This window comes from Gaetbulibacter sp. PBL-D1 (assembly GCF_050509525.1).
Lineage (GTDB): Bacteria > Bacteroidota > Bacteroidia > Flavobacteriales > Flavobacteriaceae > Gaetbulibacter_B > Gaetbulibacter_B jejuensis.
Genome location: NZ_JBNWKB010000009.1, coordinates 1 through 57671 on the forward strand (window position 1 = coordinate 1; position 57671 = coordinate 57671).

A 57671-nucleotide genomic window follows, 5' to 3' on the forward strand; every position below is an offset into this window, starting at 1 on the left:
GTTACTTGGACTGTAACTGATTTAGCAGGAAATAGTAGTCAATGCACTCAAATTGTAACTGTAAATGATGTAACACCTCCTACGATTACTTGTCCTGGAGATATTACTGTAAATGCTGATACTGGACTTTGTACTGCTAGTGGTGTAAACTTAGGCACTCCAACAGTAGATGATAACTGTGGTGTTGGTTACAGTAATGATGCGCCTGCTATTTTCCCTCTAGGTCAAACGATAGTAACTTGGACAGCTACTGACGGATACAGTAATTCAACAACATGTACTCAAATTGTAACTGTAGTTGACAATGAAGCACCAAATGTAATATGTCAAAGTTTAAGTTTACAGTTAAACCCAACAACAGGTTTAGCAACAATTACTGCTAATGATATAGACAACGGTTCAACAGACAATTGCTCTATTTCAAATATGACATTGTCGCAAACTACTTTTGATTGTAATGACATTGGAACAAACACAGTAACATTAACAGTAACTGATGGTTCAGGAAACTCTGATTCTTGTACTGCAATGGTAACCATAACTGATGCTGCTCAAGGCGCTTCAGTTTCTATAAGTGCAAACAACAACCCTGTTTGTGCTGGTGAAGCAGTGACTTTTACTGCTACACCTGTTAATGGTGGAGCAACTCCATCGTATGAATGGTTTGTTAATGGTGGTTCCGTTGGGAACAATAGTAATACTTTTACTACAAGTACACTTACCAACAATGATCAAGTATCTGTTGAAATGACTTCAAGTGTTTCGGTATGTGCTACAGCAGTGAGTAGTAATACAATTACTATGACTGTTAACCCACTTTTACCTGTAACCTTCAACTTAAACGCATCGGCTAATCCTGCTTGTAATGGAGATAATTTAACCTTTTTTGTTACAGGTTTAACAAATGGAGGCTCTAACCCTTCTTATCAATGGTATGTTAATAGTAACCCTGTTGGAACAAATACCAACTCTTACAGTTCCTCAGCCATTAATAATGGAGATATCATCTCAGTTTCTGTGACATCAAACGCTACTTGCGCTACTCCTATACCTGCTACTGAAAGTTTAACAATGACTGTAACACCTGATGCTACAATTTCATTAACTTCAGCTAATAACAATCAAACAATTTGTAATGGAGATAGTTTAGTAAATATTACATATAATATTGCTAATGCTACTGGAGCAACAATCACAGGAATCCCTACAGGTATCAGTGGATCTTACAATAGTGGTGTTTTTACAATTAGTGGTACTCCCAGTCAAATAGGAACATTTAACTATACTGTAACCCCAATTGGTTGCGGTGGAAATACTGCTACAGGAACAATTACTGTTGGTCCTGATGCTACTATAACTTTATTATCTGGTTCAGAAAATCAAGGTATTTGCAATGACAATAGTGACTCTGTAAATCTTCAATTTCAATTAAATTCTGGAGCTACAGGAGCAACTTTAACAAGTACACCTGCTTTACCTGCTGGAATTACTGGGTCTTATAATGGTGCTACAGGGATATACACAATAAGCGGAACTACTACACAAGCAGGTATTTATAATTACACGGTTTCAACCATTGGTTGTGGAGCTGGAGACTCTACATCAGGAATCATTACTGTATATAATGGTGTTCCTCTAATTCCAAGCAGTATAACAGGTCCTTCGTCATTTATATGCCCAGTAACCGAAGCGATATATTCTGTGCCTCTAGATCCTAATGTTGAAACATACAACTGGACTGTTTCTGGCGGATTTACTATTGAATCAGGACAAGGCACTAATGAAGTTACTCTTTCCGTAAATGGTTTTGCTTTTTTAGAAACCATAACTGTTACTGCTACAAATGCATGTGGCACGTCATCTAGCCTAAGTGAAACTGTACTCTTTAATTTTACTGTAAGTGATATTGATGCAGGTCCAGACATCTATGTGTGTTATGGAACCTCACAAGTAACTATGAATGGTGATGCTGGAGGTTTAGATTATGATGAATGGACTTGGGATGACAATGGTGCAGGCGGAAGCTTTTCCACAGAATATGTCGGACAAGATTGCACACGGTATTTTTATCATCCAAGTTGTGGTTTTTTCTGTACAGTATGTACTGATGTCTATGATTTTTCAGAAACTAGTACCTATACAATTCCTGCTTCAGCTCAACCTGGAGATGTTATTACTATATCCTTGATAGCTGATAATTGGCCTTGGTGTTCACCTCTAGAAAGTACAATGCAAATTCATATAATAGAAAACCCTGATGCTACAATATCTTCTTCAGATGTTACACTTTGTCAAGGAGATTCAACTACTATTACTTTTACAGGTACTCCTAATTCAGAAATTAGATATAATGATGGTTCAGGAAACACATGGCTACCTTTAGGTCCAAGTGGGTCTACAACTATTACTGTTTCACCTACCACTACCACTACATATAGCTTAAATAGAGTACGATACAATCCTGCAACTTATCCTGGAGGTGGAAATAATTGTGCTTTAGCATTAAATGAAACAGTTACTGTAAATATTAATGAACCTGCTACTATTACCGCTCCTAACGACATCACTATTTGTGAAGGAGAAACCGTTAACCTTTCTTCAACCACTTATTCAGGAACAAACGCTGTAGTAACATGGACAACTTCTGGGTCAGGTAACTTCTCTGGTAACACATATACACCAAGTGCTGGTGATATCTTTAATGGTTCGGTAACTCTTACAGCAACAAACACACCTAGTGATGGAATATGTCCTAGCGATAGCGATACTATGGTAGTTACAATAAATCCTTTAGCTACAGTGTATGCTGGTGTTGATCAAACGATATGTGAAGGAGAGTCTGTGACATTATCTTCAGCTTCTTATGGAGGAAGTGCTACTTCTGCTTCATGGAGTACAGCAGGTGATGGTGGCTTTGTTGGTAACATATATACTCCTGGAACTTCTGACATAACAAACGGAAGTGTAGTGCTTACCCATACAACAAATAATCCTAGTGGACCTTGTGGTTCAGCAAGTGACACTGTAACTATAACGATTAATCAAGCGGCTACTGTTAATGCTGGAAACGATGTAACCATTTGTGAAGGAGATGTTGTAAACTTATCTTCTGCTAACTATGGAGGAAGTGCTACTTCAGCTACTTGGAGCACATCAGGAACTGGTAACTTCTCATCTGGAATCTACACTCCAAGTGCTGCTGATATAACTAATGGCTCAGTTACTTTAACTTATACGACAAACAATCCTGCAGGACCATGTGGTGTAGCAGTAGATTCAAAAGTTGTTACTATCAACCCATTACCTGTAGTTGATGCAGGTACTAACCAAGCCATTTGTGAAACAAGTGGTAGCATTAACCTTAACGCAACCTTAGGAGGAAGCACAACTGCCACTTGGTCTTCGTCTGGTGATGGAACTTTCAATAACAACAATCCTAATGCTATTTATACGTTAGGAGCTAATGATATTACTAATGGCAGTGTAACATTGACTTATACAACAAATTCAGCCATGGCTCCTTGTAGTAACACATCTGACTCTGTTACCTATACCATAGTTCCATTTACAACAGCATCAGCATCTATTGCGGTTCCTGCTACTGGATGTACTGCTCAAATTACTTTATCAGGAAACGGTTCTGGTCAATGGTCAGCAACTTCAAGTACTGGACATAGTTTTAGTTTTTCTAACGTAAATGACCCTAATGCTACATTTATAGGTGAAAGTGGTGGCACTTACAGTATTACATGGACTATTACAAATCCTTCTCCTTGTGGTAATTCACAAGCCACTTTGGCTAATATTAGTTTCCCTAACTGTGGTAATAATATTGATTTTGATGGTATTGATGATACAGTTTCATTCAATGATAATTTTGATCTTAACGGTCCTTTCAGTATAGAAATTTGGGTAAAACCAAATGCACTTGGAACCATCAAGACTATTTATTCTAAAAGGAATGCGCTTAACTTAAGTACTGGTTTTGATTTAAGATTAGTAAATAATACACTATCGTTTAGATGGAATGGTGGCGGACAAGTTTCTGCAACTGGATTAACCACTAACAGATGGTATCATACAGCTGTTACATTTGATGGTTCAACATATAGGCTTTATGTAGATGGTGTAGAAATAAACAGTAACACAGGTGGTGCTCCTAATGCAAACAACAGAAGATTTTTATTAGGCGCAATGGACAGAAACACTAACATGCCAACTAACCATTTTAACGGTTGGTTAGATGAATTACGTATTTGGAATACAGCACTTACAGCTACCCAAATTCGTGAAATGATGAATCAAGAAATTGAGCAAAATGGTGCAAATGTTAGAGGTTCTGTTTTAGGTTTAGATATTGCTGGATTAACTTGGGCAAATCTTGATGCTTATTATCAAATGAATCAAGCCTTTGATGTTACTGGAGGGCTATTAAATGCAAACCTTGGCGGAATTAATGGTAATTTATTGAACATAAACTCAACGCAGCAAGAAACTTCTCCTCTTCCTTATGTAAGTAATCAAAACGGAACTTGGAACAATCAAAACACATGGTTAAATGGTACTGTACAACAAGTTCCTAACACCAATGGTATTAATGGAACTTCAGTAAACTGGAATATTGTAAGAACTCAGCATGATGTAACGTCAGGAAATAGAGCAACTACTGTTTTAGGTTTACTTGTTGACGCTAACAGATATAGCATTACCAATGACCAACAGCTAAACGTTAGCAAATATTTAAAAATTGATGGTGTACTGGATTTAGTTGGTGAGTCTCAGTTATTACAACCGAATAATAGTATTGTTGACTATACAGGCATTGGACGATTAGAACGTGATCAAGAAGGAACAAGTAACCTATACAATTATAATTATTGGGGAAGCCCTGTAAGTACATTAGGCGCTAGTAACTCTAGAACGTATGCTATTGGAAGTATTCTTTACGATGGCAACAATCCTGTGAGTTGGACTACAGGCTATGATGCTAATGGAGCAACTAACCCTGTTACATTAAGTAGCAATTGGTTATATAATTTCCTAAATGGTGCTATCAATGATTACAGCTCTTGGATATCTATTAATCCCACATCCAATGTAAATGTAGGACTTGGATTTACCTTAAAAGGTAGTGGAGCTGCAACACCAAATCAAACTTACACCTTTAGAGGACAACCAAACAATGGTACTATTACTCACTCAATAAGTGGATTAAATCTTGCTTTAGTTGGTAACCCTTATCCTTCAGCAATAGATGCAAATACTTTTATTGATGATAATGGACCTCTTGGAAGCAGTACATTATTAGATGGCGCACTTATATTTTGGGAGCAAGCTCCATCTAACAACTCGCATTACTTATCTGAATATGAAGGAGTTTACGCATACTACACTAAATTAGGTGGTGTACCATCTGTAACACCTCCTGAAATTAATGGCTCAGGTAATACAGGAAAAATACCACAAAGATATGTACCAGTTGGTCAAGGTTTCTTTGTACTAGCTGATGCTGATGGTGGTACTATTACTTTTAATAACTCTCAGCGTACTTTTGTTAAAGAAACAAGTGGAGCTTCTGTATTTATGAGGTCAAACGGACTTAATTTAAACTCTGAAAACAGTGAAAGTGAAGCATACAATGATGGTATTAAACGCTTAAGATTAAAAGTAACAACCTCTGAAAATGCTGGTAGACATTTATTGTTAGGTTTTACTCCTAATAATGAAGCTACTGATGGTGTTGACTATGGATATGATGCGCAAAATAGAGATCAACTAACCAATGATGCTTCTTGGAGTATAGAAGATAACAATTATATTATTCAAGGTGTTGGCGAGTTTGATGAACTAAACACATATCCTCTTAATATCCATCTAAGCGATCAAGGAAATGTAAGCATCTCATTAACTGATTTAGAAAATTTTGATGAAGACATTGATGTTTTTGTATATGACAGTACTGAAGATAGTTATACTCAAATCAACTACAGTAACTTTAACATTAACCTTGAAGCAGGTGATTATAATGGTAGGTTTAATATTGTATTTGTCGAAGACAATTCACTATCAGTAATTGATACTCAACTTAAAGATATTACTGTAAATTATTTACATAACTCTAATGAGTTATACATTAAAACACCTTCGTCAATCAATGCTAAGCAAATTTATATGATAAATATTGCTGGACAGGTTGTAAAATCATGGAATATGACTAACCTTCCTCTTTCTGATGAACTAAGAATTCCTGTAAAGAACATTTCTGAAGGAAACTATGTAGTAAAAATTGAAACAAATACTAGTTCATACAGTAAAAAAGTTATTGTTAAGTACTAGTTAAAGCACCAAATTTTTAAGTTATTCAAAAAGAGCAAGATATCTTGCTCTTTTTTTATTTTCATGTATTTCGTCGATTTTTTGTGCGTTTAATAGATAAAACTGATTATTTCTTATATATTAGCCTGCAACTAAACATATTATGTTCATTTAACCCCAAATCAAATGAATAAAACTACCTACTTAACACTGCTTGTGTTATTACTAAGCATTGCTGTATTTGCTAATACCAATAGCCAAAACACTAGCAACCAAGAAACTCAATCTAGCACTATACAACGTGTTAGAGTAGACTTTATCACTCCATTAGGTTATACCAGACACCTTTTATTAGGTTTTACTTCTGATAATTCAGCTACTGATGATGTTGATTACGGTTATGATGCCTTAAACATTGAAAACCTTCCCGATGATTTAAGTTGGAGAATTAATGATCAAAACTATATCATTCAAGGTGTAGGCGAGTTTGATATTTCAAAACAATATCCGCTAGGGATGTTTTTGAGCAACTCAGGCGAAGTCCAAATTGCATTGAATTCTCTAGAGAATTTTGAAACCGAAATAGACGTGTATGTATATGATTCCTATTTAAATACCTTTACCTCAATTAATGATAGCAACTATATAAACTCACTTTACAGTGGAGAATACTTAAACAGGTATCATATAACTTTCACCAACGACCTCTCTTTAATCAACTTTGCCAATAGCTCAGCACAATTATCTATTGATGAGTTTGGGTTAGAATCTGCTAGTATTAGATACATAAAAAACACTTCTCAAATTAATGTTGATACACAAAACTCAACCACAATTAACTCATTAAAAGTTTATAGTATTAATGGTCAACTACTTTTTGAAAAGCAAAACATTTTCTCTTCTAGCTTTAAAACTACAATTAACAATATACAATCTAGTACAGTAATTGTACAGATTGAAAACAACAATAAAGCATCTCTTAGTAAACTATTATTGGTGCATTAAAACGTAATCGAAATACTACGAATTAATTAAAAAATTACACTTTATCGGATTTTTTTGCATTTTATGGATGTTTTTTAAAAATTAATTATATATTAGCGCCCTAATAATTCATTAAACACTTAAAACTGATGAAAAAGACTACCCTTCTACTTGTAACGCTACTTTGTTTAGCATGCATAAATGCCAAAGCGCAAACTAGCTTAGAAAAAGCCGAACAATATTTAGATTCGAAAAAAGAAGTTTATTTTGATTTTAAAATAGAAGATGTTTCTGAACTTCAAGAGTTCACAGATAAATTATCTATACTTAATTATGACCCTTCTACTAAAACAGTTTATGCTTGGGCTAATACACAACAATTCAACTTATTTTTAGAAAGAAACCTTAGTTTCAATGTAAACGCAGTAGACAATGAAGCCTATGGTATAGTTATGAGTAATCAGGTAAATACTGTAAACTCGACTGAAGGTTCATACCCATTAACTTTTCCTTTAACTTATTACCCAACTTACGCAGACTATGAAGCTCAAATGTATGCGTTTGCTACAATGCATCCTGATATTTGTGAATTAGTTGATATTGGCGGAACCACTGAAGGTGTAGGTGGTGGAGACAAGCGCTTACTATTTATTAAACTATCTGACAACATCGCTACTGAAGAAGCTGAGCCAAAATTAATGTACACCTCCTCAATGCATGGTGATGAGATTACTGGTTATCCTTTAATGTTAGATTTAATTGATTATTTTATAACTGCTTATAAAACACCATCACACCCAGATAATGCTAGAATTACAAGTCTTATCAATAACTCTGAAATATGGATAAATCCAATGGCAAATCCAGATGGAACATATTACAATAGTGCTTCTAACACATCAGTTGTAAATTCACGTCGAGCAAACGCTAATAATGTGGACTTAAATAGAAACTATCCAGATAATGTTGCAGGAGCTCATCCTGATGGAGAAGAATATCAAATTGAAACCCAACATTTTTTAGCTTTAGCAGAAGATAATCATTTTGTGCTTTCAGCTAATTTTCATGGTGGAACCGAAGTTGTTAACTATCCTTTTGACAATACGCATACAGATCATGCTGATAGCGATTGGTTTTTCTTAGTAAGTAAAGAGTACGCTGTAAACTGTCAAAACAATAGTCCTTCTGGATATATGGACGCTACATATAGCAACTATCAATGGCCAGGAGTTACAGAAGGTGCTGATTGGTATCAAGTATATGGTGGTCGTCAAGATTACATGAACTTTTACAAACAGTGTAAAGAAGTAACTATTGAGCTTTCAAATACTAAAGTGATACCTGCATCACAATTAGATGATCACTGGGATTATAACCGTGAAGCTTTAATTGAATATTTAATACAAGGAACTTACGGTTTTCAAGGATTTGTAAAAGACGCTGTGTCTAATAACCCAGTAGAAGCAACAGTTACACTAGTTGGTCACGATGCTGTAGGCTCGCACACAATAAGTAGCGCTCCTTTTGGAGATTATTATAGACCTGTTAAATCTGGAACTTACGACATCTTGTTTGAAGCTCCATGTTACCAATCTTTTACACTAACAAATCAAACAATTTCTGATTATCAAACTTTAGTACTGTCTGATATTCTTTTAACTCCGTTAACAGCATCAGCTCCTACTGGTTTAACAACTACAGGAACAGACTCAAGCTCAACTAATGCATCTTGGACAGCTTCAACTGCTGATGATTTTGACATTAGATATAGAGTAGTTGGTGCCTCTTCATGGATTGAAGTTACAAGTGTTACAAACCCATATCAAATAAGTGGTTTAGACCCTGAAACAACTTATGAGTTTCAAGTTCGCTCTTATTGTGGATCTAATAATACAAGTTATTCTACTTCTCAACAATTCTCTACAACAGGTGTTAACTATTGTGATGCAGAAGGTGAAAGTGTTGGAGATGAATACATTAGTAATGTCACCCTAAATAGTAGCAGTAATAACACTCAATCAACCACATCTTCAGGGTATTCAGATTTAACAAGCACAGTTTTTACATTAGATTTAAATTCTTCTGGAAACAATATTAGTGTTACCAAATATTGGACAGGTACTCAATACAGAGAAGCCGTATCAGTATGGATTGACTTTAACCATAATGGCACCTTTGAATCGTCTGAAAAAATAATGGAAAGTTCCTCTTCTTACACTACACCTGTAAGTACAACCTTTTCAGTACCTAATGCACCTGATGCTAAATTAGGTACAACAAGAATGCGTGTTATAATGAAGTTTTATAATAGTACAGGAAATACAGCTGACGACCCATGTGAAACATTTAGCTACGGAGAAGTTGAGGATTATACTATTGATATTATAGATTCAACTTTAAACACAAATACATTTAATGAAAACAATGTGTTGATTTACCCAAACCCATTCAACAGCAATATTTCAATAAAATTGAATAACATAAACACAAATATAAATCTTAATGTTTATGATGTTAGCGGACGCTCAGTATTAGATTTAAGAGACTTAACTCCTACAAATAATGAAATAAATTTAACCAATTTAAATTCATTATCTAGCGGAACGTACTTTTTAAAAATAACTGACAGTGAAACAAATACGTCGTTCGTTAAGCGATTAGTAAAGCAATAATATATTAAAACCCTCAAAAAAAGACTGCAAACAATTATGCTTGCAGTCTTTTTAAAAAACTACATATCAGTAAATTACAATTAACAAATGCACTTTATCGATTTTTTTTGCATTTCATGGAGTGTTTTTATATGTTTGTATTGCTTTTAATTAATTAGTTAGTCCCAAACTAAAATTTAACCGCTTATGAAAAATTATACTTTCACAGTATGTAAGTACCTTATAATATTATGTGTACTTTTAGTTTCGACTATTACTTTTTCTCAAACAACGATATATTCAGAAAATTTTCAATCTGGTTTTGGAGGCTGGAGTCAAAACTCTACTGGATCAGGTACAGGACAATGGCGCCAAGGAACCGATTCACCATCCAATGGAGGTGCTACCGGAAACTATTTATATTCAAGACGCTATTCTTCTTATTACAATAACAATACTTTCATTATCGCCACAAGCCCAACAATCGATCTAAATGGCTATACTAATATTACCTTAAATCTAGATATTTGGTATGAAACAGAAGCCGCATGGGATGGTATGAAAATAGAATACTCCCTTAATAACGGTAGTTCATGGAATGATTTAGGTAGTGTAGCAAATTCCAACTGGTATAATGACACTGATGTGAACGCATTTAACAATAATGAAGATGGTTGGTCTGGAGATAGCAATGGTTGGAGAAACAGAAGCTTAAATCTATCTGCTGAAAACCCAAATTTTGAAACCAGTACTCAAGTACGATTTAGAGTTTTATTTGCATCTGATGGTTATTATACTGACAGAGGAGTTGCTTTTGATGAAATAGTGATTGAAGGAGATTTAGCTACTCCTCAACCAGAAATAAACTTGGTCGGAAATGGGAATACCATCAATAATAATGACACAACTCCTTCAGCTACTGATGACACTGATTTTGGTTCTGAATTTGTATCTGTAGGATCTAATGCAAATACATTTACCATTCAAAACATAGGATCAGCAACTTTAAATTTAACAGACCCTTCTCCTTATATTTCAATTTCCGGATTACATCCTGGAGATTTTGCGCTCACTGCAAATCCTTCAGGTTCAATTTCTGCAGGAGGTAACACAACATTTACAATCACATTTTCTCCTAGTGCTGCAGGCTTAAGAACAGCAATAGTAACTATAGCAAATAACGATAGCGACGAAAACCCATATACTTTTAATATTCAAGGTAATGGGTACACTACTGCTCCAGAAATAAACATACAAGGAAACGGAACAACAATAGTGAGTGGAGACACTACTCCATCTCCTTCTGATAATACTAATTTTGGTAATACTAATGTTACAGGAGGAACTATTATAAAAACATTTACGATACAAAACAATGGAAATTTACTAGACTTAAACCTTACAGGCAGTTCTCCTTACGTATTAATTGGAGGTACCAATGCTAGTGATTTTACAGTAACCTCTATACCTTCTAATACAATAGGTTCTAGTAGCAGTACCACTTTTGATATTACTTTTGACCCAAGTGCAGTAGGTACACGTACAGCTACAGTTACCATAGCTAACAATGATAGTGACGAAAACCCTTACACCTTCAACATTGAAGGATCTGGTTCTACAGCTCCAGGAGGTGTTACTAGCGATTTAGAGTTATGGCTTAAAGGAAATGACGGATTAGGCTATACAGATGGACAAAGTGTTAGTTTATGGATTGACCAAAGTAAAGATAACGATGCTACAGTAAACACGCCAGGTCAAGAACCTACGTATTATGATAACCCTTACAGAAATGTAAATTTCAACCCAGTAGTAGAGTTTGACAATACATTTTCATCTTTTAATTTAGATTCTGACTTTTCATACGACAATACCAACACGCAATTTTTAGAAGGTGATGGTGGTCTATACACCCAAGATATGTTTGTAGTTTTAATTCCTGATGACACACAAATAAATGACTCCTTTGGTTTTATGGACACTTTTTGTGGAGATGCTGATACTGGCACAAATGAAACTGATGCAACTGGTATAGGTATGGGTGATTATACTGGTCGTGTTGATAATGAAAGTATTTGTTTTGCTTTGGGAACCTACTCTACTAGTGAAACTGGGGATGGTTACGCCGTTTACGACCAAAATACTTCATATGATAACGTAGGAATTATTAACGCAAGAAACAATACAGCTGTAACACAACAAGAGCTTTATTACAATGCCAACAACATAGAATATGCACAAAACGATGTTGTTGAGTTTTTAAATGTAAGCGACTCAAAATATTGGATTGGGCGTAGTGAAGGCTGGGAAGCCACATTGAATGCAAGAGTATGTGAAATCATCACTTTCTCATCTAGAAAAGACGATGCAAACTTAACACAAGAACGAAACCGTATTCAATCTTATTTAGCTATTAAATATGGTATCACGCTTGGTGTTAATGGTACATCTCATGATTACGTAGACAGTGACGGAACTGTAATTTGGGATGTCAATACAGGAACACCTAGTGAAGACGTGTTTAATTATGACATAGCAGGAATTGGGCGTGACGATGCTTCAGATTTATTACAAAAACAATCTAGAAGTGTTAACAATGATTTAGATGGAGGAACCAGAGGTCAAGGTGTTGTTACAATGGGTATATCTAGCATATATGACACAAATAACTTAAACCCTGACACTCAATTACAAGACAAACAATTTTTGATTTGGGGAAATGATGGTGCTGATTTAGATGATCCAGCTGTAATTGTTGATGTTAACATGAGCTCTAGCATAACTCCAGGTTTATCAACTTGGGTACAATTTAACGGAATAGCAAGAACTTGGAAAGTTGTAGAAAGAGGTGGAGACATTCCTTCTGTTGAAGTCGCAATACTAAGAAGTGCTGTTAGAACAGCTACTCCTCCAGATGGTCGTTATTTAATGTTTATTTCTGACACACCTAATTTTGACCCAACAGCAGATTATAGAGTAATGACTGAAGACGTTAACGAAATTGGCGAGCCAATTGTAAAAGCTAATTATGATTTTGATGGCACTAAATACATTACTTTTGGTTGGGCTCCTGAAAGAGTTTACACCAGATCAGTTTACTTTAACGGAAGTACAGACTACATAGACATGGAAGACGCTGTAGACCTTAATTCTTCTGAATTTACAATATCTGCATGGATAAACAGAGAATCTGGATCAAACAATACATCAATTCTTTCTAAAAGAAATGAACCATTTACTGAAGGTTATGATTTTAAAATATCAAGTTCAGGAAGGTTAAATGTTATATGGGAAAATGGAGGATCAACACAGCAACTTTCATCCACCCAACCAATTCCAGAAGATGAATGGCATCATGTTGCCATTATTTATGGATCTGGTACTGCAACACTATATATTGATGGAGTAAGGGATTCTTCCTTTAGTAGAACTGCTCCAACACCTACAACACAATCATTCTATATTGGAGCTGCAAACAAAAATACTCCTACAGCTTTCTTTAGAGGTAATATTGATGAAGTTAGAATATGGGATGTAGCACTTACCGAAGACCAGTTACGATTTGTAATGAATCAAGAAATAGAAAACAACTCTAGTTTTGTTGGAGGGTCTTACTTTATTAGTCGAGGAATTACTCCTACCAAAAACGATATTGGTACAGTGCCATGGTCTAGCTTAGCTGCCTACTACCCAATGACTAGATATACGTACACAAATACTAAGGATGAATCTGGTAATGGTAATCAAGGTGCATTAAGACATCTAAGAACTGTAGATAGACAAACAGCTCCACTTCCTTATATATCTAATAACAATGGAAGCTGGGACACTAATAACACATGGTTAAATGGATCATTACAATATGCTCCTGGTTCAGTTTCAGCAATGGATAATACCCAAACTATCGATTGGAATATTGTAGAAACTTCTCACAATATAACTATGGATAACAGCTCTCTTCCTTCAGGAAAAAGCAACAACAGATTATTATTAGGTCTTTTTGTTGATAACAATGAACTGACTGTAACAGGAAACAACGCAACACATACAGGAAATGGTGTAACTGTAACGCATTATTTATCTATAGGAAATGGTCAACCAAATGCTAAAATTGACCTTGAAGGTGAGTCGCAATTAATACAAACTATAGATAGTGACCTTGATGTACAAAGTGAAGGTACTTTAGAACGCGACCAACAGGGAACAGCTGATACCTTTACATACAATTACTGGTCATCTCCTGTTGGAAATGGAAGCTCAGTTACAAACAATAATAGCTATACTGTATCAGATGTTATGTACAACGATAATGGCGCAAACCCAATAGTCTTTACTTCTTCAGGATATGATGGATCTAACACCTCACCTGCAGTAACAATTGCTGATTATTGGATTTGGAAATTTGCTAGTCAAGCTTCAGGAGATTATTCATCGTGGCAGCATATACGTCAATCTGGTAACTTATTAGCTGGCGAAGGATTTACTATGAAAGGACCTGGTTCTGGTTCAATATTAACCGACCAAAACTATACGTTCTTAGGAAAACCTAACAATGGAGATATTGGGTTTAGTGGCACAAACGACCTAGACCTAGCGGTTAACAACGACTACTTAGTTGGTAACCCTTACCCTTCTGCCATTGACGCAGTTCAGTTTATTAACGATAATGGCTCAACAATTACAGGAACATTATACTTCTGGGAACATTGGGGAGGAGGTTCTCACGTACTATCTGAATACCAAGGTGGCTATGCTACTTTAAACCTTTCAGGTGGCTTACCAGCTTCTTCTTACGGAACAAACGATCCTGATGTTGGTACTGGTGGTACTCCTGTAAAACGTCCAGGACGATATATTCCTGTAAGTCAAGGATTCTTCGTATCAGCTGATGCTGGTGGAAAAATCAATTTCAATAACGGTCAACGTATTTACCGAATTGAAGACGGAACTTACGATGGAGAAAGTGGGTCACAATCAGTATTTGTGAGACAATCAAGTCCATCTGATAGCGACTATGATACAACAACTAATTCTGTTGGCGGCTCTGACGACAGATTAAAACTAAGACTTGGGCTTAACTCTGTTAATACCATTAGAAGACAGCTGTTACTTACAATTGATGAAAACGCAACTTTAGATATTGATTGGGGTTACGATGGAAAGATAAATGAAACCCAAATTGATGATATGTTCTGGATGATTGAAGGCGAAAAATATCTTATACAAGGTAGTAATGAAGCTAACGAAGACACAGTATATCCATTAGGTATAAAGGTTGAAACTGATGGTATGAACACCATTACTATTGATGCGTTACAAAACGCTCCAGAAGACTTAACAGTTTACATTCACAACAAGATAACAGACGCTTATCATAACTTAAGCGAAGGCGATTTTAATTTTTATTTAGATGCTGGAGAACATCTAGACACTTATGAAATAACCTTTAGTGCAGAAGACTCTGCATTGGGTGTTGAAGACAATGAATTGAATCTAGTAGATGTTTATTATGATAACACTTCCAAAAACATTGTTTTACTAAACCCTGGATTACTAGAAGTTAAACATATGGAAATGCTAAACATTTTAGGGCAATCTATTACAACAATTGACAATATAACTCAGAGCAACAATTCTGAGTATGAAGTTAAGAACTTAAGTACAGGAACTTATATTATTAAAATTCATACTGTGAGCGGTTCAGTATCAAAGAAAGTTTTAGTTAAATAATTTCTCCCAAATCTTTAAAATCTTAACTAAATAAAAAGCCCTGATTTCTCAGGGCTTTTTTTATTGTAAAGTAGTAATTAAATCTTCAAGCGATAGCTGCTGCTGTTCGCCATTAGTCATATTTTTAAGTGTAAATGTATTGCTACTCATTTCAGACTCACCAACAAGCACAACATAAGGTACTGCTCTTTTGTTGGCATAGTTCATTTGTTTTTTCATTTTAGCAGCATCAGGATACAACTCTGCATTAATACCATGAGCTCTTAATGCTTTTATTGCTTTTAAACAGGTTAACGCTTCAGCTTCTCCAAAATTAATACAAAGCACTTTTATACTTTCTGATATAGTTTCAGGAAATAAATTAAGTTCTTCAAGTACCAGATAAATTCTATCTAAACCAAAACTAATCCCTACTCCACTCACATCTTTAAGTCCAAATATTCCGGTAAGGTCGTCGTATCTTCCTCCTCCACCAATAGAACCCATCTTTACACCTTCTGGAGCTGACACTTCAAAAATAGCTCCTGTGTAATAGTTAAGTCCTCTTGCTAAAGTAACGTCTAATTGCAAGTTGGCAGTTTGTAATTTTAATTCTGAAATTGCTGTATTGATAAACTCCAGTTCTTCAATACCTTTTTTACCTTCTTCAGAAACCGAAAGAATAGCTTTTAGTGCTTCAATTTGTTCTGAGAAATCACCTTGTAATTCAAAAAGCGGTTGTAGTTTTTCAATACCTTCTTTAGAAATGCCTTTACTAAGCATTTCCTCTTTTACCTTCTCCTCTCCTATTTTATCAAGTTTATCTAAAGCTACCGTAAAGTCAATGAGTTTATCTTGCGCACCAATAACCTCTGCAATACCTGAAAGTATTTTACGGTTATTGATTTTTATAGTCACTCCTTCTAGCTTTAAAGCCGAAAATACTGCATCGTACAATTGTACAAACTCCACTTCTTGCCAAAGAGACTGCGATCCAACAACATCAGCATCGCATTGGTAAAACTCTCTAAAACGTCCTTTTTGCGGTCTATCTGCTCTCCAAACTGGTTGCATTTGGTAACGCTTAAACGGAAAGTCAATTTCGTTTTGGTGTTGCACTACATAACGTGCAAATGGCACTGTAAGGTCATAACGAAGGGCTTTTTCCGTTATATAATTACCTACATATTTATTTCCTAATTGAAAATAAAAGTCTGCAAAAATGATATTTGTTAATTCGGGGAACTTTAAATTCTCATCATAATACAATTTTTCTCGCAACACATTAGACTTAAGCACTATATTATATATTCTAAATACTATATCTTCTGAAAGTGTATTTAGATTAATAAGCCTTTCGTCAAACTTAATATTCGTAATTGATCTAAGAGCAATTGGAAACTCTTTTAAAAAATTCGACCTGAAACCATCAAAATCAAATTCATCATTATCAACTTCATCTATTGACTTTCTTAAATTAACTAGAGCTGTTTGAATTGATTTAATTAAGTTTTCATTAAAATCTCTTAAAAAATCCCCTGAATTCAAAATCTTAAAAATCAATCGGTCTCCTTCATCTCCATATTTACCCATTAAGGTCTCAGAGTTTTCAAAACTTGGTGTTTCAATAGGTTGAAACCCGAAGTGCTGAAACTGTGCTTTTATAGTGTCAAAAATATAATTGCGTTTTGCTACCTCTATTGGGTTAAAATCTCTTGTGCCTTTTGGTATACTAGGTTTTTGTGCCATGTTAACTTTCTGCGAAAGCAGAAATCTTTTTTAGTGAAACTTATTTAAAGTGCTCTTAGGTCTAAACGTAAGCCAGATAATTAGGTAATATCGCTTACGTTCAACATTAAAACTGACTCGCTTTAAGTCATAATTCAGCACAAAAATATTATATTTTTATAGGCAATGCCAAGTTATTTCAAATTTATAGTAACTTTATTGTGCTTTTGTAGTCTTATACTATAACATAACCCTTTACATGATATCTTAATTTATGTTTTCACTCGCTAAAGAGAATATAAAAATTGCTTTTGACTCTATAAGAACCCAGTTACTACGTACTATTTTAACTATACTTATTATTGGTATTGGTATTATGGCTTTGGTAGGTATTTTAAGTAGTGTATCGGCTTTAGAGAATACTATTTCTAGTGATTTTTCTTCAATGGGAGCCAACACATTTAACTTGCAGCGTTATGAGTTTAACGCGCAACGACAAAGTGGTGGCGAACGTCAAAAAATAAACCCTATTATTAGTTATAGAGATGTAAAAGCGTTTGAAGACGCTTATGACTTTCCTTACACCAGAACATCTATTTCATTTTTTGGCACTTCAACTGCAGAAGCAAAACACGAAAACTTAAAAACCGATCCTGAAGTCGCAGTTTTAGGTGTTAATGAGCATTACATCCAAAATTCGGGTCTTGAAATAGAAAAAGGAAGAGCTTTAAATTATTTTGATGTACACAACAATAACAACGTATGTGTTATAGGTAGCGATTTAGAAAAAGCTCTACTAAGCGATGTTAACCCTATTAATAAAACCATAAGCGTTAGAGGTGCAAAATTTAAGGTGATAGGGGTACTAAAATCTAAAGGGTCTACATTTGGAAACAACCAAGACTTACGAATGCTCATACCATTACAAAAAGCAAGAAGTATATTTACTAGCCCTAATATTAATTACGGTTTAAGCGTTAAAGTTGACAAAAAAGATTTCTTACAAGGTGCACAAGACGAAGCCATCTTATTGTTTAGAAACATTAGAGGTCTTAATCCTATTGAAGAGAATAACTTTGGAATAGAACGTAGCGATGACCTTATTAATCGTATTGGTGAAATGACCAAATACCTTTACTTGGCTGCTTGGATAATAAGTATTGTTACCATTTTTGGGTCATCAATAGCACTAATGAATATTTTATTTGTTTCGGTTTCTGAGCGTACTCGTGAAATTGGAGTTAGAAAAGCTTTAGGTGCTAAACGAAAAACAATAGCGTTTCAATTTTTTATGGAAGCTATTATCATTGGACAACTAGGTGGTATTTTAGGTATTATTCTAGGAACAGGAATTGGGTTGATAGTAGCAACAGTAGCTAAATTTCAATTTGCTATACCTTGGTTAGCGATGTTTAGTGCATTCACCATTGCATTTGTTGTAGCTATAGTTTCAGGATTACTACCAGCTGTTAAAGCAGCAAAACTAGATCCTGTAGAGTCGTTAAGGTATGAATAATTTAGCTGTTAGCTGAAAAATAAAGAAATCTATTTCTTTATTAGGTTTTCGAAATATCTATATAAGTCGCCTTTAGTAATTACGCCTCCTTGTTGTATTAATTTAAATTTATCTAAGGCTTTGTCTTCAGTATAAGTCTTTTTTGCTGTGAGTAACTCAACATCATCAGACAGGAGGTTGTTTCTAAACCAGTCAAAACCTTCGCTCGTTGTTAAGTCAGTAGTCTCATTTTTAATTTTAATAGCAATTAGTTCCATTTCATTCTCTTTAAGATGAAACAAATGCATTTGTTGAGGCGATATATGTTCTAGATAATTAACTTTAGTCAACACACCTTCCCAAACCAAATCACTAAACACATCTAACTCTTGTTCGGCAACTTCAGGTTTATTAACCTTTATGTCTGCCCATTCATCTGCAGTGATAGATTGGGTTGCTAAAAAGTTTATAAACTCTTTATGGAGTTCTTCAAATTGTTCTTTAGTAAGTCTAGCGTATTTCATTGCTAATGTTTTTTGTAATTAAAAAGCCCCAACATAGTTGAGGCTTTTAAAGATATTATTTTTGAATATTAAGCTTCTGCTACAACTTCAAACGGTAAATCTACAGTTACGTCTCTGTGAAGTCTGATTACAGCTTCGTATTGACCTAAACGCTTGATGTTACCACCATTGATAGAAATGTATTTCTTTTCAATAGCATGTCCTTGGTTATTTAAAGCATTAGCAAGGTCTATATTAGTAATAGAACCAAATAATTTATCACCAGCAGTTGCACCAGCACCAGCTTTAGCAGCGATTTTAATTTCTAATCCTTTAAGTAACTCTGCAGTTTTGTTAGCTTCTTCAATAATTGACTTTTCTTTGAAAGCTCTTTGCTTTAAAGTTTCAGCTAATACTTTTTTAGCTGAAGCTGTTGCCATAACAGCATGTCCTTGAGGAATCAAAAAGTTTCTACCATAACCGTTCTTAACTGTTACAATATCGTCTTTAAATCCTAAATTTTCAACGTCTTGTTTTAATATAAGTTCCATAGTTATGTTATTTTATTTTAATAAATCTGCTACATAAGGCATCAACGCAAGGTGACGCGCTCTTTTTACTGCTACAGATACTTTTCTTTGGTATTTTAAAGAAGTTCCTGTTAAACGTCTTGGTAATAATTTACCTTGCTCGTTTACAAAACTTAATAAGAAATCTGGATCTTTATAATCGATGTATTTAATTCCAGACTTTTTAAAACGACAATATTTTTTCGTTTTAGAGGTATCTATATTTAATGGAGTTAAATATCTAATTTCTCCATCTTTTTTTCCTTTTGCTTGTTGTTCAATTGAAGACATAATTTACGCTTTTTGTTTGTTTCTAGTTCTTCTCTTTTCAGCCCAAGCAATAGCATGCTTGTCTAATTTCACTGTTAAATAACGCATAAAACGCTCATCACGTCTAAATTCTAATTCTAACGGAGAAATTACTTCGCCATCTACAGTGTACTCAAATAAGTGGTAAAATCCACTTTTTTTGTTTTGAATTGGGTAAGCTAATTTTTTTAAGCCCCAATCTTCTTTGGCTATCATCTTCGCTCCTTTAGAAACAAGAAAATCTTCGTATTTCTGTACTGTTTCCTTTATCTGAGTCTCAGATAAAACGGGATTTAAGATGAAAACAGTTTCATAATGGTTCATATAAATATAATTTTATAATTAAAAATGGGTGCAAAAATAACTATTATTTCTAATTCTGGCAACATTTTTGAAAGGAAAAATGAAGTTATCGTAATAGTGTTAAAATTTTGTTAAAAGAAACACTTTACCGATGTTTTTTGGTTTTTATCCGAATTTTTCGTACTATTGTCGATATCTTAACCTAAAATATAATAATGTTATGACTTTAAATTGTGTAGTAGTTGATGATTCTGCAATCCAACGATTATCTATTGTAAAGTTAATTGAGAACCACTCCTCACTTAACCTTATTGCAGAATATAGTAGTGCTTTAGAAACAAAAAACGGATTAAATACTCATAAGGTAGACCTTATCTTTTTAGATATTGAAATGCCTGTTTTAAATGGTTTTGAACTTTTAGACGTACTTAACAACAAACCCCAAATTATTTTCGTTACAGGAAAAACAGAATACGCATTTAAGGCTTTCAATTATGATGCTACCGATTATCTGCAAAAACCAATCACTAGAGAACGTTTTAACACTTCTGTTGAAAAAGCATTAGAACAGCATAAATTAAAGCTAGATTTTAATGAAACTGATGGCGAGCACATCTTTGTTAAAAGTAACCTTAAAAAACGTAAGGTATACATTAAAGATATAAAATGGATTGAAGCTCTTGGTGACTATGTAAAATTAGTAACCGAAGAAAATAGCTTAGTAGTATTATCTACAATGAAAGCTTTTGAAAAAGAACTACCTGAAGGTAAGTTTTTAAGAATTCATAAATCGTATATCGTAAATCTTGACAAAGTAGACCGATTTAACAGTAAGAATGTTGAAGTTGGAGCTTATGAAATTCCTTTAAGTAGAAATAAAAAGACACAACTTGTTGATGCGTTAAACAACATTTAAACTTTAATAATTATCGACATTTAAAACTACTCTTACAGGTCTAAAATCTTTAACACTTTGGAAGCTATTATTAATTTTAATAATAGCTTCTTTAGTTTTTGATAGTGACTGTTTTGGTGGTATTTTCACCAAAATATTTTTATGATATAAATTTCTAATCCTAGACACAGGAGGAAACTCAGGTCCTAACACATTATCTCTAAAAACTTGTCGTAATGATTTTGTATACCAATCTGCCGCAAAATTGACTTTATTAAAATCTCTATGCTTCAGTGTAATTTTAATAAGCCTATACAATGGTGGATATTTATAATTATGTCTATCATTCATTTGCTCATTAAACATCTCCACGTAATTGTTAGTTGAGACTTGCTGTAAAATACGATGATAAGGGTTATAGGTTTGAATGAGTACTTTTCCTCGCTTATCGGTTCTTCCTGCTCTACCTGCAACTTGTAACATTAATTGAAAACTACGCTCATGCGCTCTAAAATCAGGAAAATTAAGCATATTATCAGCATTCATGATTCCTACAAGCTTTACATTTCTAAAATCCAATCCTTTGGTAAGCATTTGTGTTCCTACCAAAATATCTATTTCCTGTTGCTCTAAAGCTGTAATTATTTTTTCATAACCATATTTTCCTCTGGTTGTATCCAAATCCATACGAGCTACTTTATGGTTAGGAAACAACGCTTTCACCTCCTCCTCTACTTGCTCAGTGCCAAATCCTTTACTATCAATTTCTACACTTCCACAAGCTTGACATTGCTGCTGCATTGCCATGTGATAGCCACAGTAATGACAACGTAATTCATTTTTATATTGGTGAAAGGTTAAACTCACATCACAATTAGGACATTGTGGTGAATGCCCACAGGTATTACACTCAACAATTGGAGAAAACCCTCTTCGGTTTTGAAACAATATAATTTGATGACCTTCTTCAAGCGTTTCGGTCATTTCTTCAATCATTCTATCACTAAAATGACCATTCATACGCTTTCTTTTGTGCTTATCTTTAATATCGACTAGCTCAACATCTGGCATCATCACATTATTGTAACGCTGATTCAACTCTACAAAACCATACTTATTTTGCATTGCATTGTAATAGCTCTCCAGACTTGGTGTTGCTGAACCTAGAAGTGTTTTTGCTTTAAACATGTTTGCCAAAACAATAGCTGCATCTCGTGCATGATACCTTGGCGCAGGATCAAATTGTTTATAGGATTGCTCGTGTTCTTCATCTACGATAATTAATCCTAGATTATGAAACGGTAGCAATACCGAAGACCGAGCTCCTAAAATTACTTGTGCTTTTGGTGAATTGTCTAACATATTATTCCACACCTCAACACGCTCGTTAACCGAATACTTGGAGTGAAATACCGATACTTGTTCGCCAAAATAGTTTTGCAGCCTATCAACCAACTGAGTTGTTAAAGCAATTTCTGGCAACAAATACAATACTTGTTTGTTTTGTTTTAAAACCTCTTCAATGAGCTTGACATAAATTTCGGTTTTACCTGAAGATGTCACACCATGCAACAGTGTTATATTTTGGCTTTGAAAAGACTGTTCTATTTGTTCTAACGCTTTTTTCTGATGCTCGTTTAATTGTTTTGAACTTTCATTTTCTTCACCTTCATATTGTACTCTATCGGTTTGAATAAAATACTCTTCGAGAATACCTTTATCTATTAAAGCTTTTATAATAGTTGAAGACGCGCCACTTTGATTGGTTAAATCTGAAACTTTAACTGGCTTTTTGGTTTGTGCAGAAATTGAAAACAAGGCTAACACAACTTCTTTTTGTTTGTGCGCTCTTCCTAATTCTTCTAACAAATTTTGAAGTGCTTTTTCAGAAGAAAAACTAGAATGTAATTTTACATAACGAACTAGTTTAGGCTTGTACTTTTCATAAATTTCTTCTTCAACAGTAATTGCATTTTTTTCGAGTAAACGCTTTATAACAGGAAGTACATTTTTTTTATCTAAAATAGACATCAAATCCTGAATCTTTAATGATGACTGATGGTGTAACGCCTCATAAACCAAAAACTCATCGTCTTTTAAGTCTTCATCATTAACAATCCTATCTTTATTTTTTGTGATTATAGTTTCACTTTCCAACAAAAATGCACTTGGTAATGCTGCACGCATAACTTCACCTACCGAACACATATAATATCTAGAAATCCAATGCCAATGTTGTAATTGAGTTTGCGTTACCACAGGTGTTTCATCGAGTATTTGATGAATGTCCTTCGCCTCATAAACCACTGGAGCAGTATTGTGAACACTATACACAATAGCTGTGTAAATTTTAGATTTACCAAAAGGCACAGACACACGCATACCAGATTTTAAAAAATTGGCTTCGGCTTCAGTAATACTATATGTAAATAGTTTTTCTAAAGGAATTGGAAGTATGACGTCTATAAAATTTGGCATAAGCCAAAGGTAAACTGTTTACACAAAAAAACCATCTCAAATTGAAATGGTTTTTTTACTCTACTAAAGTATTGACATTTACTTACTAGTCCCTTAACTAATTTCACACACAAACTTTATTATCTTATTTTAAAAAAAAAAGCGACTTAATTCCCCTTCTTATTATCGATTTTAAATAACTTTTTTAGCGAAGAGGTGTCTTTCTTTTTCTCTATTACTTGATCTGAAGTTACTTTGGTTTTTACAGTTCTTGTTGCACTTCTTCTTCCTCTTGCAGAATTTTTATTATCATTAGTACTCTCATTAGTTTTTATAACATTAGGAACACTAGCCGAAGTGCCTCCAGACTTTTTATGTGCCAAGGCTCTTAAAACTGCAATTTTAGTATCAAAATCTCCTGAATATAATTGATCATAAATAGCAATTGCATCTGTAAATTTGTTTTGTTCTTCATATATCCAAGCCAATAGCAGCAACTCATTTCTTGTAGATTTTACATTCGCTTTATATGGATTCACATCTAAACTTCTATTAATATCTGCTGCGGCTTCTTGTAAATTACCTAATTTAAATTGTAATTGCGCACGCATGAAATAAGATATAGAGTTTGGAGTTAAAGCAACTTGTTGATTGTAGGCTTCTAAATCAGTTTCTTTAGCATGTTCTCTAGCGATCAACATTTTACTAACACGCAAGCTTTCTAAAAACTCAAAATAAGTATTGCAACTATAAATTAATTCGTACTCTAAAGCTAAAACTAATTCCTTTCTTGCTAACTGACCTTTGTAAAATTTCTGATTAGGGTCTTCTTCAACTATTTGTGCATCAATTTGAGCTGCATACTTAGTTAATGTTTCTCTAAAACATGTTTTATATGTATTTTCGGTAAGTCTTCGTTTTAAATTTTCTTGCTCAATGCAATGACACATATCGTCTTTAAAAGCTGCTTTGTAAGATTGTGCATAAATACCATTAACGCTTAATAAGAAAAAGCATACCATCAAACTAAATTGTTGAATTGTAAAGTATAATCTACTCCTTTTCATCTTCCTCTTCTTTTGTGCCAACAAAGTAAGTCTTGATGGTAATTCCACAATACTTCAATGCTTTTTTTGCCTTGTTTAAATTAAGTGTCGCTTTGGCTTGTCGCATAAATGGTGCATCACTGATATCATCTATTAAATCAGGTACAATTTGTAAAAGGCTATCCACATCTTGTTCTGCGTGTTCAACAAGTTCATCTTCAATCTCAGCAGGAATTTCAACTCCTGCATTAACCAAACTATCATAAACAAAAACTTTATGATACAGCTCAAATGTATTGTTTACAAACGCATCAACACTCTCTACCTTAGAAGCTCTTTTTGGTGGCTTGATTCGTTTTTGAGACCAACTAAGCATTGGCAATAAAAAAACAAACACAAGGCATAGGGCTATTCTATTTTTAAAACTTACTTTTTTCATAAGAAACTGTTTTTACTGTTTTATAATGCGTTTGGTGTAAACTCCTGATTGGTTTGATAGCTTTAAAATGTAGATACCAGAATTTAAACTTGATACGTCTAGATTATTCCTGTAGTTTAATAATTGCTCAGCTTTGATAAGCTTTCCATTAATATCAAATAATTGTAATGCAAAGTCTTGTTGAGTTGTATTTTCAATCGTTAATTCATCTGTAGCAGGAATTGGATATATATTTATTTCTTCAAAAGCCACTTCTTCATCACTCAACGTAAGACAATCTGGATACGTTCTTCTATCTCTTGTTGAATTCACCCAAGACCCAAACAAGAGGGATTGAGTTATCATTTCTATTGGGTTTCCTTCTTCATCATTTGTTATTAACTCTCTACTGTTCGTTTCATAACTAGATGAAGCGGTATTCCAGTCTGATTTTAGAGTTTCTATCAAAAAGTGATTAGCGTCATAAGTAAATACTTCTAAAACATCATTTACCCATTGTTCGCCTTCCCAATCTTCAAGTGTAGATTGAGTTGCTAATTGATTTGTGTCATAAACATAAGTTTGTCGGCTTCGATGTACCCAATCGTCTCCAACAATATCCCAATCGTAATATAGAATGTTATCAATCCGCTCAAAATTATTATACTGAATAACATTTCTACCTGTATTAACATAAGTATCTGTTGCACTCACATAATCTTGATAAATTACTTCGTAAGTCATCGCTTGGGTATCATATTCTTCAATAATTACCTCCACTAAAACCCATGCTTCATTTTGCCATTCGTAGTTATGTGTTGTGGTTAAATTTTCAGAATTATATATATATGTAGTACGCAATTGATTTTCCCACGAATTGCTTTCAACATTCCAAAGCTCATTTATATTTTCTAATGGTTCATTGTTTCCATTATAGGTTATTGTTAATCTTGAACTATCAACAAACAAACCTGAACCAAAATCTAGAACCTGAGACTCTACTAATGTTGGCATACAATTTTCGTTAAAAGTGTACTCTATATTTGAAAAATGCAACCAACTACCTCCATTCCAAATATCAATATCCCAAGTTTCTGGAATATTGAAAATTTGCTCTTGCGCATTAGAATAGATACTTAAAAAAAGTAGCGTAAAAAATAACTTTAACTTCATGAAATTGCCTTTAAAAATAAATTAACACCTAAAGCAAATACTTATTTCGGCAAAAACCCATAACCAACTTATTATCGTTAGCTTTGAGTATATTAACGTAAAAACAGTCGGTTTTTCTGACAATAAATTGCTACTTTTAACCAGCTATTAGTTAACTATTAAAATGAAAAATAGTTTATTCTTATTCTTTTTAATGCTTTCATCATTTTGTGTTTCTCAAAACAAAATGCTTGATTCGTTAGAAACTGTTATCAACAACTACAAACAAGAAGATACTACTTACGTAAATTTAAGATTGAAATTTGCCGCAAGAAAAATGTATTTAACACCATCAGACACTAGTTGGTTAGGGTACAATTTAAAGACTTTAAAAATCTCAAAACAAAACAACTATACAAAAGGAATAGCTGTATCTTACAACAACATAGGTATTATTCAGCATTATTTTTTATCAAATCCAGTAAACGCTTTAAACTACTATCAAAATGCTTACGCATTAATTGAAAACAACCCTAAACTTGAAAAATATGCCGTAGGAGTACTAACTAATATTGGCCTCATTAATTACGAACAACAAGAATACGACAAGGCATTGAAGAGTTTTAAAACGCTACTCCATTTTCCTGAAAACAAAGCCAATACATTTTTTAACATTGGCAATATTTATGGTCAAACAAAAGAGCTCGATTCGTCCATTTACAATTATAAAAAAGCTATCATAGAAGCCGAAAAAAGCAACTCTAGCAGCCTATTGATAGCTAACACCAAAAGCAATTTAGGTTTAGTACAAACTAATGCTGGATACTTAGAAGAAGGCTTAAAAAACACTATAGAAAGTTTAAACATAATTGAGCAACATAATCTAGAGATTTTAAAAGTAGCTGCTTATACTAATGCTGCAGAAGTATACCTTAAAAACAATGCTATAGAAAAAGCCGAACATTATGCCACAAACAGCTTAAAGCTAAATGAAGCCTTAAATAGCTTAGCTACAAAAAATAGTGCTTTAGGCACTCTTGCAAATGTTTATGAAATAAAAGGCGATTACAAAAACGCACTAACAACATACAAACAACATATTATTTTAAGAGACAGTCTTATTAATGCCGATAGAAAACTTGAAATTTCACGAAAGGAAATTCAATTTGAAGCTGACAAAGACCGAGCAATTGCGCAAGTTGAAATTGAACGTCAAAAGTCAATAAAAAATGCATCAATAATTGGTGGTAGTGCTTTTATAGCAATTTCCCTTATCGGTTTTATGCTTTATAAACGTAAGCAAGAAGCAGTTTCAAAATCTAAAGAAGCTGAGTTTAATGCTAAGGTTTCTGACACTGAATTGAAGGCGTTACGCTCGCAGATGAATCCGCATTTTATTTTCAATTCCCTAAACTCTATTGGAGATTATATTTTAAAAAACGACACGCAGTCTGCTAGTGATTACCTGAGTAAATTTGCTAAACTAATGCGTTTGACCTTAGAAAACTCAGAAAAAAAAGAGATTTTATTAAGTGAAGATATTTCTCTTTTAAAAACTTATATGGATATTGAGCGTAAGCGGTTTCAAAATAAATTTAATTACACAATACAAGTTGACGAAACCATAGAAACTGACGAAATTTTGGTTCCTCCCATGATTCTTCAGCCATTTATTGAAAACAGTATTATACACGGTTTATCGCAAATTGAAGAACCTGGAAATATAACCATCAGCTTTAAAAAAGAAAACAATATGCTTATTTGCAGTGTTGATGACAATGGTGTTGGTAGACAAACTATTGAACGTAATATGCCAACTAAAAAATCGTTAGGAATGACTATTACCAAAAGTAGAATTGAAATCATCAATAAACTAAAGAACACCAATGGAGATGTAAAAATTATAGACAAAGAAAAAGGCACGAGAATAGAAGTATCTCTACCAATACATCTTGCCTACTAAAACATGATAAAAACAATAATAATAGACGACGAAGCACATTGCGTTGAAAGGGTTTTGAGCCTTATTAATAGACACCCAAATACTTTTAATGTACTTACAACATGCAATACTGTTGAAGAAGCATTAGAAGTTGTTACTAAAATGGAACCAGACTTGGTGTTTTTAGACATTAAAATTCATGATAAAACAGGCTTTGATTTTCTTAGAGGTATGAGTAAGATTAATTTCAAGGTGATTTTTACAACTGCTTTTGACAATTATGCTATTAAAGCATTTAAGTTCAGTGCATTTGATTATTTATTAAAACCTATAGATGCTGACGATTTTAACGATGCTGTGAATAGACTAAAAACTAGTTTACATGAAAGTAATATTGAACATCAAATTCAAAATTTATTTAAAAACCTAAAACAAGATCAAAAAAAAGTTATAACAATTCCAACGCTATCAGGCTTTGAAACTCTAAAAGTAGAAGATATTATACATCTAGAAGCAGACACGAGCTACACACATATTTTTACCAACGAAGGCAAAACTATGGTTTCTAAACCAATTAAGTTTTACGAAGATTTACTGGAAGACAATTCATTTTTCAAAACCCATAAATCTCACTTAATTAACCTAGAACATGTAAAAAAATACTACAAAGGCAAACAAAGTTATGTTGTAATGTCTAACAATTCAAAAGTGCCCATTTCTGTAAGACGAAAAGAAGAATTTTTAAAACACTTTAGTTAATCATTTTTAATGTTGTACTTTCTCAATACATGTAGAGAAGCATTAAGTTCATAACCTAATAATAAAATATTGGAGTTTAACCATAAGTACAATAACAGTATTAACAAAGCTCCAATAGAACCATAGAGTTCATTGTATTGCGAAAAGTTATTTATGTAAATACCAAAAAGGTAAGACGTTGATATTATTAATAAAGTGGTTAATAATGCGCCTATGGAGAAGAAACGAGATTTTCTACCTTCTTTAGTTCCAAAATAGTACAAAGTAGCTGTTGCTAAATACACCATTAAAACAAAAAACATGTATTTTGCAAATACAATCCATCCCAAACCTGAGTCACTCTCTAAGACATCTTTTCCTGTAATGCCTTGGTATATGGGTTGTATCACATAAATTTGAAAGTATCCAAACACTGCAACAGTTAGCAATACTAAAAATGCTAAGATTAAAGCAATCCCTAGTGCGTAGAGGTATTGCTGAAACACATTTCTTGTGAGTTGTTCATGATAAGAATTTTCAAAACCAGAAAACACTGCATTTACGCCATTTGCCATTAGTAACATAGACAATAAAAAAACCGATGATAATAAACCAGCTCCTCCACTTCCGCTAATGTTTTCAAAAATATTTGAGAAGAAAAAATCTGATGTTTGAGGAGGTAAAAACGAATTTAGAAACTGCTCAAACTTAATTTGAAAATCGTCAATAGGAATGTATGGAATTACAATAATGACAAACAGTAAAAACGGGAAAATAGCAGTAAAAAAACTAAAAGCAATTGCACTTGCTCTTGTTGTTAGAGCACCTTTTACAATTCCCATAAAGTAAAGCTCCATTAAATCATAAACAGATAAGCCTTCAAGACCTGGCAATTTTATCTGTTTTAAAAACCTAACAAGCAGGTTGATTACTGGTAACTTTTCAAGTTTATCTTCAATGGGTTTGGTCATTGATTAGAAGCTTTTTTTAATTCTTCATTAATTTTAAATTTCCAAGCTATTAACTCAGCCTCATTATTTCCAAAAGCAGTTTGGGTGTAAAGATTATACACTTCTGTTTCATAAGCTTTATTTATTTCCTTGTACGCATCGCTAGCATACTTAACCCAATTATTATAGTCATCAACTTGTTTTTCTTTAAACGACTCTCTTAGTTTAATTGAATAAATTTCTGTTAAGTCAAAATGAATATTAACCAAATCTAATCCTTTGTTGGTTCTATAATCTGGTTGAACCCAAGAACACTCAGTATTAAATTCAGTTTCAACTACAAACCTCCCTTTATTGGATAAAAACTTAGTAAAATCAAAGTAAGCGTCAATATACAAACACGTATAAAACGGATAACTAAGCTTTGGAGCATCTTTAAAATCATCCCAATTTAAAGTACGGTTATCACTCCATAATATTTCTTTTTCAAACGGAGTAACATCATCAATCTTATAAACTTCAAAATCTATTTGATGACACGTGCTAAAACCTGGAAGCTTATGGTTAGTAATTTTAACCACATTTCCTCCAACTGACCTAGACTTATCTTTTGCTATATTAATAACAGTTTCATAGCCACAGTCTACTGACATGCCTCCATCTCTTATCTTAAAGTCTCCAATTTTTACTCGCTTAATACTATCAGGAATATTCACTCCTTCTTTAAAAACCACAACACTTGCGTTAGACTCTAATGCAGTTGTAGTTACATACAAATTGTTTTCCTTAACGCTCATTGCAGATTTACAACCTAAAAACAGAATGCTCAAAAAAACAACAGAAAAAAAATTCCTCATTAGTCTACAGCCTTTAAACTTAAATCCATGTTATAAACTGAGTGCGTCAATGCACCTGATGAAATATAATTAACACCACAAAGTGCATATTGCCTAACAGTTTTTTCGTTGATACCACCAGAAGATTCTGTTAAACATTTATCTCCTATTAGCTTTACAGCTTTTTTAGTGTCTTCAAAATTAAAGTTGTCAATCAAAATTCGGTAAACACCATCACTTTGCAAGATTTCTTTAATTTCATCAAGATTTCTAGCTTCAACAATTATTTTTAAATCTCTTCCTGTGTCTTGTAAATATTGCTTGGTTTTTTCTATAGCTTTAGTAATTCCTCCTGCAAAATCAATATGGTTATCCTTAAGCATAATCATGTCATAAAGAGCAAACCTATGGTTTTCGCCTCCACCAATTTTTACAGCCCATTTTTCAAGAGCTCTAATTCCTGGTGTTGTTTTTCGAGTATCTAAAATTTTGGTTCCTGTACCTTCGAGTAAGTCTACAAACTGTTTTGTTTTGGTTGCAATAGCACTCATACGTTGCATAGAGTTAAGCACAAGTCGTTCTGCCTTTAAAATAGATTGCGAAGACCCTTCAACATAAAACACAATGTCTCCCTTTTTTACATTACGACCATCGTTGATAAACGTTTGCACTTTTAAGTTTTTATCTACATGCTTAAATATAAGTTTCGCAAACTCTACACCAGCTATTATCCCATTATCTTTCACCAATAGTTTAGCTTTTCCTTTAGCTGTAAGTGGAATACATGCTAGTGAGCTATGGTCACCATCACCAACATCTTCTCTTATGGCATTTGCAATTATTAAATCTATTTCGTTATTGAATTGTGCTTCGGAAATCATGATTTTAGTATTTAATGTAAAAATAGCAATAGATTTTCGAATTACGAATTATGATTGCTTATTTAAAGCATCAAAAATTGTAAATTTGGCATATGACCATAAAACTCTTAGCCATAGGCAAAACAGATAGCAAAGCGCTTCAATCATTAATTGACGAGTACACAAAGCGTCTTGGGTTCTATATTAAGTTTGAGCTTGAAATTATACCAGATATCAAAAACTCAAAAAACCTAAGCGAAACACAGCAAAAGCAAAAAGAAGGCGAACTTATTTTAAACAAACTTAACCCAACAGATGTATTAATTTTACTTGACGAAAAAGGAAAACAACTAGATTCTGTTGCTTTTGCCAATTACTTACAAAAACACATGAACTCAGGCATTAAGCAGCTTGTATTTGTAATTGGTGGACCTTATGGGTTTTCAGAAGAAGTTTACAGCAAAGCAGCAGGCAAACTATCTTTATCTAAAATGACTTTTTCGCATCAAATGGTACGATTATTTATGGTTGAACAACTCTACAGAGGCTTTACTATTTTAAGAAACGAACCTTACCATCATAGATAAAAAAAGATGCCAAATGGCATCTTTTTTTTATCTGTTATTGCTTTATTTACAAGTTGTTTTTCTTTTATGCTTAGTTAATAATAGAGAGTTTACGATCGTAAAACCCGATATAAGGAACAAAAACATATATTTCCAATTATCATGATCTTTAAACAAAAATGAATTAACAAGTATTAAAGCTGCCCAAACAATTGCGTTTATAAGTATTATTTTTCTCATACTTATAGGACGTCAAAAACAACAAAATGTTACAAAGACTACTCTAAGCCCAAGCTTTTAATGTATGCTTTATTGTTTGATGGTCGACCTAAAAACTCTTCTACAACCTCATCAACAGGTCTTTGACTTCCGTTGCTAAGTATTAATTTTCTGTATTTAACTCCTGTTTCTTGATCTCTCAATCCGTTTTCCTCAAAAACTGTAAACATATCTTGCGCATACACTTCAGACCACAAGTAACCATAATAATAAGTTGGGTGTGTATTAATATGAATCCAGCTTGCTTGAGGGTGTGTTCCTTCAACATACCAATCCATTACATTCATTTCATTATCAATATGTTTCCATAACTGGTCTGTATCTAATGGTTGATTTGGATCATATTTATCGTATAAATTCATATCATAAATACAACGTCTTAGTGATCCTTGTGCTGAAAGACCTGAAGATACATTTTTTGCGTTTACCATATTATCAAACAACTCTTTAGGAAAAACCTCTCCTGTTTTATAATGTTTTGCAAACGAACTTAAGATGTCGTAATCCCAAGTCCAGTTTTCAAAAATTTGAGACATAGCTTCAACAAAATCAGATTTTGTACCTTCTTGTAAGCTGTATTCCCCTTCGTAAGACATAGAATCCATTATATGTCCAAACTCGTGAAACAAAGTATTTAATTCATTATGACTTAATAATGAAGGCATTGTTTCGGTTGGTTTTGTAAAGTTTCCTAATAACATTGCTACAGGAACTTCATAACCTTCAGCTGTTTGTTTTCCAGATGAAAGAGGCACACAGTAAAACCAGGACTCTTTATTTGGTCTTGGATATAAATCTAAATAAAAACGTCCTTTCAATTTATCGCCTTCATACACTTTATAAGCTTCAACGTCTTCATGCCATACTGTAGCAGTTTCATCTTTTTTAAACTCAAGACCTAATAGCTCTTGATAAATATCAAACAATCCACCTAAACACGCATCCATTGGTAAATATTCGCGTATTTTTTCGTTGTCTACTTTATAGTTGTTTTTTAATATTTCGTTTTTATAAAAACTTAAATCCCAAGAATTAATAGGCAAGCTCTCATCAATCCCAAAGGCTTTAGCTCGTTGTGCTTTTAAAACCTCTATATCGTTAATTGCTTTCTCTTTAGATTCCGCTACTAAACCGTTTACAAATTCCCAAACATTTTCAGGGTTTTTAGCCATTTTATTCACTAAGTTATATTCGGCAAATGAGTTATAACCCATAAGCTGTCCTAATTCATAACGCTTTTTAACCAACTGCTCTAACACATCAAGGTTTTTATCTGCTCCTCTATTTGCATAAAGTTTATCAAACTCTTTTCTAGTAGATTCTTCAACTGCATTATCCATAACAGGACCTCTAGTTGAAGACATTACTGGAATTTCGTAACCTGCTTCGGTTTTATACGTTGCTTTAAAACTTTCAGGTAAACCTTTAGCTCCTTTTTCATCTAGCTTTAATACCAAATCTGCAGTATTCATGTTTGTAGAATACTGAGATGTCAAATCAGTAATTTCAGATCGTAAAGCTTTATATCTTTCAAGTTTTGCTTCGTCAAGATTAACACCAGATTGCTCAAAATTTTCAATCACACCATCAACAAATCGCTTTTTACGATTTTCTAATTGAGTGTAGGCATCAGAATCCTTAAACTTCTTTAACTGTGCAAATAACGCTTTATCTGCTCCTAACACTGTCATTAATGAGTCTATCTTTTGTGAAGACGCTAAACCTTTTGCTCTTGTTATTGAATCGGTTGAAGTCCAGTACATCAAAAACGCATTACTATACGCTTTAGACAATTCATTACTAACACCATCATAAGCTTCAAATGTATTAGCTAATGTAGGAGTGCTTCCTTTTTTAATCTCTTCAATGACTTGTACAGAGTTGTCAATAGTAACATCTACATACTCTTCAATAGCAGCTCCTGTTACATTTGCAAAATCAAACGGTTGGTTTAATTCTACATTAAATGGATTATCGGCTGATAGTTCTTTTTGTGGTTTTTCTTCTTTATCGGAACAACTCATAAGTAATATTAGTGAAAGTGAAAATGAGTAAACTAGTTTTTTCATAAAAAATGTGTTATTGTTTCAACAAAGATAACATTCAAAAACTATTATTTACTGTTAAAAATTCATACAGGTATTCTGTTTTTGTTTCAACGTATATAATTGTACTTTTGGTTGAAATTAAACACTAAGAAATGCAACTTGTATTTGCCACCAACAACCTTAATAAACTCAACGAAGTACAAAAGCTTATTCCTGACACCATACAATTATTAAGTTTAAAAGATATAGGTTGTTTTGAAGACATTCCTGAAACTCAAGACACCATTGAAGGCAATGCGATACAAAAAGCCGAATACGTTAAGCAACATTATGGCTACGATTGTTTTGCTGACGATACTGGTTTAGAAGTTGAAGCTCTACAAGGTGCTCCTGGAGTATTTTCGGCTCGTTATGCAGGACCACAACGTGATGCAAACGACAACATGGATAAGTTACTACTGAACTTAAAAGACAAGCCTAACAGAAATGCTCATTTTAAAACCGTTATTGCTTTAGTATTAAATGGAACTCTAAACACCTTTACTGGCATTTGTGAAGGTTGCATTACCGAAACCAAATATGGTGATTCTGGTTTTGGTTACGACCCAATTTTTAAAGCTAGCGGTTATGACAAAACCTTTGCTGAAATAACTCTGGAAGAAAAAAACAGTATTGGACATAGAGGAAAAGCTGTTTCCCAATTGATTTCTTTTTTAAACAATCATTAAAACGCCATCTATTGCTAGCTTTAAAAAAATCATAATAATTTAGACTTCTTTAGAAAAGAATAGAAAAAATGCGTATACTAGTCCAAGCCAAAAAATAAGATTATGAACTATTTTAAAATTATCGCTTCAATATTATGTATCTCAATGATTACTTTGAGTTCTTGCAAAGACAAAGCTAAACCTACCACTTCTCAAGACACTGAAGCAACCACAAAAACATCTGAAGCACCTGAAAAAAAGAAAATTACTGCTGCTAATTTTTTCCACTACATCTGTAGTAGTGGTTGTATTAATGGAGCTGCTGTTGCTGGAAATTGCAGTAACTGCGGAAGCGTGTTAGAGCACAATCAAGCTTATCACAATAACACGAATAATTCAACAACACATAATACACCTAACACCAATACTCCTGCTACAACTTTACCTATAACCACACCTACAACAACACAAAAAACTGAACCAAGCCAAAACGCAAATGGTGTATGGCATTACACTTGTAATAATGGTTGTGCTGGAGGTGCTGGTGCTGCTGGAAGCTGTAGTAACTGTGGTAATGCTTTAGCTCACAACAGTGCTTATCACCAATAAAACACAACCGTTTTAAACGTCTATATACTAAAAAATCCAGCGTTGGCTGGATTTTTTTATACTTATAATTTCGGTTTGATTATTTAATTACTGAGTTTTTTGCTTTCTCTATAGCTTCAGCATATTTTGCATCTGCAGTTTTATCAACCATTCCAATAAACATCAAAGAAGTTTCATCATCAATTCCTATACAGTACATTTCAACATTAAGATCAGATCCTTCTGCTTCAGTAGTTCCTTTCATGTATAAAACCTTTACACCATTAATTTCAGTTTCACCTTTATCTTTAACGTCCATTTTGTCACCTACATCATTTTTCATTTTTTCTTTTGAAGTCTCATAACCTTCAGGAGTTAACATAGCCATGATAACAGCTTTTGGGTCTTCAGAGACATAGGCGTTTGTGCTTACCTTACTAAATAATTCGGTGTTCACATCCATTTCAATAGTTTGGCTCATTAACTCCATCATTCGAGTCATCTTCTCTTGGTCTGCATCAGACATCGTTGTTTCTTGAGCTTGAACATTAAATGCCATAAATAACATGGCAAAAACAATACATAATTTCTTCATAGTTATAGTTTAAAGAACCGAATATAACAAAACCAATAGTCATAAAAGACGTTAATGATTTATTTTTTAAACTTAATGTTCAACTACACATTAACTTAGGTTATATTGTTTATTGGAATATTAGTGTATCTTTGCCGCTTGAAACGCAAAAAGATGCGTTGTAAATTCCTCAAGGTGAGGATGTGTTACCAAGAAGTTTCAGGTTAAGTATGTCGATTCGCTTCTGTTGTAACACTACATAACATAATCGAATACTTACAAAAAACGAATGAGCACATTCCAAGATTTAGGTCTTAATGACGACCTATTACAAGCTATTATTGATATGGGTTTTAAAAACCCTAGTGATGTACAAGAACAAGCAATCCCTATTTTATTACAAGAAGAACGTGATTTAGTAGCACTAGCGCAAACAGGAACAGGTAAAACCGCAGCATTTGGTTTTCCTATGTTACAAAAAATTGATATTGAAAGCAGAACCACTCAAGGGTTAATACTTTCTCCTACTCGCGAACTTTGTTTACAAATTGCAAACGAATTAAACCTATATGGTAAATACTGTAAAGGATTAAATGTTGTTGCCATTTATGGTGGAGCAAGCATTACTGACCAAGCTAAATCGGTAAAAAAAGGAGCACAAATTATTGTAGCAACTCCTGGTCGTATGAAAGACATGATTAGCCGAAATATGGTTGATATTTCTAAAATTGAATATTCAGTTTTAGATGAAGCTGATGAGATGTTAAATATGGGATTCTATGAAGATATCACTGACATTTTATCACACACACCAAAAGATAAAAGCACTTGGTTGTTTTCGGCTACAATGCCAAAAGAAGTAGCCACTATTGCTAAAAAGTTTATGCATAGTCCTATAGAAATTACCGTAGGAAGCAAAAACGTTGGTAGTGACCAAGTATCTCACGAATACTATTTGGTGAATTCAAGAGATAGATATGCTGCCTTAAAAAGACTAGCTGATGCTAATCCTGACATTTTCTCGGTAGTATTTTGTAGAACAAAGCGCGACACTCAAAAAGTTGCTGAGAAACTTATTGAAGATGGTTATAATGCTGGAGCACTTCATGGTGATTTAAGCCAAAACCAACGTGATTTGGTTATGAAATCGTTTAGAAACAACCAAATACAAATGCTTGTTGCTACTGATGTAGCTGCTCGTGGTATTGACGTTGACGACATTACACACGTTATCAACTACCAGTTACCTGACGAAATTGAAACCTACACGCACAGAAGTGGTCGTACAGGTCGTGCAGGAAAAACTGGAGTATCAATGGTAATTGTTTCTAAAAGTGAATTAAGAAAAATAAAAAGTATTGAACGCATCATTAAAAAGAACTTTGAGCAAAAAGAAATTCCTAGCGGAATGGAAATTTGCGAAGTACAATTAATGTCGCTAGCCAATAAAGTTCACAATACTGAAATCAACCATGAAATTGATGAATACCTTGAAAACATCAATCAATTGTTTGAAGATACTACCAAAGACGAACTAATCAAAAAATTCTTTTCAGTAGAGTTTACACGTTTCTTTAATTACTACCAAAAAGCCAGCGACCTTAATGTTTCTGCACAACATAGTAGCGAACGCGATAGCAGTAACGATGGCAACTCCACTCGCTACTTTATAAACGTAGGAAAAAAGGATGGCTATGACTGGATGAGTTTAAAAGATTTCTTAAAAGAAGTTTTAGAACTTGGTAGAGACGATGTCTTTAAAGTAGATGTAAAAGACAGTTTTTCATTTTTTAATACTGAAAAAGCATTACAAGAGAAAGTATTATCGTTTTTTACCGACTTTAAATACAACGGACGTTTTGTAAACGTTGAAGTATCTGAAGACAAAGGACGAGGCACTAGCAGACGCAAAAGACGACGTGATGGTGGTGGAAAAAACAGACGTAGCGACAAACCAAGATCAGAAAGACGCTCAGGTTTTAATAACGATTCTGGGAACAGAAGTAGCAGAAGAAAATCTGAAGGAAAATCAAGACGTTCAGAGAGTTCAGGAAGCGGCAAAATGTCATCACGTCCAAGACGATCAAGACGTTAATGATTTTAAACCTTCTTGTTAATTTTTAGTCAAAATTTTTAAGTATAATCTTATAAATGTTTTTTGTTTAGTACTTTTATATCATAAATGATTGCTATGAGGTATTATTATATCACTATTTTACTCTTTTTATTTACAACTCTAGGATTTTCGCAAGACCCTACTACAGTTAAAGGAACTGTTGTAAGTTCTAGTACTGGTGGTATTTTAGAAAGTGTAAATATTGTTAACCTCAACCAAGTTGTGGGTACCTCAACCGATGACAAAGGTCGTTTTGAAATTAAAGCCGAAGCCAATGACACACTACACTTGTCATACTTAGGTTACAAGTCCATTAAAGTACGTGTTACTAACGACTGGATAAAATTTGGAGACACTCAAATTGAGTTAACCGAATTGGCATTAGCGCTTGAAGAGGTTGTAGTTAATCAATTACAACTTACTGGCTATCTAGAAGTTGACATAAAACAAATGCCTATAAAAACCAATTATAGATATAGCATTTCAGGTTTACCAAATAAAGGTTATGAAGCAGGAAATAATTCACCTAACGCTGTAAACAAGGTGTTAGGTGCTATTTTTAATCCTGCTGATTTCTTATATAATATCTTCGGAAAAAAGCCTAAAGAACTTAGAAAGTTAAGGCAAATGAAAGAAGATGACGAAATTAGAAATAACTTAGCTAGTCGTTTTGATAGAGAAATGCTAACCGTATTGCTACAGGTTGACAAACACGATCTTGACGAAATTGTCAGCCATTGTAATTATTCCAAAGATTTTATTGAAACAGCAAACGACCTTCAAATCTTGGATGCTATTAGCGAATGCTATGAAGAATACAAGGTCTTAAACAGAAACAGACCTAGTAGGTTTTAATTCCACTTTTTATTTTCTTGAATGTAGCGCAACCCTATTGCCTTCAGTATCTATAAACGCTGCCATAAAACCATGTTCAGGAGAAATTTGGGTTTTTGGTTGATATAGTTTTCCGCCAGCAGCTTCAATTCTGTCAAGTTCATTTTGTACATCCTCACAAATAAAATAAACCAACGTTCCCTCTTGACTTGGAATGTATGTTTTCTGTTTTATTAAAGTACCTTCTGCTCCTTCTTTTCCTTCTTCATAAAGAAACCAACACATCAACATGCCTCCAAAATCAACAATTTGAATATCAACCTTGAAAACAGCTTCATAAAACGCTTTGGCTCTATCCATATCATTTACTGGAATTTCGAACCAACCTATCATATTATGTTTCATACCAAAACTATTTACTTTCTAATATGTGTTTGAGACTTGTTAAGCATTCATCAAAATCCTTTCCCACTGCCTTTTCAAAATTGAAAAACAGCATAAACAGATTAAACGGAATTGGGTTTTTCCCTTGAAATCCTCAAACTACTTTAGTTTCATAATGCTTCGGTTAACATCATAAGTTTTTGGTGCAATTTAATTATCAAGGCGATTATACCTAGAATAACGTAAAGTGCTATTATCATCTTTTTAGTTTAGTTAACCCTTTGTACATTTTGGTTTTAATTAATTCCAAAAATGTCTGTTCGAGTGATTTTTTGAAAAAAATTGTATCGAGAACTATTTTCAATGTCTAAAATTCCTATTCTCGATACAAATTTTACTTATTTCAATCGTAAAATTTACTCGAATTGACAGAATTTCATCTAAATTTTAGTTAGTTCTTTTAAAAGTTACAAAAATTATTGCTTTGAGTAATACCTTTCCACAATCTTATCGTAGCTTTTTATGGTTTTCTTAATCCAGTCCAAACGTTTTTCGAGCCTTTCAGTTTCTGTTAATTGCCAATTAATTTCTGTCTGTTTTAACTTTGTAGTAACATGCTGAAGGATAATTGCTGCTGACACTGAAATGTTTAAACTTTCAGTAAAACCACTCATTGGAATTTTTAAGTAGCAGTCTGCATTGTCTATTACTTCTTGCGATAACCCTTCGGTTTCCCTTCCGAAGAAAAAGCATGATTTTTTAGTAACATCAAACTCTTGCAGTAGGCAATCGTTAGTATGTGGTGTGGTCGCCACAATTTGATAGTCTTTGGATTTCAAATCTTTAATACAATCTTTCACTGTATGGAATCGGTTTAAATCTACCCATTTTTGGGCTCCCATAGCAATTTCTCTATCTATTCGTTTAGAGTTAATTTCCTCAACAATGTTTACTTCTTGTATCCCAAACACATCGCAACTTCGTATTACTGCACTTGTGTTGTGAAGTTGATACACATCTTCAGTTGCAACCGTAAAATGTTTTGTTCGTTGGGACAGTACTTTATTAAAACGTGTTCTTCGGTTTTCGGTTAAGTAGGACTCTAAATAGTCTAAAAGTTTAATATCAATCATAAGTTCAAATATAATTTTAAAATAGTAATTTGCAGCTATGAAGCATATAGTTGTACTTACAGGAGCAGGAATGAGTGCCGAAAGTGGCATTAAAACCTTTAGAGATGCCGACGGTTTATGGGAAGGACACGATGTAATGGAAGTTGCGTCACCACAAGGCTTTGAGGCAAATCCGGAACTGGTTTTAGAGTTCTACAACCAAAGACGCAGACAGCTGTTTGAAGTAAAACCCAATGCTGCTCATAATGCTTTGGCAAATTTAGAATCTGAATACAAAGTGACTATTATAACACAAAATGTGGACGATTTACATGAACGTGCAGGCAGTTCAACCGTAGTTCATTTACATGGTGAATTATTAAAAGCGCGTAGCACTTTTGATGAAAATGATGTTGTTGAGTGGAAAACAGACCTTGTTCTTGGAGATTTGTGCAACAAAGGACACCAAATGCGACCTCACATTGTATGGTTTGGTGAAGCTGTTCCTATGATTGAAAAAGCAATTGCTATTTGTGAAACTGCTGATATTTTATTAATTATTGGCACTTCAATGCAAGTATATCCTGCAGCAAGTTTAATGCATTACGTAACACCTAATACACCTACATACTATATTGATCCAAAACCAAATTTAGATTCATCAAAACACGTTACTGTCATTGCAGAACCAGCTACAACAGGTATTAAAAAATGGATTGAATTACTATCGAAGTAAGCTAAAATGTCCCTTCAAGGTTCTAACCTCACCATTAAGTTTTATCATTTCTGCGATAAACCAATAATCGGTTTTTGGTAATTGTTTACCTTTAAAAGTTCCGTCCCAACCTATTCCATTAGGTTTTATGCTTGTAATATGTTTTCCGTAACGGTCAAAAATATGTACTAAAGAACGTGAGCTGTAACTTTCACTAAACCCTTTTATATTCCAGGTTTGGTTATATAAATCGTCGTTAGGACTAAAAAACTTAGGAAACCCTAAAACATAAATTTCTAAAGCGACTACTCCACAGCCATTTTTATCTCTAACAAATAAAATATGTTCTCCTGGAGCAACTTGGTCGAAATAAGGTTCATCTTGATAATATACACTAGTGTTTAACCCATATTCATAATCTCCAACACCTAATCCTGAAGGATCGATAGTAATTGTATTGTTACTTGTAAAATCAGTAATTGTAATATCATCCATATCTAAATCAGCCACTGAAGATTCTAAAACCGAAAATGTAACAGGAGATGAACTACAGTTAAATCCTGAACTAGCTGTTGCTGAATACACTCCTCCTGAAGTTACCTCAACAGAGGTTAAGTTGCTTATTACTGTTCCGCTTTGGTCAGTCCATTCATATTGATAATTCCCATTTGGATTCACAATTTCTAATACTACTGGATCTCCATTAGAACAATACACTGTTTCTCCTTCAATTTCAAACTCTGGAATAGGATGAACAATCAATCTTAAATGCGGTCCAATACCAAAACAATCTCCATTATCATCACTTTCAACCCTAACGTAAATAGTTTCTAAAAATGCTGTTTGATTTGTATAATTAGTTTGCGGAAGAATTTCATTTTGCTCTAGTTGAGCGTCGTTTAAACTACTGTAATAATGTACACTTAAATTTTGTCCTGAAGGAAATTGATCTAGAAAAACTTGAGACGCTTCAGATAAATTAAATGAAATAAACCCATCTGCTACATCATCATCACATCGCTCAATTGTATGCAAAAACCCATCTTGAAAAGATGTTGTAGATACTTCTAAATTGGCAATTGCAACTTCATAACAACCATTTCCTCCTTCAATACGAACGTAGACTGTTGCAGATTGTGCATTATTAAACGGAAAAGCAGCTTGTTGATTGATGTTAAACTCAGCATCGTTTTGCGACAAGTGATACGTAATATCAAATCCTGAACTATTATTGTTGGTCACTAAGTCATCAAGTTCGTTTAAGTTAAAATCTGTAAACCCATCAGCAACACCATCTTCATCACAATTTTTTAATGTTACTGGACTTTGTACAGTAGGCAAACTATAAATAGTTGCTACAACAGGTACTTTATTCCCTTCTAAACATCCATCTACAGAAGCCATTGCTAAATAAGTTGTTGTTTCATTTAAAACTGGAGTCACAAAAGTATCTCCAACTGATAACTGAGCTCCTGTATCAGCATCAAACCAAATTACTGTCCCTGATGATGCTGTAGCTTCTAACGTAACTGTTCCTGAACCACAATTAGAATTATCAGTAGTGCTTACAATTTCTGGAATAGTAATCATTGTACTTGCTGAAATATCAAGTATTGGATCTCCAGGCATTCCGCCATACTCTACAATGTAACCTTTAGGTTCATAATCTCCATCACTTCCTCCATTTGGCAAATCATTCCAGGAACCAGTAATACCAACATTAGGTGCTGTAACATGTGCATAATCTTCATCTCCTTGATTATTTGGTTCACTAGTATTCCAGAAAGCAAAATTTGGTGTTGTTCCATTTATTCCTCCATTCCAAAATACAGTTCCTGCCTCAGGTCCTGTTGCCCATTTCCAAACACCTTCAGTTTCAGAATCCGTTCCTCCTATCCATCCTGCTCCAGCAGCCTGTTCACCAGTTAATTGAGCTTCTTCTGTAGATGTGATTGTAGCCAAATACCCTTGCAAACCAAAATAGGTGCTATTTTCAGCAGCTTGTCTTGCATCAGTCCAAGTAATTCCTAAATCGGCTACATATTGATAATAGTGACCTGTAGAGGGTAAATAATTGGCATCACCAATGGTGAACGAAAAGTACTTTTCACCTGACACAGTATCAGATACACTTTCATAAACCACATCTAATACAGCCGCAATAAGATCAGTATAACTTACATTTACTCCTCCTACTCCACTTAATGTCAATTTACCTTGATTAGCATCCCAATTGGTTACAATGTTTGGATGTGTTCCTGTTAAAGATAATAGGTCATTACCTACATCATAACCTGTAGATATTTGTATGTAAACAGCTTCAATTTCTGTATCATCAGGATCGATAATATCAAAATTTGTAACCACATTTATTTGGCTCAACGGACAATACATTTGGTTGCCATCAGCTACAATTGTAGGAGGAACATTAGCAAAAACGTTGGTCAAAATAGCTTGAACACAAAAAATGATTAGAACTGAAATTTTTTTAGACATTAGTTAGCAATGGAAAGTTTGTGATTTGTAAATGTAGGAAAACATATACTTTTAGAGATAATTTTTAATAAAATATTACGAAAACACTAATAGACCCAATTGGTTTTAACTTTTCTTATTCTTTTCTTCAATCCATTTACTCATATATTTTGTGCTTTGTAAAGTATGGTGCATGAGCATTTGACCAGTGAAATTATTTTGACGACACTCTTTTAAATGTTCAACTACATACTGAAGCTTTTGCTTAAACGTTTCTATATGATAGCTTTTACTAAAACGCTTTTCTAGTAAATTAAAACCTAAATTTTGCTGCTCTTGCCAAAGTGTTTTATCACTATACATCCTAATTGCATACTCTACTATAGCATCTACATCTTCTGAATTAAGGGTATTCATATAACTAGATTCTAAAATACCTTCAATTCCTATTGATGTGGTTACAAAAGGTGTTCCGTTACGCATAGCATCAAAAAACTTACCTTTCAATCCTGCTCCAAACCGTAAAGGAGACAAACACACTTTTGCGTGTTGCATAACAATATCTACATCTTCAGCAAAGCCTTTAATTATAAATCCGTTATCATTGGTTTTAAACTGTTGCGCTTTGTTATTTTGATAGGCTCCATAAATGTGCATTTCAGCTTTTGGAAGTTTAGTTCTAATTTTCGACCAAATAGATTGGTATAAAAACTTTACCGAATCTAAATTTGGTGGATGTAAAAAATTACCAATAGTTATAAAGTGATTTCGGTCTTCAAACACTGGTAATTTTCGTTTGCCTTCCTCAGCAATAGGTTCTATCAAAAAAGGCATGTAATGTAACAACTCAGTAGGAACACCAAACTCTTGGGTTAAGAGTTCCATTTCAGCTTCAGAAATTATCAAACTTACATCACAACGATAAATACTAGCTATTTCACGTTTTGAGGTATCGTTATGTAAATATTCAACATTAAATGGTGTATTGTCTTTTAAAGCTAATTCACGTCCTTTACGCAAACCGTGTACATCTTCGGTATCTAAAATTCGTATTGCCTTTGGGCATTGTTGTGCAACTCGCCAACCAAACTGCTCTTCGGTTAAAAACCTATCAAACAACACTATATCAGGCTGTAACTGAGAAATAAAATCATCAAACGTAGAGCTATTCAATTCAATAGTGTGCTCGTCTATTCCTAAGCTTTTTAAATTAATTGCGTTTTCAGTTTTTGATGTGGATGTCGCAAAAGTGACTGTATAATTTTCAACTAAAAAAATTTGAATAAGTTGCATCATTCTGCTTCCAGCTGCAGAACTTTTGGGTTCAGGCCATACAAACCCAATTATTAATACTTTCATACTATCTCAAATCATTTTTAATGAGATTCAACGGCATAACTTTGTCTTACTTGTTTAGCCCAATCTATTAAGTCTTTAATTTGCGTGTCGGTTAATTTAGCTTCAGGATGTCCCCAAGTATAAGATTCTAAAGGCATTTCTTTGTCCTCAACCATTTCAATAAGCTCTTCAAATTTATGGTCTTTTCGTTTAACGGAAAGGGTATCCCAATTTGAAACATTAAAGTGTCTTTTACCATTGTTAACATGCTCTGCCATCCAATAATTAACAGGTGTAATTTTACTATACCAAGGATAACGAGTTACATTACTGTGGCAATCCAAACACGCTTCTTTTAATATCAACTTCACATTATCAGAAGGGTTAGTTTCTTCATAAAAAGCATTTAAGGATACTAAATCACCTTCATTTTTTTCTGGACCAAAAAATTGTGCTACAACAAAAATCAGCAATAAAACTAACAGAAGTTTTTTAAGTATTTTCATTTTTAGTTTAATTTAGAAACTTAAAAATAACAAAAACTTGACTACAGAACATCTATACAACGAATTAAATTATGTTAATCACTCACGCGAAAAGCGTTTGAAGTATGCTAATTTGGTGATTGACAACCCTAATTTGATTCCTAAGTTGTTAGATATTTTATTTATGGTAGACGATAAGGTTTCCTGTCGTGCAGCTTGGGTTTTAGAATTTATGTGTGGCGAGCAACTAGAAGCCATAATACCTCATCTTGATGCGTTTACCAAAAATATGCACAAAGTACATCTTGACCCAGCAGTAAGACCTGTAGCTAAAATTTGTGAATACTTAACTAAAGCTTACTATTCTAAACATGAAACTAAAATTAAAGCAGTTTTAACTCCCGAATATAAAGAACGAATTATTGAAGTGTGTTTTGATTATATGATAAATGACGAAAAAATTGCACCAAAAGCCTATGCTATGAATACCTTATTTTTATTAGGAACTGATTATGATTGGATACATCCTGAGTTGGCGCTTATTTTAGAACGTGATTTTCAAATGCAGAGTTCTGGTTTTAAAGCAAGAGCTAGACATATTTTAAAAAAGATAAAAAACTAGGTAGAAAAACTAAAGCTTCAAGCTTCGGTCTTCCAACGAAAAAAAGTATCTTTGCAACTTCAAAAAACAACACACTCATGCAGTTATCATCATTAAATGCCATCTCTCCAATTGATGGTCGTTACAGAAGTAAAGTTGAAGCCTTATCAAACTATTTTTCAGAAGAAGCTTTAATAAAGTATCGCGTACTAGTTGAGATTGAATATTTTATCGCTTTATGCGAAATTCCTTTACCTCAATTAGAACAATTTGATGCTAATTTATTTGATGATTTAAGAGCTATATACAAAAACTTTACTGCTGATGATGCTCTTAAAATAAAAACTATTGAAAGTGTTACAAACCATGATGTAAAAGCGGTTGAATATTTCATTAAAGAACAATTTGATGCTTTAAATATTTCGGAATACAAAGAGTTTATCCACTTTGGATTAACCTCTCAAGACATAAACAACACTGCAATTCCGTTGAGTATTAAAGAAGCGATGAATGATGTTTATGTGCCTGAATACTTTAAAGTACTTAATGAATTAAAATCACTTTCTAATGAGTGGAAAGCGGTATCAATGCTAGCAAGAACTCATGGTCAACCTGCTTCACCTACGCGTTTAGGTAAAGAAATTGAAGTGTTTGTTGTAAGATTAGAAGAGCAATTTAATTTATTGAACGATATACCAAGTGCTGCAAAGTTTGGTGGAGCAACAGGAAATTTCAACGCTCATAAAGTTGCTTATCCAGCTATTGACTGGAAAGCTTTTGGAAGTAAGTTTGTGCAAGAAAAGTTAGGGTTACAACACTCTTTCCCTACTACTCAAATTGAACATTATGACCACATGGCTGCTTTGTTTGATTGTTTAAAGCGTATAAACACGATTATCATTGATTTAGACAGAGATATTTGGACCTACGTTTCGATGGACTATTTTAAACAAAAAATCAAAAAGGGTGAAGTTGGTAGTAGTGCAATGCCTCATAAGGTGAACCCAATAGATTTTGAAAACAGTGAAGGTAACCTTGGTATTGCTAATGCAGTTTTTGAGCATTTAGCTGCAAAACTGCCTTTATCTAGGCTACAAAGAGATTTAACTGATAGTACTGTTTTACGTAATGTTGGTGTTCCTTTTTCGCATACAATAATTGGTCTTAAAAGTACGTTGAAAGGGTTAAACAAATTGTTATTGAATGAAGCCAAATTTGCTGAAGACCTAGAAAACAATTGGGCTGTTGTAGCTGAGGCTATTCAAACTATTTTAAGAAGAGAAGCTTACCCTAATCCTTATGAAGCATTAAAAGGATTGACAAGAACCAACGAAAAAATAACCCAAGATTCTATTTCAAATTTTATTGATACCTTAGATGTTCCTAATTCTATAAAAGAAGAACTAAAACAAATTACACCAAGTAACTATACTGGAATTTAATTTAGCAAGTAAGTTACTGAACTTATCGTATGAGTAAAGATACACTAGCTTTAATATATGCCTCAGTATTAACTTTATGTTTTTTTGTGGCTGGCATTTTTAATGTACTAGATAATTTTATGATTAAAACCTTATTATTTGTAGGGTTTGCGCTTTTTGCAGTGTATTTGGTGATTCACTTTTTAAAAGATATAGAAAACAAAAATCACCCTGAATAATACAAGGTGATTTTCTATTAACATTTTAAATAACTATCAGTTTATTTAAAAAAGTTTTTAAAACTTTCTAATTGGTCATTGTCTAAATCTGCTTGTTCCAAAACACCAGATAGTTTCATTAGTTTACCAGCATTCATATCATCACCTAAAACTCTGGCAACAACAAATCCTTTATCTTTAGCATCACCAAATAAAATAAGCTCATCAATACTTGTTTCAGATTCACCAATAAATTTTATTACAAACTTTCCGTCTGAAGTATTTCCGCCTCTCATCAATTCTTCATACTTATCATTTTTAAGAATCTCTTTTACTTTTTTAAGCTCCACCTCATAATCCTCTTTATTAGTCTCATTAATTTGATATGCTAAAATATTAAGCTTATCAATAGACTCATAAGCTTCTTTTTGATCGTCAGTAAGATTCTCAATTTCTTCAATATTAATAATACTTGCAGGCACATCTCCAGAGATAAATCCTGGACTTAACTCATTGTCTACAAAATAGGTTTGTAATGTTGGACCTTGGTTACAACTTACTAAAGTTGTAACCAAAGCCATCAGCATAATTGATTTTTTGATTGATGTTATCATTGGTTGATTAGTTTTTGTTAGCTTTCTTTAAGTGCTCTCCACCAGGTACATTCATATTGCTTGTTAACTTAGATATTTGACGTAAATCTATATCTCCTGTTAACGATAATAAAACAGTTTCAATTTCTCTTTTCTTTCCGTTTATTTCAATGTCAGCACCTTTAGTTACTTCTTTTAACCCATTAATGAACATTAATAGCTCCTTAACATGGTTTTCATCTTTACCTTCTTTTACATAGAATTTTACTGTTTGGTCTCCATCTTTTATTCTCATTAATTCTTGTAAGCTAGAACCTTTTAGGTAAGATGTTACTGTTGCATTCATATCTTTTGAAACGGCTTCATCTCCTGTAGTAAATACTTTTAATCCTGTTATCTTTTTAGCCATTTCTAAAAATTGTTGTGCTTCTGGGTCATCTAAATCTATGTTAATACCAGCAAGCATGCTAAACATTTTTTGGTTTACTATAACCGAAGTGACTCCTTCTTGATCTTCGTATTTATCAAAAATGCTTTGTCCGAAAGATACTATTGGCATCAAAGCCAAAACTGCAATTACAACTAATTTTTTCATTTTTTTCTGTTTTTCTAGTTTGTTTTAAAAATTTTGTTTGTCGATGTGTTGAACTCATTAATTAAGCTCATGTGGTCTACGCCTTTTTCTAAATTTTGAGACGCAAGTGTTAAAGCATTTAAGCTACTTGCTCCATCATTAAACTTAGATGATAAAAGACTTAGCGCTTCTTTGGTTTGATTGTAAGCCAACAATTGTTCTTCATTAAGGCTTCCCAATCCTTCCTCTTTATTGGTGAAGGTAAAAACCGACACCATAAGAACTGCTACTGCTGCGACAGAAATCCATTTATACAAATTTTTGTTTCTAGATTTTAATGGAACGTCTTTGGTAAACTGCTCTTGTTTTGTTACCTGAAAGTAGTTAAACATGGCTTTGTAAGACTCTAAATGTGGAGCGACTTCCTCTTGTGTAAAATAGTGTTTTAAGTGCTGCTCTTCTTTTAAAGTAGTTTCACCGTTTTCGTACTTTTCAAGTAATTTTTCTATGCTATTTAATACCATAACTATGTGTATTAGTTAATTTTTCTCTTATTGTTTTTCTTGCTCTTGAGAGTGCTACTCGTATGGCTGTTTCATTCATGTCCAAAACTTTTGCTATTTCTTCAAACTCATACTCTTCTATATCTCTCAGTTGCAAAATTATTTTTTGTTGTTCTGGTAGTTCTTCCATTATTTTAGACACCCAGTCTACACTATCATTAAGCTCTACCTGTTTTTGCAACGACACATTATTATCTTGATAGTTACTGTGTACTATCTTTAAATTTTGTGCCTGTTTGGATTTTAATCGATCAAGGCAAAAGTTCTTTGTCATGGTCATGGAAAAAGCTTCTACATTTTTATACTCAGAAATTTTTACTTTGTTTTTCCATAACTTCAGTAAGATCTCTTGAGTAGCGTCTTCGGCTTCCTCACTAGATACCAACAAGCGTTTTGCTAGCCTGTAAACCTTATCCTTAAAAGGCATTACTAATTTTATAAAATCAGTTTGTGTCATTTTGTTTGGTTAGTTAGACGGTTTTTATCCCGTTCTATCATTACGACGATACACTTTCAATTTTGTTACAATTAATTTTTAATTTACAATATTGTAAGTAAATTTAGAGTTTAATAGACATATATAGTATGTATGTTTTGAAAAAAGAATTATTATGAAAATTATGAGAACCCTACTAATTGCCATCATCTTTGGTAGTCTAACCACAAGTTGCTTTGAAGATAGAGATGACAATGTTATTTTATCAAGCAGTATACATGATTTTGTATGGAAAGGTATGAATGCTGTATATTTATACAAAGCTGAAATACCCGATTTGGCAAATGACAGATTTACAAGTAATGAAGAATATGGCAATTACCTAAACAGCTTTTCTTCACCCGAAGAACTCTTTGAAAGTTTAATTTATCAAAGACAAACAGTTGACAGGTTTAGTATCATAGTTGATGATTATATTGCTTTACAACAAGCGCTAAGTGGTGTGAGTAAAAGCAACGGACTTGAGTTCAATTTTTATTATGAACCAGGAAGTACTACTGATGTATTTGGAATTATAAGGTTAGTACTTAACAATAGTGAAGCTTCGAATCTTGGGTTACAACGTGGACAAATTATACATGCCGTTGATGGTGTTGAACTTACTGAAAGTAATTTAAGCTCACTTTTTGGTCAAGACACTTACACACTTCATTTTGCTGATTATAATGACAATGGAACTACTGAGACTGATGACGACTCCATTGTTTCCAATGGTTCTACAAGTAGTTTAACTAAAGTTGAATATACCGAAAACCCTGTTCATACTACTGAAATTATTAATGTTGGAGGTGAAAATGTTGGGTATTTATTATACAATGGTTTTACTGCCGATTTTAATAACCAATTAAATAATGCCTTTGCAGATTTTCAAGCTAACAACGTACAACATTTAGTTTTAGACTTAAGATATAATGGAGGAGGATCTGTAGACACTGCAAGGTTATTAGGAAGTATGATCACTGGTCAATTTAACGGTTCTGTGTTTTCAAAATTGAATTATAACGATGATTTACAAGAACTAAATTCAACTTTTAATTTTACTAATAGCTTTAATGGCAATTCCATTAATAGTTTAAATCTTGATAAAGTTTATGTTCTTACTACCAATAGATCTGCTTCTGCCAGCGAAATGATTATAAACAGTTTAGGCGAGTATATTGATGTTGTTCATATTGGAGACAACACAACAGGAAAATCACAAGCTTCGGTAACTATTTACGATTCTCCTGACCTAGGACCTAATGATGTTAACCCAAACCACACTTATGCTATGCAACCTTTGGTAGCTATTTCAGTAAATGCTAATGATGGTGTGGTCCCTTCTAGTGGTTTAGTTCCTGATGTTGGTTTTGAAATCAACGAAAGCGTATTAAATTTCGGAATTTTAGGTGATGAAAACGAGCCTTTACTTGCTGCTGCTTTAGCTGATATTGAAAGTAGCTTAGGAAGATATAGCATTGACCAAAGTATAAGAAATACACCTCAATTAACTCCTGTAAAAAAAGATATAAATCTAAAACCTTTTGAAGATGAAATGTATATAGATAATGAGTTTATATCCATCATTAAAAAAGAATTTAATCAATAAAAAAATCCGCTCGAAATGAGCGGATTTTTTTGTTTTATAGACTTAGGTTAAAACCTATATTAACATTTCTTCCTCGTGTTGAATACCCAAATAATTCTTGGTAATCTTCATTAAAGATATTGTTTACGTTAGCAAACAACTTCAGCTTGCTCTCCAAAATAGTATGGCTTACGTAAAAATCTAATAAGCTATAACTTTTTAAAGTAACGTCTTCTGTTGCAAAAGTAGTATTGTTAAAATAGGCATCATTTCTATCATCATTATATTGGTACGCTAAACTTAAAAATGTAGCATCAGATAGTTTATAATCCAATCGTGCATTTCCTTTCAATTCAGGAATTCTTAAATTCAAATCATCTTCTACCTTTGTATAGGTAACATTAGCGTTTAATTTTAGCGCGTTTGTAATACTATAATTAGCTGTAAATTCTAAACCGCTTGCTGTAAAATCCTTATCTACATTATCGTATTGGTACACAAAATTACCCATGTCCACAAAATCGATAAAATTAATTTCGTTTCTAGTAAAATACACTAAACTGAACGTAGCTTTGTCTTCAATTCCTGCTTCAATACCAACTTCTATAGTTTCATTTTCTTCAGGTTTTAAATCGGCATTTCCGTAAGCAGGTTCAAATAATTGATACAATGAAGGTGTAATATATGCTGTACTGTAACTAGCCATTCCTTTTAAATATCCAAAATTGAAATTTTTTCTATAGGATGGATTTAAACTATAAACCAAATGACTTCCATATTCGCTATGATTGTTTAAACGTGCTCCAGCATTTACATTTAAACCAAAATCAGAAACATACACCACATTAGCATAAGGATCAACAATGTTGAAAGTTGCTGTTTCTGGATCAATGCTTTGCTCTAAATTGGTTGATCCAAATGGAATTGCAAAACTTTCCATATCATTCTCCTGAAAATTCACACCTAAAATAGTATAGAATTTATCATTAAAATTATACCTATTAAAAAGGTCTGCCACCAAACTTGTAGCATAGTATTCAGCAGGATAACTTGACTCTACAATACGCTCAACATCATTATATGCAGCGTTTAAAGTAATGCTTCCTTTCTTATAGCTAAACTCTGGCGCAATCCCAACACGATACTGCTTACTAGTAGAATGGTTGTTTGCATCTGAAAATGTTGAAGCGTCATCAAAATCAGCTTTAAACTTATCAAAACTTGCATAAGCATTCAATTTAAATTGCTTGGAAAATGTGTATCCTAATTTCAAATTACCATTTATAGCATTGTAAGCATCAGATTCGGTTCCAGCCTCCATTGCAGATAAACCATCAGTAAACTGATTACCAAAACTGGCTAAGTAATTAAACTCACCAATGGTTCCATTTACTGACACGCTATTTCTAAAATCTTTGATAGCATAATTACTATCATCATGTGATTGGTTAGTACCAAAAACACTTCTAAAGTTAGCTGAAACAGCATCTTTTGAAGCTTTTTTAAGTTTAATATTGATTACTGCGGTTGCAGCTCCAGTACCATATAATGTACTAGACGCACCTTTTAAAATCTCAATACTCTCTACTTGATCTGGATTTAACAAACGTAAATCGTAATCGTTAGCTATTTGCGAAGGATCGGTTAATGCAATACCATCTATCAATACCAAAACCTGACGGTTTCTACCACCTCGAACGTAATATGCTAAATTTTGTCCAGCGTTACTTTTTGTTCCGTTAATTTCAATTCCTGCTGTAGCATTGATAATTTCAGCTATGGTTTTTCCTTGTAAATGCTGAAGTTCTTCTTGGGTGATTTTGGTAATTACTTTACCAGAATTTTCACGCTTTAAGTTGAATTTTGAGTCGGTAATCACGACTTCATCTAGTTGTTCTACTTGAGTAGAATCAGTTTGTTGTTGTGCAAATCCAAAAATTGAAGTAGCACAAAACACACCAAAAAACAATGTTTTTTTGTTCATTTTAAAATTAATTGTTCGAGAAAGTATGGTAATGCATACTCAAACCTTTATCCCGAAAGTTCGACTTATTATTTTTTTTGAAATTGGCAGGTCTCCTGACTTACATTTTGTTGTGTTACCTTCCCAGTTTTCACCAGTGGTTTATTGAAGTGCACAACAACTCTTCGTTAAAGAGATGCCCAATTAAGTTGAGCAATATGCTTACAGTTGCGGGAACAGTTCTGGACTTGAAAAAAATACTCTCACCAGATTCCCTTTTAATCGAGATTAAAACAACAATCTCGAACCAAAATTCGCCGCAAAACTAAACATTATTGTTTAATGTTTTATCAATAAGATTAAATAATATTACTTTTGAATGAAAATTTAACCACCGTGAGAAAACTACTTACATTTGCTTTACTTATAAGTTTTATAGCTTGTAAAAACGAAAAAAAACTACCTACTGAAGTTAAACAAGACGTTGTAAAATCAGAATTTAGTTATGCCAATGGTTTTTCTATAACACATAACGAAAATTTTAAAATTTTAACCATAAACAATCCTTGGCCGAAAGCTGAAAAATCGTTTAAATATGCTTTAATCCCAAGAGAAAATCTTGCAACAATTACTTTAAATAGTGATGAATACGATGGCATTATTGCAACACCTATTGAAAAAATAGTCGTGACATCTACAACGCATATTCCTGCATTGGAATTGTTGGGTGTTGAAGAAACCTTGGTTGGTTTTCCTGGAACCGATTATATTTCATCTGAAAAAACCAGAGCTTTAATAAACGCTGAAAGCATTAGAGAATTAGGAAAAAATGAAGGTATCAATACCGAAGTTTTGCTAGAATTACAACCTGAAGTTGTTGTAGGTTTTGGTATTGATGGTAATAATAAAACTTTTGAAACCATTAAAAAGTCTGGTATTCCAGTCATGTACAATGGTGATTGGGTAGAAAAATCACCACTTGCAAAAGCCGAATGGATTAAATTTTTTGGAGCTCTTTACAACAAAACTGCTGAAGCTGATTCTATTTTCAACAGTATTGAAAAAGAGTACAACGATTCAAAACTACTAGCTTCAAAAGTTAGAAAAACACCAACTATTTTAAGTGGTGCGCTTCATAAAGATGTTTGGTATTTACCAAGTGGCACAAGCCCTGAAGCACAACTTTTAAAAGACGCCAACGTAAATTACCTTTGGCAAGATGTGGCTGGTGAAGGCAGTTTAGCATTAAGTTTTGAAGCTGTTTTTACCAAAGGAAAATCGGCTGATATTTGGTTAAGTCCGTCGTATTATAATTCATTAGAAGCTTTAAAAAACGCTAACGAACACTACACCGAATTTGATGCTTTTAAAAACAAAACAGTATATTCATTTGTAAACGTTACAGGAGCAACTGGTGGTGTTACCTACTATGAAGAAGGCACTGCAAGACCTGATTTAGTTTTAAAAGACATTATAAAAGTGTGTCACCCTGAATTATTACCAGAATACGAAACTCATTTTTTTAAACCGTTAGAATAGTTGACTAATCAAACTACATACAAAGTGCCGTTTACAATTCTAATTGTAACGTTATTGGTATGCTTTTTAGGCAACATTAGTTTAGGGTCAGTATCTATTCCTGTAACATCAGTATTTAAAAGTTTATTTACAACCATTGACAACGATTCTTGGCATTACATTATTCACAACTACAGATTACCAAAAGCATTTACTGCGGTTTTAGTAGGTTCTGGATTGGGCATTTCCGGATTATTAATGCAAACCTTGTTTAGAAATCCATTGGCTGGTCCGTTTGTGTTAGGTATTAGCTCTGGAGCTAGTTTAGGAGTCGCTATTATAATTCTTGGTGCAGGAATTTTTGGTGGCAGTCTTGCTACACTTTTACTTTCAAAATGGAGTGTGGTTATTGCGGCTAGTTTAGGTAGTTTTTTAGTGTTATTATCTGTTTTAGCTGTGTCTTTAAAAGTGAGAGATACCATGGCTATTTTAATCATTGGGTTAATGTTTGGTAGTATTACTTCTGCGGTTGTCAGTGTACTCTCCTACTTTAGTTCTGCCGAACAACTACAGCAATACATTTTTTGGGGATTTGGTAGTTTAGGAAACCTATCTTGGAACGAGTTGTTTATTTTCTTCTGCATTTATCTCCTAGGATTATTTATGAGTATCATCTCAATCAAAGCCTTGAATACACTTTTACTGGGCGAAAATTACGCTAAAAGTCTTGGGTTGAACATTAATCAAAGTCGGTTTATCATTATAATTGCAACAAGTTTATTAGCAGGAACTATTACGGCTTTTGCTGGACCAATTGCTTTTATAGGATTAGCAATTCCGCATATGGTTCGTCAAGTTTTTACAACAGCCAACCACAAAGTGTTATTACCTGCTGTGTTTTTGTTTGGTGCCATAGTCATGCTTATTTGTGATAGTATTGCGCAATTGCCTACAAGCGATTACACTTTACCTATTAATGCCATAACTTCATTAATTGGTGCACCTGTTGTGATTTGGTTATTGGTACGTAAACGTAAAATGTTGTTTTAAATGAGAAGTAAGAATCAAGATAAAAGAACCAAGACTGTCATTACACACTTGATGCGGAATCCAAAAAAAATAGATTCTGCGTCGTAACGCAGAATGACAAAACAAAATATTTGTGACAAAAACACAACCACATACTATACTAAAAACAGAAAGTCTAACCATAGGTTACAAGCAGAAAAAACATCAAACCGTTGTTGCTGATGATGTAAACATTGAGCTACAACAAGGTGAATTGGTTGGTTTGGTTGGTGCTAATGGTATTGGAAAATCCACCTTGTTACGAACACTTACTAAAGTACAACCACCAATTGAAGGCTCTGTTTTCATTAATGATAAATTACTTGAAAATTCCTCATATTTAGAGCTTTCCAAGAGCTTGAGCGTAGTACTTACCGAACAACCTGCTTCAAAAAATTTAACCGTTTTTGAACTCGTTGCTTTAGGCAGGCAACCTTACACCAATTGGGTTGGTAATCTTTCAGAAAACGATATGTCTATTATTGAAAACGCGTTATTACAAATCAATATTCAACAATTAAAAGACAAAAAGTGCTTTGAGTTAAGCGATGGCCAATTACAAAAAGTAATGATTGCGCGAGCGTTGGCTCAAGACACGCATTTAATTATTCTAGATGAACCTACAACCCATCTAGACATGTATCACAAAGCCTATATTTTAAAGCTTTTAAAAACCTTAGCAAAAGACACCAACAAAACCATTTTGTTTTCTTCTCACGAAATTGATTTAGCCATTCAACTGTGTGATAAAATGATTGTGATGACGCATTCACAAGTAATTTCAGACACGCCTTGTAATTTAATTTCAAAAGGTGTTTTTAATGACTTGTTTCCAGAAGACATGATTGCTTTTGATGAGAAAACTGGAAGTTTTAGAGTGAAAAAGTAATACTTTGAAGATAAACAAATTTAAAACCTCGATTTCGGTTTCTGTTTCAAATTCGATTTCAATTTCAGACTAAATCATTTATCTTTGATAAAATTCTTTTCACTGTATGACCGAAACACTCA

46 protein-coding genes and 1 riboswitch (1 of these 47 running past the window's edge) are annotated in these 57671 nt (G+C 33.4%); of the genes, 22 read left to right on the forward strand and 24 right to left on the reverse strand.

Features of this window, described 5'->3' with window-relative positions:
• From ACQ0RB_RS09010 to ACQ0RB_RS09025, 4 genes are all read left to right on the forward strand, one after another.
• Positions 1–6336: LamG-like jellyroll fold domain-containing protein (locus ACQ0RB_RS09010; RefSeq protein WP_430497967.1), on the forward strand; the 6336-nt coding region annotated here is incomplete at its 5' end.
• Positions 6337–6501: 165 nt separating this feature from the next.
• A complete protein-coding gene (locus ACQ0RB_RS09015) occupies positions 6502–7320 on the forward strand; it encodes a hypothetical protein (protein WP_430497969.1) in 819 nt (272 codons plus the stop codon).
• Between the two features lie 128 nt (positions 7321–7448).
• Positions 7449–9971 carry a M14 family zinc carboxypeptidase gene (locus ACQ0RB_RS09020; RefSeq protein WP_430497970.1) on the forward strand — a complete coding sequence of 841 codons (2523 nt, stop codon included), beginning with the start codon at positions 7449–7451 and terminating at the stop codon, positions 9969–9971.
• A gap of 186 nt (positions 9972–10157) precedes the next feature.
• Positions 10158–15677 carry a choice-of-anchor D domain-containing protein gene (locus tag ACQ0RB_RS09025; protein WP_430497971.1) on the forward strand — a complete coding sequence of 1840 codons (5520 nt, stop codon included), beginning with the start codon at positions 10158–10160 and terminating at the stop codon, positions 15675–15677.
• A 60-nt stretch (positions 15678–15737) separates the two neighbouring features.
• Here the strand turns inward: ACQ0RB_RS09025 and hisS are convergent, their stop codons facing one another.
• Entirely contained in the window at positions 15738–17405 is a 1668-nt protein-coding gene (gene hisS, locus ACQ0RB_RS09030) for a histidine--tRNA ligase (protein WP_430497973.1), read from the reverse strand.
• A gap of 253 nt (positions 17406–17658) precedes the next feature.
• On the opposite strand from hisS, the gene ACQ0RB_RS09035 reads away from it, so the two are divergent.
• On the forward strand, positions 17659–18900 hold the full coding sequence (locus tag ACQ0RB_RS09035) for an ABC transporter permease (protein ID WP_430497975.1): 1242 nt from the start codon (positions 17659–17661) through the stop codon (positions 18898–18900).
• A 29-nt stretch (positions 18901–18929) separates the two neighbouring features.
• Here the strand turns inward: ACQ0RB_RS09035 and ACQ0RB_RS09040 are convergent, their stop codons facing one another.
• From ACQ0RB_RS09040 to rpsF, 4 genes are all read right to left on the reverse strand, one after another.
• Complete coding sequence (locus ACQ0RB_RS09040; RefSeq protein WP_131508509.1) at positions 18930–19403, reverse strand: DUF6495 family protein; 474 nt, start codon at positions 19401–19403, stop codon at positions 18930–18932.
• Between the two features lie 68 nt (positions 19404–19471).
• Entirely contained in the window at positions 19472–19933 is a 462-nt protein-coding gene (gene rplI / locus ACQ0RB_RS09045; protein ID WP_129761356.1) for a 50S ribosomal protein L9, read from the reverse strand.
• Between the two features lie 12 nt (positions 19934–19945).
• Positions 19946–20245 carry a 30S ribosomal protein S18 gene (gene rpsR, locus ACQ0RB_RS09050; RefSeq protein WP_187347862.1) on the reverse strand — a complete coding sequence of 100 codons (300 nt, stop codon included), beginning with the start codon at positions 20243–20245 and terminating at the stop codon, positions 19946–19948.
• Complete coding sequence (gene rpsF, locus ACQ0RB_RS09055; protein WP_129761354.1) at positions 20246–20584, reverse strand: 30S ribosomal protein S6; 339 nt, start codon at positions 20582–20584, stop codon at positions 20246–20248.
• Positions 20585–20783: 199 nt separating this feature from the next.
• On the opposite strand from rpsF, the gene ACQ0RB_RS09060 reads away from it, so the two are divergent.
• On the forward strand, positions 20784–21479 hold the full coding sequence (locus ACQ0RB_RS09060) for a LytR/AlgR family response regulator transcription factor (RefSeq protein ID WP_129761353.1): 696 nt from the start codon (positions 20784–20786) through the stop codon (positions 21477–21479).
• 3 nt (positions 21480–21482) lie between these two features.
• On the opposite strand, the gene priA is transcribed toward ACQ0RB_RS09060, so the two are convergent.
• The 4 genes from priA to ACQ0RB_RS09080 form a co-directional block, all read right to left on the reverse strand.
• Positions 21483–23936 (reverse strand): replication restart helicase PriA, encoded by a 2454-nt coding sequence (priA, locus tag ACQ0RB_RS09065; RefSeq protein WP_430497978.1) that lies wholly within the window; start codon positions 23934–23936, stop codon positions 21483–21485.
• Between the two features lie 146 nt (positions 23937–24082).
• Entirely contained in the window at positions 24083–24982 is a 900-nt protein-coding gene (locus tag ACQ0RB_RS09070; RefSeq protein WP_430497980.1) for a tetratricopeptide repeat protein, read from the reverse strand.
• Positions 24969–25400, reverse strand: a complete 432-nt coding sequence (locus ACQ0RB_RS09075; protein ID WP_131508503.1) for a hypothetical protein — start codon at positions 25398–25400, stop codon at positions 24969–24971. The genes ACQ0RB_RS09070 and ACQ0RB_RS09075 overlap by 14 nt, the downstream gene beginning before the upstream one ends.
• A 12-nt stretch (positions 25401–25412) precedes the next feature.
• Complete coding sequence (locus tag ACQ0RB_RS09080) at positions 25413–26552, reverse strand: T9SS type A sorting domain-containing protein (protein ID WP_430497983.1); 1140 nt, start codon at positions 26550–26552, stop codon at positions 25413–25415.
• Positions 26553–26715: 163 nt separating this feature from the next.
• Here ACQ0RB_RS09080 and ACQ0RB_RS09085 point away from each other — a divergent pair, with 163 nt between their 5' ends.
• Positions 26716–28494 carry a tetratricopeptide repeat-containing sensor histidine kinase gene (locus ACQ0RB_RS09085; RefSeq protein WP_430497984.1) on the forward strand — a complete coding sequence of 593 codons (1779 nt, stop codon included), beginning with the start codon at positions 26716–26718 and terminating at the stop codon, positions 28492–28494.
• 3 nt (positions 28495–28497) lie between these two features.
• Positions 28498–29232: a LytR/AlgR family response regulator transcription factor gene (locus tag ACQ0RB_RS09090; protein ID WP_430497986.1), complete on the forward strand. Its 735-nt coding sequence runs from the start codon at positions 28498–28500 to the stop codon at positions 29230–29232.
• Here ACQ0RB_RS09090 and ACQ0RB_RS09095 read toward each other — a convergent pair.
• From ACQ0RB_RS09095 to nadC, 3 genes are read right to left on the reverse strand one after another with little or no spacing between them, the layout of a single operon-like run.
• Positions 29229–30182 (reverse strand): YihY/virulence factor BrkB family protein, encoded by a 954-nt coding sequence (locus ACQ0RB_RS09095; RefSeq protein WP_129761346.1) that lies wholly within the window; start codon positions 30180–30182, stop codon positions 29229–29231. The genes ACQ0RB_RS09090 and ACQ0RB_RS09095 overlap by 4 nt on opposite strands.
• The gene (locus ACQ0RB_RS09100) at positions 30179–31018 is read right to left on the reverse strand and encodes a hypothetical protein (RefSeq protein ID WP_430497989.1); all 840 of its coding nucleotides are present in this window, start codon (positions 31016–31018) and stop codon (positions 30179–30181) included. Before ACQ0RB_RS09100 ends, ACQ0RB_RS09095 begins: the two co-directional genes overlap by 4 nt.
• Positions 31018–31878 (reverse strand): carboxylating nicotinate-nucleotide diphosphorylase, encoded by an 861-nt coding sequence (gene nadC, locus ACQ0RB_RS09105; protein ID WP_430497991.1) that lies wholly within the window; start codon positions 31876–31878, stop codon positions 31018–31020. Before nadC ends, ACQ0RB_RS09100 begins: the two co-directional genes overlap by 1 nt.
• A gap of 92 nt (positions 31879–31970) precedes the next feature.
• On the opposite strand from nadC, the gene rlmH reads away from it, so the two are divergent.
• Positions 31971–32444 carry a 23S rRNA (pseudouridine(1915)-N(3))-methyltransferase RlmH gene (rlmH, locus tag ACQ0RB_RS09110; protein WP_131508491.1) on the forward strand — a complete coding sequence of 158 codons (474 nt, stop codon included), beginning with the start codon at positions 31971–31973 and terminating at the stop codon, positions 32442–32444.
• A 257-nt stretch (positions 32445–32701) separates the two neighbouring features.
• On the opposite strand, the gene ACQ0RB_RS09115 is transcribed toward rlmH, so the two are convergent.
• Entirely contained in the window at positions 32702–34771 is a 2070-nt protein-coding gene (locus tag ACQ0RB_RS09115; protein WP_430497995.1) for a M3 family metallopeptidase, read from the reverse strand.
• 131 nt (positions 34772–34902) lie between these two features.
• On the opposite strand from ACQ0RB_RS09115, the gene ACQ0RB_RS09120 reads away from it, so the two are divergent.
• Both ACQ0RB_RS09120 and ACQ0RB_RS09125 read left to right on the forward strand, forming a co-directional pair.
• Complete coding sequence (locus ACQ0RB_RS09120) at positions 34903–35478, forward strand: non-canonical purine NTP diphosphatase (RefSeq protein ID WP_430497997.1); 576 nt, start codon at positions 34903–34905, stop codon at positions 35476–35478.
• 102 nt (positions 35479–35580) lie between these two features.
• On the forward strand, positions 35581–36066 hold the full coding sequence (locus tag ACQ0RB_RS09125; RefSeq protein ID WP_343799113.1) for a hypothetical protein: 486 nt from the start codon (positions 35581–35583) through the stop codon (positions 36064–36066).
• A 79-nt stretch (positions 36067–36145) separates the two neighbouring features.
• Here the strand turns inward: ACQ0RB_RS09125 and ACQ0RB_RS09130 are convergent, their stop codons facing one another.
• Positions 36146–36640 carry a hypothetical protein gene (locus tag ACQ0RB_RS09130; protein ID WP_430497999.1) on the reverse strand — a complete coding sequence of 165 codons (495 nt, stop codon included), beginning with the start codon at positions 36638–36640 and terminating at the stop codon, positions 36146–36148.
• A 268-nt stretch (positions 36641–36908) separates the two neighbouring features.
• Between ACQ0RB_RS09130 and ACQ0RB_RS09135 the strand changes: the two genes are divergently transcribed.
• On the forward strand, positions 36909–38714 hold the full coding sequence (locus ACQ0RB_RS09135) for a DEAD/DEAH box helicase (protein WP_430498000.1): 1806 nt from the start codon (positions 36909–36911) through the stop codon (positions 38712–38714).
• A gap of 96 nt (positions 38715–38810) precedes the next feature.
• Positions 38811–39590 carry a carboxypeptidase-like regulatory domain-containing protein gene (locus tag ACQ0RB_RS09140; RefSeq protein WP_129761335.1) on the forward strand — a complete coding sequence of 260 codons (780 nt, stop codon included), beginning with the start codon at positions 38811–38813 and terminating at the stop codon, positions 39588–39590.
• Between the two features lie 9 nt (positions 39591–39599).
• Here the strand turns inward: ACQ0RB_RS09140 and ACQ0RB_RS09145 are convergent, their stop codons facing one another.
• Together ACQ0RB_RS09145 and ACQ0RB_RS09150 are read right to left on the reverse strand one after the other, a co-directional pair.
• Positions 39600–39974: a VOC family protein gene (locus ACQ0RB_RS09145; protein WP_430498002.1), complete on the reverse strand. Its 375-nt coding sequence runs from the start codon at positions 39972–39974 to the stop codon at positions 39600–39602.
• A gap of 455 nt (positions 39975–40429) precedes the next feature.
• Positions 40430–41086: a TrmH family RNA methyltransferase gene (locus ACQ0RB_RS09150; protein WP_430498004.1), complete on the reverse strand. Its 657-nt coding sequence runs from the start codon at positions 41084–41086 to the stop codon at positions 40430–40432.
• A 37-nt stretch (positions 41087–41123) separates the two neighbouring features.
• Between ACQ0RB_RS09150 and ACQ0RB_RS09155 the strand changes: the two genes are divergently transcribed.
• On the forward strand, positions 41124–41801 hold the full coding sequence (locus tag ACQ0RB_RS09155; RefSeq protein WP_430498006.1) for an SIR2 family NAD-dependent protein deacylase: 678 nt from the start codon (positions 41124–41126) through the stop codon (positions 41799–41801).
• Here ACQ0RB_RS09155 and ACQ0RB_RS09160 read toward each other — a convergent pair.
• The 3 genes from ACQ0RB_RS09160 to ACQ0RB_RS09170 form a co-directional block, all read right to left on the reverse strand.
• Positions 41790–44276 (reverse strand): T9SS type B sorting domain-containing protein, encoded by a 2487-nt coding sequence (locus ACQ0RB_RS09160; RefSeq protein ID WP_430498008.1) that lies wholly within the window; start codon positions 44274–44276, stop codon positions 41790–41792. The two genes, ACQ0RB_RS09155 and ACQ0RB_RS09160, sit on opposite strands and share 12 nt — an antisense overlap.
• Before the next feature lie 105 nt (positions 44277–44381).
• Positions 44382–45614 carry a glycosyltransferase family 4 protein gene (locus ACQ0RB_RS09165; RefSeq protein ID WP_430498010.1) on the reverse strand — a complete coding sequence of 411 codons (1233 nt, stop codon included), beginning with the start codon at positions 45612–45614 and terminating at the stop codon, positions 44382–44384.
• 17 nt (positions 45615–45631) lie between these two features.
• Positions 45632–46099: a heme-binding domain-containing protein gene (locus tag ACQ0RB_RS09170; protein ID WP_134199822.1), complete on the reverse strand. Its 468-nt coding sequence runs from the start codon at positions 46097–46099 to the stop codon at positions 45632–45634.
• A 37-nt stretch (positions 46100–46136) separates the two neighbouring features.
• On the opposite strand from ACQ0RB_RS09170, the gene ACQ0RB_RS09175 reads away from it, so the two are divergent.
• The 3 genes from ACQ0RB_RS09175 (at position 46137) to ACQ0RB_RS09185 (ending at position 48339) form a co-directional block, all read left to right on the forward strand.
• Entirely contained in the window at positions 46137–46700 is a 564-nt protein-coding gene (locus ACQ0RB_RS09175; protein WP_430498012.1) for an adenylosuccinate lyase, read from the forward strand.
• 77 nt (positions 46701–46777) lie between these two features.
• Positions 46778–48121 carry an adenylosuccinate lyase gene (purB, locus tag ACQ0RB_RS09180; protein WP_430498014.1) on the forward strand — a complete coding sequence of 448 codons (1344 nt, stop codon included), beginning with the start codon at positions 46778–46780 and terminating at the stop codon, positions 48119–48121.
• 29 nt (positions 48122–48150) lie between these two features.
• Positions 48151–48339 (forward strand): hypothetical protein, encoded by a 189-nt coding sequence (locus ACQ0RB_RS09185; RefSeq protein ID WP_129761325.1) that lies wholly within the window; start codon positions 48151–48153, stop codon positions 48337–48339.
• A 41-nt stretch (positions 48340–48380) separates the two neighbouring features.
• Here ACQ0RB_RS09185 and ACQ0RB_RS09190 read toward each other — a convergent pair whose 3' ends face one another.
• From ACQ0RB_RS09190 to ACQ0RB_RS09205, 4 genes are read right to left on the reverse strand one after another with little or no spacing between them, the layout of a single operon-like run.
• Complete coding sequence (locus tag ACQ0RB_RS09190; RefSeq protein ID WP_430498016.1) at positions 48381–48932, reverse strand: DUF4252 domain-containing protein; 552 nt, start codon at positions 48930–48932, stop codon at positions 48381–48383.
• 7 nt (positions 48933–48939) lie between these two features.
• Entirely contained in the window at positions 48940–49506 is a 567-nt protein-coding gene (locus tag ACQ0RB_RS09195) for a DUF4252 domain-containing protein (RefSeq protein ID WP_129761323.1), read from the reverse strand.
• A 14-nt stretch (positions 49507–49520) separates the two neighbouring features.
• Entirely contained in the window at positions 49521–50009 is a 489-nt protein-coding gene (locus tag ACQ0RB_RS09200; RefSeq protein ID WP_430498018.1) for a hypothetical protein, read from the reverse strand.
• Positions 49996–50505: an RNA polymerase sigma factor gene (locus tag ACQ0RB_RS09205; RefSeq protein WP_129761321.1), complete on the reverse strand. Its 510-nt coding sequence runs from the start codon at positions 50503–50505 to the stop codon at positions 49996–49998. The genes ACQ0RB_RS09200 and ACQ0RB_RS09205 overlap by 14 nt, the downstream gene beginning before the upstream one ends.
• 163 nt (positions 50506–50668) lie before the next feature.
• Here ACQ0RB_RS09205 and ACQ0RB_RS09210 point away from each other — a divergent pair, with 163 nt between their 5' ends.
• Positions 50669–52132 (forward strand): S41 family peptidase, encoded by a 1464-nt coding sequence (locus tag ACQ0RB_RS09210; RefSeq protein WP_262733030.1) that lies wholly within the window; start codon positions 50669–50671, stop codon positions 52130–52132.
• 34 nt (positions 52133–52166) lie between these two features.
• Here the strand turns inward: ACQ0RB_RS09210 and ACQ0RB_RS09215 are convergent, their stop codons facing one another.
• Positions 52167–54095, reverse strand: coding sequence for a TonB-dependent receptor plug domain-containing protein (locus ACQ0RB_RS09215; protein WP_430498021.1), 1929 nt, complete (start codon positions 54093–54095; stop codon positions 52167–52169).
• Between the two features lie 68 nt (positions 54096–54163).
• Positions 54164–54401: riboswitch (cobalamin riboswitch) on the reverse strand.
• Between the two features lie 69 nt (positions 54402–54470).
• Between ACQ0RB_RS09215 and ACQ0RB_RS09220 the strand changes: the two genes are divergently transcribed.
• The 4 genes from ACQ0RB_RS09220 to rmuC form a co-directional block, all read left to right on the forward strand.
• Positions 54471–55613, forward strand: coding sequence for an ABC transporter substrate-binding protein (locus ACQ0RB_RS09220; protein ID WP_430498023.1), 1143 nt, complete (start codon positions 54471–54473; stop codon positions 55611–55613).
• On the forward strand, positions 55614–56642 hold the full coding sequence (locus ACQ0RB_RS09225) for a FecCD family ABC transporter permease (RefSeq protein ID WP_262733033.1): 1029 nt from the start codon (positions 55614–55616) through the stop codon (positions 56640–56642).
• 112 nt (positions 56643–56754) lie between these two features.
• Positions 56755–57549, forward strand: coding sequence for an ABC transporter ATP-binding protein (locus tag ACQ0RB_RS09230; protein ID WP_430498025.1), 795 nt, complete (start codon positions 56755–56757; stop codon positions 57547–57549).
• Positions 57550–57655: 106 nt separating this feature from the next.
• Positions 57656–57671: the 5' portion of a DNA recombination protein RmuC gene (gene rmuC, locus ACQ0RB_RS09235; RefSeq protein ID WP_430498027.1), read on the forward strand. It continues 1376 nt past the right edge of the window; only the first 16 of its 1392 coding nucleotides appear in the window; the start codon lies at positions 57656–57658; its stop codon lies beyond the right edge, outside the window.

Bases quoted from the DNA above. Each gene is read 5' to 3' on its own strand.
- ACQ0RB_RS09015 (WP_430497969.1), top strand. From the start codon at position 6,502: ATGAATAAAACTACCTACTTAACACTGCTTGTGTTATTACTAAGCATT.
- ACQ0RB_RS09020 (WP_430497970.1), top strand. From the start codon at position 7,449: ATGAAAAAGACTACCCTTCTACTTGTAACGCTACTTTGTTTAGCATGC.
- ACQ0RB_RS09025 (WP_430497971.1), top strand. From the start codon at position 10,158: ATGAAAAATTATACTTTCACAGTATGTAAGTACCTTATAATATTATGT.
- hisS (WP_430497973.1), bottom strand. From the start codon at position 17,405: ATGGCACAAAAACCTAGTATACCAAAAGGCACAAGAGATTTTAACCCA.
- ACQ0RB_RS09035 (WP_430497975.1), top strand. From the start codon at position 17,659: ATGTTTTCACTCGCTAAAGAGAATATAAAAATTGCTTTTGACTCTATA.
- ACQ0RB_RS09040 (WP_131508509.1), bottom strand. From the start codon at position 19,403: ATGAAATACGCTAGACTTACTAAAGAACAATTTGAAGAACTCCATAAA.
- rplI (WP_129761356.1), bottom strand. From the start codon at position 19,933: ATGGAACTTATATTAAAACAAGACGTTGAAAATTTAGGATTTAAAGAC.
- rpsF (WP_129761354.1), bottom strand. From the start codon at position 20,584: ATGAACCATTATGAAACTGTTTTCATCTTAAATCCCGTTTTATCTGAG.
- ACQ0RB_RS09060 (WP_129761353.1), top strand. From the start codon at position 20,784: ATGACTTTAAATTGTGTAGTAGTTGATGATTCTGCAATCCAACGATTA.
- priA (WP_430497978.1), bottom strand. From the start codon at position 23,936: ATGCCAAATTTTATAGACGTCATACTTCCAATTCCTTTAGAAAAACTA.
- ACQ0RB_RS09070 (WP_430497980.1), bottom strand. From the start codon at position 24,982: ATGAAAAGGAGTAGATTATACTTTACAATTCAACAATTTAGTTTGATG.
- ACQ0RB_RS09075 (WP_131508503.1), bottom strand. From the start codon at position 25,400: ATGAAAAAAGTAAGTTTTAAAAATAGAATAGCCCTATGCCTTGTGTTT.
- ACQ0RB_RS09080 (WP_430497983.1), bottom strand. From the start codon at position 26,552: ATGAAGTTAAAGTTATTTTTTACGCTACTTTTTTTAAGTATCTATTCT.
- ACQ0RB_RS09085 (WP_430497984.1), top strand. From the start codon at position 26,716: ATGAAAAATAGTTTATTCTTATTCTTTTTAATGCTTTCATCATTTTGT.
- ACQ0RB_RS09090 (WP_430497986.1), top strand. From the start codon at position 28,498: ATGATAAAAACAATAATAATAGACGACGAAGCACATTGCGTTGAAAGG.
- ACQ0RB_RS09095 (WP_129761346.1), bottom strand. From the start codon at position 30,182: ATGACCAAACCCATTGAAGATAAACTTGAAAAGTTACCAGTAATCAAC.
- ACQ0RB_RS09100 (WP_430497989.1), bottom strand. From the start codon at position 31,018: ATGAGGAATTTTTTTTCTGTTGTTTTTTTGAGCATTCTGTTTTTAGGT.
- nadC (WP_430497991.1), bottom strand. From the start codon at position 31,878: ATGATTTCCGAAGCACAATTCAATAACGAAATAGATTTAATAATTGCA.
- rlmH (WP_131508491.1), top strand. From the start codon at position 31,971: ATGACCATAAAACTCTTAGCCATAGGCAAAACAGATAGCAAAGCGCTT.
- ACQ0RB_RS09115 (WP_430497995.1), bottom strand. From the start codon at position 34,771: ATGAAAAAACTAGTTTACTCATTTTCACTTTCACTAATATTACTTATG.
- ACQ0RB_RS09120 (WP_430497997.1), top strand. From the start codon at position 34,903: ATGCAACTTGTATTTGCCACCAACAACCTTAATAAACTCAACGAAGTA.
- ACQ0RB_RS09125 (WP_343799113.1), top strand. From the start codon at position 35,581: ATGAACTATTTTAAAATTATCGCTTCAATATTATGTATCTCAATGATT.
- ACQ0RB_RS09130 (WP_430497999.1), bottom strand. From the start codon at position 36,640: ATGAAGAAATTATGTATTGTTTTTGCCATGTTATTTATGGCATTTAAT.
- ACQ0RB_RS09135 (WP_430498000.1), top strand. From the start codon at position 36,909: ATGAGCACATTCCAAGATTTAGGTCTTAATGACGACCTATTACAAGCT.
- ACQ0RB_RS09140 (WP_129761335.1), top strand. From the start codon at position 38,811: ATGAGGTATTATTATATCACTATTTTACTCTTTTTATTTACAACTCTA.
- ACQ0RB_RS09145 (WP_430498002.1), bottom strand. From the start codon at position 39,974: ATGAAACATAATATGATAGGTTGGTTCGAAATTCCAGTAAATGATATG.
- ACQ0RB_RS09150 (WP_430498004.1), bottom strand. From the start codon at position 41,086: ATGATTGATATTAAACTTTTAGACTATTTAGAGTCCTACTTAACCGAA.
- ACQ0RB_RS09155 (WP_430498006.1), top strand. From the start codon at position 41,124: ATGAAGCATATAGTTGTACTTACAGGAGCAGGAATGAGTGCCGAAAGT.
- ACQ0RB_RS09160 (WP_430498008.1), bottom strand. From the start codon at position 44,276: ATGTCTAAAAAAATTTCAGTTCTAATCATTTTTTGTGTTCAAGCTATT.
- ACQ0RB_RS09165 (WP_430498010.1), bottom strand. From the start codon at position 45,614: ATGAAAGTATTAATAATTGGGTTTGTATGGCCTGAACCCAAAAGTTCT.
- ACQ0RB_RS09170 (WP_134199822.1), bottom strand. From the start codon at position 46,099: ATGAAAATACTTAAAAAACTTCTGTTAGTTTTATTGCTGATTTTTGTT.
- purB (WP_430498014.1), top strand. From the start codon at position 46,778: ATGCAGTTATCATCATTAAATGCCATCTCTCCAATTGATGGTCGTTAC.
- ACQ0RB_RS09185 (WP_129761325.1), top strand. From the start codon at position 48,151: ATGAGTAAAGATACACTAGCTTTAATATATGCCTCAGTATTAACTTTA.
- ACQ0RB_RS09190 (WP_430498016.1), bottom strand. From the start codon at position 48,932: ATGATAACATCAATCAAAAAATCAATTATGCTGATGGCTTTGGTTACA.
- ACQ0RB_RS09195 (WP_129761323.1), bottom strand. From the start codon at position 49,506: ATGAAAAAATTAGTTGTAATTGCAGTTTTGGCTTTGATGCCAATAGTA.
- ACQ0RB_RS09200 (WP_430498018.1), bottom strand. From the start codon at position 50,009: ATGGTATTAAATAGCATAGAAAAATTACTTGAAAAGTACGAAAACGGT.
- ACQ0RB_RS09205 (WP_129761321.1), bottom strand. From the start codon at position 50,505: ATGACACAAACTGATTTTATAAAATTAGTAATGCCTTTTAAGGATAAG.
- ACQ0RB_RS09210 (WP_262733030.1), top strand. From the start codon at position 50,669: ATGAGAACCCTACTAATTGCCATCATCTTTGGTAGTCTAACCACAAGT.
- ACQ0RB_RS09215 (WP_430498021.1), bottom strand. From the start codon at position 54,095: ATGAACAAAAAAACATTGTTTTTTGGTGTGTTTTGTGCTACTTCAATT.